This is a genomic window from Hydrogenophaga sp. (assembly GCF_011772445.1).
Taxonomy (GTDB): domain Bacteria; phylum Pseudomonadota; class Gammaproteobacteria; order Burkholderiales; family Burkholderiaceae_C; genus Hydrogenophaga.
On sequence record NZ_WVZN01000026.1, the window covers coordinates 225948 to 282171 of the forward strand.

Annotated in this window: 50 protein-coding genes and 1 tRNA gene (2 of these 51 only partly in view); 22 read left to right on the plus strand and 29 right to left on the minus strand. The window is 69.1% G+C overall.

Going from position 1 to position 56224, the window contains the following annotated elements:
• Together GTO19_RS12370 and GTO19_RS12375 are read left to right on the plus strand one after the other, a co-directional pair.
• Window positions 1-370: the 3' portion of a hypothetical protein gene (locus GTO19_RS12370; RefSeq protein WP_291021189.1), read on the plus strand. The gene continues 92 nt to the left of window position 1, outside the view; only the last 370 of its 462 coding nucleotides appear in the window; the start codon falls outside the window, past its left edge; it ends in the stop codon at window positions 368-370.
• A gap of 101 nt (window positions 371-471) precedes the next feature.
• Window positions 472-909: an HU family DNA-binding protein gene (locus tag GTO19_RS12375; RefSeq protein WP_291021190.1), complete on the plus strand. Its 438-nt coding sequence runs from the start codon at window positions 472-474 to the stop codon at window positions 907-909.
• 53 nt (window positions 910-962) lie between these two features.
• On the opposite strand, the gene GTO19_RS12380 is transcribed toward GTO19_RS12375, so the two are convergent.
• From GTO19_RS12380 to GTO19_RS12390, 3 genes are all read right to left on the minus strand, one after another.
• Window positions 963-1038 (minus strand) — tRNA-Ala (locus GTO19_RS12380).
• 74 nt (window positions 1039-1112) lie between these two features.
• Window positions 1113-2012 carry an NAD(P)-dependent oxidoreductase gene (locus GTO19_RS12385; RefSeq protein ID WP_291021191.1) on the minus strand — a complete coding sequence of 300 codons (900 nt, stop codon included), beginning with the start codon at window positions 2010-2012 and terminating at the stop codon, window positions 1113-1115.
• Window positions 2013-2108: 96 nt separating this feature from the next.
• Window positions 2109-2840: a GntR family transcriptional regulator gene (locus GTO19_RS12390; RefSeq protein WP_291021192.1), complete on the minus strand. Its 732-nt coding sequence runs from the start codon at window positions 2838-2840 to the stop codon at window positions 2109-2111.
• A gap of 123 nt (window positions 2841-2963) precedes the next feature.
• Between GTO19_RS12390 and GTO19_RS12395 the strand changes: the two genes are divergently transcribed.
• The gene (locus GTO19_RS12395) at window positions 2964-3842 is read left to right on the plus strand and encodes an alpha/beta hydrolase (protein WP_291021193.1); all 879 of its coding nucleotides are present in this window, start codon (window positions 2964-2966) and stop codon (window positions 3840-3842) included.
• Between the two features lie 20 nt (window positions 3843-3862).
• Here the strand turns inward: GTO19_RS12395 and GTO19_RS12400 are convergent, their stop codons facing one another.
• A complete protein-coding gene (locus GTO19_RS12400) occupies window positions 3863-4840 on the minus strand; it encodes a GMP reductase (RefSeq protein WP_291021194.1) in 978 nt (325 codons plus the stop codon).
• Between the two features lie 210 nt (window positions 4841-5050).
• Here GTO19_RS12400 and GTO19_RS12405 point away from each other — a divergent pair, with 210 nt between their 5' ends.
• On the plus strand, window positions 5051-7408 hold the full coding sequence (locus tag GTO19_RS12405; protein ID WP_291021195.1) for a UvrD-helicase domain-containing protein: 2358 nt from the start codon (window positions 5051-5053) through the stop codon (window positions 7406-7408).
• Between the two features lie 107 nt (window positions 7409-7515).
• Here the strand turns inward: GTO19_RS12405 and GTO19_RS22400 are convergent, their stop codons facing one another.
• The 5 genes from GTO19_RS22400 to asd all read right to left on the minus strand — a co-directional run bounded on the left by GTO19_RS22400 (window position 7516) and on the right by asd (window position 12472).
• Window positions 7516-7680, minus strand: a complete 165-nt coding sequence (locus GTO19_RS22400; protein WP_366665127.1) for a hypothetical protein — start codon at window positions 7678-7680, stop codon at window positions 7516-7518.
• On the minus strand, window positions 7677-9599 hold the full coding sequence (locus GTO19_RS12410; protein ID WP_363302964.1) for an alkaline phosphatase PhoX: 1923 nt from the start codon (window positions 9597-9599) through the stop codon (window positions 7677-7679). Before GTO19_RS12410 ends, GTO19_RS22400 begins: the two co-directional genes overlap by 4 nt.
• Window positions 9600-9705: 106 nt before the next feature.
• A complete protein-coding gene (locus GTO19_RS12415; protein ID WP_291021196.1) occupies window positions 9706-11115 on the minus strand; it encodes a HipA domain-containing protein in 1410 nt (469 codons plus the stop codon).
• On the minus strand, window positions 11096-11425 hold the full coding sequence (locus GTO19_RS12420) for a helix-turn-helix domain-containing protein (RefSeq protein WP_291021197.1): 330 nt from the start codon (window positions 11423-11425) through the stop codon (window positions 11096-11098). Before GTO19_RS12420 ends, GTO19_RS12415 begins: the two co-directional genes overlap by 20 nt.
• A gap of 105 nt (window positions 11426-11530) precedes the next feature.
• A complete protein-coding gene (asd, locus tag GTO19_RS12425; protein WP_291021198.1) occupies window positions 11531-12472 on the minus strand; it encodes an archaetidylserine decarboxylase in 942 nt (313 codons plus the stop codon).
• 56 nt (window positions 12473-12528) lie between these two features.
• On the opposite strand from asd, the gene GTO19_RS12430 reads away from it, so the two are divergent.
• Window positions 12529-14181 carry an aminotransferase class III-fold pyridoxal phosphate-dependent enzyme gene (locus tag GTO19_RS12430; protein ID WP_291021199.1) on the plus strand — a complete coding sequence of 551 codons (1653 nt, stop codon included), beginning with the start codon at window positions 12529-12531 and terminating at the stop codon, window positions 14179-14181.
• A gap of 311 nt (window positions 14182-14492) precedes the next feature.
• On the opposite strand, the gene GTO19_RS12435 is transcribed toward GTO19_RS12430, so the two are convergent.
• Complete coding sequence (locus GTO19_RS12435; protein ID WP_291021200.1) at window positions 14493-15095, minus strand: hypothetical protein; 603 nt, start codon at window positions 15093-15095, stop codon at window positions 14493-14495.
• Window positions 15096-15267: 172 nt separating this feature from the next.
• On the opposite strand from GTO19_RS12435, the gene GTO19_RS12440 reads away from it, so the two are divergent.
• The gene (locus GTO19_RS12440) at window positions 15268-16503 is read left to right on the plus strand and encodes a glycosyltransferase family 1 protein (protein WP_291021201.1); all 1236 of its coding nucleotides are present in this window, start codon (window positions 15268-15270) and stop codon (window positions 16501-16503) included.
• 112 nt (window positions 16504-16615) lie between these two features.
• Complete coding sequence (locus tag GTO19_RS12445) at window positions 16616-18565, plus strand: PhoX family phosphatase (protein ID WP_291021202.1); 1950 nt, start codon at window positions 16616-16618, stop codon at window positions 18563-18565.
• Between the two features lie 31 nt (window positions 18566-18596).
• Here GTO19_RS12445 and GTO19_RS12450 read toward each other — a convergent pair whose 3' ends face one another.
• The 3 genes from GTO19_RS12450 to GTO19_RS12460 are packed head-to-tail and all read right to left on the minus strand — an operon-like array spanning window position 18597 to window position 20741.
• Entirely contained in the window at window positions 18597-19409 is an 813-nt protein-coding gene (locus tag GTO19_RS12450; protein ID WP_291021203.1) for a BPSS1780 family membrane protein, read from the minus strand.
• Entirely contained in the window at window positions 19406-20410 is a 1005-nt protein-coding gene (locus GTO19_RS12455) for a homoserine kinase (protein ID WP_291021204.1), read from the minus strand. The genes GTO19_RS12450 and GTO19_RS12455 overlap by 4 nt, the downstream gene beginning before the upstream one ends.
• A 7-nt stretch (window positions 20411-20417) precedes the next feature.
• A complete protein-coding gene (locus GTO19_RS12460; protein ID WP_291021205.1) occupies window positions 20418-20741 on the minus strand; it encodes a hypothetical protein in 324 nt (107 codons plus the stop codon).
• A gap of 99 nt (window positions 20742-20840) precedes the next feature.
• Between GTO19_RS12460 and polA the strand changes: the two genes are divergently transcribed.
• From polA to GTO19_RS12475, 3 genes are all read left to right on the plus strand, one after another.
• On the plus strand, window positions 20841-23630 hold the full coding sequence (gene polA / locus GTO19_RS12465) for a DNA polymerase I (protein ID WP_291021206.1): 2790 nt from the start codon (window positions 20841-20843) through the stop codon (window positions 23628-23630).
• Between the two features lie 67 nt (window positions 23631-23697).
• Window positions 23698-24597 carry a dienelactone hydrolase family protein gene (locus GTO19_RS12470; RefSeq protein ID WP_291021207.1) on the plus strand — a complete coding sequence of 300 codons (900 nt, stop codon included), beginning with the start codon at window positions 23698-23700 and terminating at the stop codon, window positions 24595-24597.
• A gap of 63 nt (window positions 24598-24660) precedes the next feature.
• Window positions 24661-25470 (plus strand): ZIP family metal transporter, encoded by an 810-nt coding sequence (locus GTO19_RS12475; RefSeq protein WP_291021208.1) that lies wholly within the window; start codon window positions 24661-24663, stop codon window positions 25468-25470.
• A 24-nt stretch (window positions 25471-25494) separates the two neighbouring features.
• Here GTO19_RS12475 and GTO19_RS12480 read toward each other — a convergent pair whose 3' ends face one another.
• The 4 genes from GTO19_RS12480 to GTO19_RS12495 form a co-directional block, all read right to left on the minus strand.
• The gene (locus tag GTO19_RS12480) at window positions 25495-28092 is read right to left on the minus strand and encodes a PAS domain S-box protein (RefSeq protein ID WP_291021209.1); all 2598 of its coding nucleotides are present in this window, start codon (window positions 28090-28092) and stop codon (window positions 25495-25497) included.
• Window positions 28092-28943: a sulfurtransferase gene (locus GTO19_RS12485; protein WP_291021210.1), complete on the minus strand. Its 852-nt coding sequence runs from the start codon at window positions 28941-28943 to the stop codon at window positions 28092-28094. The genes GTO19_RS12480 and GTO19_RS12485 overlap by 1 nt, the downstream gene beginning before the upstream one ends.
• Window positions 28944-28989: 46 nt before the next feature.
• Entirely contained in the window at window positions 28990-29880 is an 891-nt protein-coding gene (locus GTO19_RS12490; protein WP_291021211.1) for a DMT family transporter, read from the minus strand.
• Window positions 29881-29986: 106 nt separating this feature from the next.
• A complete protein-coding gene (locus GTO19_RS12495) occupies window positions 29987-31147 on the minus strand; it encodes an aromatic ring-hydroxylating dioxygenase subunit alpha (protein WP_291021212.1) in 1161 nt (386 codons plus the stop codon).
• Between the two features lie 277 nt (window positions 31148-31424).
• On the opposite strand from GTO19_RS12495, the gene xseB reads away from it, so the two are divergent.
• The 7 genes from xseB to dut all read left to right on the plus strand — a co-directional run bounded on the left by xseB (window position 31425) and on the right by dut (window position 38778).
• Window positions 31425-31676, plus strand: a complete 252-nt coding sequence (gene xseB, locus GTO19_RS12500; RefSeq protein ID WP_291021213.1) for an exodeoxyribonuclease VII small subunit — start codon at window positions 31425-31427, stop codon at window positions 31674-31676.
• The gene (locus GTO19_RS12505) at window positions 31673-32575 is read left to right on the plus strand and encodes a polyprenyl synthetase family protein (RefSeq protein ID WP_291021214.1); all 903 of its coding nucleotides are present in this window, start codon (window positions 31673-31675) and stop codon (window positions 32573-32575) included. The genes xseB and GTO19_RS12505 overlap by 4 nt, the downstream gene beginning before the upstream one ends.
• 33 nt (window positions 32576-32608) lie before the next feature.
• Entirely contained in the window at window positions 32609-34516 is a 1908-nt protein-coding gene (dxs, locus tag GTO19_RS12510) for a 1-deoxy-D-xylulose-5-phosphate synthase (protein ID WP_291021215.1), read from the plus strand.
• A gap of 167 nt (window positions 34517-34683) precedes the next feature.
• Window positions 34684-35763 (plus strand): TRAP transporter substrate-binding protein, encoded by a 1080-nt coding sequence (locus GTO19_RS12515; protein WP_291021216.1) that lies wholly within the window; start codon window positions 34684-34686, stop codon window positions 35761-35763.
• 141 nt (window positions 35764-35904) lie between these two features.
• The gene (locus GTO19_RS12520; RefSeq protein WP_291021217.1) at window positions 35905-36501 is read left to right on the plus strand and encodes a TRAP transporter small permease subunit; all 597 of its coding nucleotides are present in this window, start codon (window positions 35905-35907) and stop codon (window positions 36499-36501) included.
• Between the two features lie 11 nt (window positions 36502-36512).
• Window positions 36513-38315: a TRAP transporter large permease subunit gene (locus GTO19_RS12525; RefSeq protein ID WP_291021218.1), complete on the plus strand. Its 1803-nt coding sequence runs from the start codon at window positions 36513-36515 to the stop codon at window positions 38313-38315.
• A 13-nt stretch (window positions 38316-38328) separates the two neighbouring features.
• Complete coding sequence (gene dut / locus GTO19_RS12530; protein WP_009517222.1) at window positions 38329-38778, plus strand: dUTP diphosphatase; 450 nt, start codon at window positions 38329-38331, stop codon at window positions 38776-38778.
• Here dut and GTO19_RS12535 read toward each other — a convergent pair whose 3' ends face one another.
• Complete coding sequence (locus tag GTO19_RS12535) at window positions 38779-39318, minus strand: peptidylprolyl isomerase (RefSeq protein WP_291021247.1); 540 nt, start codon at window positions 39316-39318, stop codon at window positions 38779-38781.
• A gap of 38 nt (window positions 39319-39356) precedes the next feature.
• Between GTO19_RS12535 and GTO19_RS12540 the strand changes: the two genes are divergently transcribed.
• Together GTO19_RS12540 and GTO19_RS12545 are read left to right on the plus strand one after the other, a co-directional pair.
• Window positions 39357-40505 (plus strand): cupin domain-containing protein, encoded by a 1149-nt coding sequence (locus GTO19_RS12540; protein WP_291021219.1) that lies wholly within the window; start codon window positions 39357-39359, stop codon window positions 40503-40505.
• A 16-nt stretch (window positions 40506-40521) separates the two neighbouring features.
• A complete protein-coding gene (locus GTO19_RS12545) occupies window positions 40522-41046 on the plus strand; it encodes a hypothetical protein (protein WP_291021220.1) in 525 nt (174 codons plus the stop codon).
• Here GTO19_RS12545 and bamC read toward each other — a convergent pair whose 3' ends face one another.
• The 5 genes from bamC to GTO19_RS12570 form a co-directional block, all read right to left on the minus strand.
• Window positions 41047-42141, minus strand: a complete 1095-nt coding sequence (gene bamC, locus GTO19_RS12550; RefSeq protein WP_291021221.1) for an outer membrane protein assembly factor BamC — start codon at window positions 42139-42141, stop codon at window positions 41047-41049. It lies immediately after the preceding gene.
• Between the two features lie 31 nt (window positions 42142-42172).
• Window positions 42173-43060 (minus strand): 4-hydroxy-tetrahydrodipicolinate synthase, encoded by an 888-nt coding sequence (dapA, locus tag GTO19_RS12555; RefSeq protein WP_291021222.1) that lies wholly within the window; start codon window positions 43058-43060, stop codon window positions 42173-42175.
• A gap of 69 nt (window positions 43061-43129) precedes the next feature.
• Window positions 43130-43684, minus strand: coding sequence for a bifunctional 2-polyprenyl-6-hydroxyphenol methylase/3-demethylubiquinol 3-O-methyltransferase UbiG (locus tag GTO19_RS12560; protein WP_291021223.1), 555 nt, complete (start codon window positions 43682-43684; stop codon window positions 43130-43132).
• On the minus strand, window positions 43684-43809 hold the full coding sequence (locus tag GTO19_RS12565) for a hypothetical protein (protein ID WP_291021224.1): 126 nt from the start codon (window positions 43807-43809) through the stop codon (window positions 43684-43686). The genes GTO19_RS12560 and GTO19_RS12565 overlap by 1 nt, the downstream gene beginning before the upstream one ends.
• Window positions 43806-45041: an MFS transporter gene (locus tag GTO19_RS12570; protein ID WP_291021225.1), complete on the minus strand. Its 1236-nt coding sequence runs from the start codon at window positions 45039-45041 to the stop codon at window positions 43806-43808. The genes GTO19_RS12565 and GTO19_RS12570 overlap by 4 nt, the downstream gene beginning before the upstream one ends.
• A gap of 168 nt (window positions 45042-45209) precedes the next feature.
• Between GTO19_RS12570 and GTO19_RS12575 the strand changes: the two genes are divergently transcribed.
• Genes GTO19_RS12575 through GTO19_RS12585 form a run of 3 tightly spaced genes read left to right on the plus strand, consistent with a single transcriptional unit; the run spans window position 45210 to window position 50704 of the window.
• Window positions 45210-47177 (plus strand): DNA topoisomerase IV subunit B, encoded by a 1968-nt coding sequence (locus GTO19_RS12575; protein ID WP_291021226.1) that lies wholly within the window; start codon window positions 45210-45212, stop codon window positions 47175-47177.
• Complete coding sequence (parC, locus tag GTO19_RS12580) at window positions 47177-49522, plus strand: DNA topoisomerase IV subunit A (RefSeq protein ID WP_291021227.1); 2346 nt, start codon at window positions 47177-47179, stop codon at window positions 49520-49522. The genes GTO19_RS12575 and parC overlap by 1 nt, the downstream gene beginning before the upstream one ends.
• A 36-nt stretch (window positions 49523-49558) precedes the next feature.
• Entirely contained in the window at window positions 49559-50704 is a 1146-nt protein-coding gene (locus GTO19_RS12585; protein WP_291021228.1) for a crosslink repair DNA glycosylase YcaQ family protein, read from the plus strand.
• A 63-nt stretch (window positions 50705-50767) separates the two neighbouring features.
• On the opposite strand, the gene GTO19_RS12590 is transcribed toward GTO19_RS12585, so the two are convergent.
• The 6 genes from GTO19_RS12590 to GTO19_RS12615 all read right to left on the minus strand — a co-directional run.
• Window positions 50768-51055, minus strand: a complete 288-nt coding sequence (locus tag GTO19_RS12590) for a type II toxin-antitoxin system RelE/ParE family toxin (protein ID WP_291021229.1) — start codon at window positions 51053-51055, stop codon at window positions 50768-50770.
• Window positions 51045-51290: a type II toxin-antitoxin system Phd/YefM family antitoxin gene (locus tag GTO19_RS12595; RefSeq protein ID WP_291021230.1), complete on the minus strand. Its 246-nt coding sequence runs from the start codon at window positions 51288-51290 to the stop codon at window positions 51045-51047. The genes GTO19_RS12590 and GTO19_RS12595 overlap by 11 nt, the downstream gene beginning before the upstream one ends.
• A 74-nt stretch (window positions 51291-51364) precedes the next feature.
• Window positions 51365-51832 (minus strand): RidA family protein, encoded by a 468-nt coding sequence (locus GTO19_RS12600; protein ID WP_291021231.1) that lies wholly within the window; start codon window positions 51830-51832, stop codon window positions 51365-51367.
• A 39-nt stretch (window positions 51833-51871) separates the two neighbouring features.
• Window positions 51872-52861, minus strand: coding sequence for a transglutaminase family protein (locus tag GTO19_RS12605; RefSeq protein WP_291021232.1), 990 nt, complete (start codon window positions 52859-52861; stop codon window positions 51872-51874).
• A gap of 6 nt (window positions 52862-52867) precedes the next feature.
• Window positions 52868-55456, minus strand: a complete 2589-nt coding sequence (locus tag GTO19_RS12610; protein WP_291021233.1) for a circularly permuted type 2 ATP-grasp protein — start codon at window positions 55454-55456, stop codon at window positions 52868-52870.
• A 46-nt stretch (window positions 55457-55502) separates the two neighbouring features.
• Window positions 55503-56224: the final stretch of a DUF2126 domain-containing protein gene (locus tag GTO19_RS12615; protein ID WP_291021234.1), read on the minus strand. It continues 2677 nt past the right edge of the window; the window shows 722 of its 3399 coding nt (coding positions 2678-3399); its start codon lies off the right edge, out of view; the stop codon is at window positions 55503-55505.

Genomic DNA, 56224 nt, shown 5'->3' on the forward strand with positions numbered 1-56224 from the left:
CAGCGGCAGCGACATGATGGGCATTGCCGACGACAGCGGGGGCGATCCCGGCGTGCCCGCCGACGTCGCTTCATCGCCCGACGCGCAGAACCCCACGCTGCTGCCGCCTGACGCCCTGGCGTCCTCGACGGATGCCGCCGGCACCGGCGAGAGCCGCAGCGCGAGCGACGACGGTGGCAGGGGCGACGGTTGGGACGTGGGCACGGACCAGGTGTTCACCCCGGGCGGGGGCGATGTCGACACCGACGAGGACCCCGACCTGGCGTTCATCGACGAAGCGCAGGCAGGCGATCCCGCGGAGGATGAAGGACTGGCGTCCGAAGACGACGACGAGACGCCGCCGCCCAGACCCGTCAAGCGCGGCTCCTGAAAACGCCGGGCAGAAACGCCCGGGCGCATCGTGGCCTGTAGACTCCACGCGCCGCGCGGCCTGCGCGGCGTTTCGTCAATGACAACTGGAGTCCTCCAAGCATGGCAACTGCAAAGAAGGCGGCACCGAAAGCCGCCGCCAAGAAACCCGTGGCCAAGACCAAGGCCGTGAAAGCCGCCCCCAAGGCAGCCGCGAAAGCCGCACCAAAAGCCACCGGCGCGCTGAAACCGATCAAGGACACCTTCAACAAGACCACCCTGGTCAACCACCTGGTGCAGGCCTCCGGCGCCGACGCCAAGACCGTCAAGGCCGTGCTGGGCTCGCTCGAAGCCACGATCCATGCGTCGCTGTCCAAAAAGGGCGCTGGCGCCTTCACCTGGCCCGGCGTGATCAAGATCACCGCGCTGCAGGTGCCGGCCAAGAAGGCCCGCAAGGGCATCGACCCCTTCACCAAGGTCGAGCGCATGTTCGCGGCCAAGCCGGCGTCGGTGAAGGTCAAGGCGCGCTTCTTCAAGAAGGTCAAGGACGCCGCGCTGTAAGCCACCGGCAAAGAAAAAGGGCCTTGTGGAACAAGGCCCTTTTTTTTGCAGATTGGTGGAGCCGAGGAGGATCGAACTCCCGACCTTCGCATTGCGAACGCGACGCTCTCCCAGCTGAGCTACGGCCCCNNTCGCATTGCGAACGCGACGCTCTCCCAGCTGAGCTACGTCCCCACGAATCGCGGATTCTAGCGAATCTTTGTTCAGGCCATGCCGTTGCGGCTGGCCAGCTCCACGAACAGCGCGGAATGGTCGAGGTCGGACAGGCCGTGGTCCGTCGCCTCGGCGAACAGGCGCTCGAACAGCGCGGTGATCGGCGCCTCGAAGCCGATCTCTTCAGCGGTGTTGAGCGCGTTGCGCATGTCCTTCAATTGCACCGTCATGGCGGCGCGCTTGGCGAAGTCGCGCTCGACCATGCGCTGGCCGTGCACCTGCAGGATGCGGCTGTCGGCGAAGCCGCCCGAGATGGCCTGGCGCACCTTGGCCATGTCGGCGCCGCCCTTCTCGCACAGCAACAGGGCCTCGGCCACGGCGCCGATGGTGATGCCCACGATCATCTGGTTGGCCAGCTTGGCGAGCTGGCCCGAGCCGTGCGGCCCCACGTGCGTCACGCGCCCCAGCACCTCCAGCACGGCGCGGGCGCGCTCCACGTCGGCGGGCTTGCCGCCGGCCATGATGGCCAGGGTGCCGGCCTCGGCGCCCACGGTGCCGCCCGAGACGGGCGCGTCCAGGTGGTGCACACCCAGGGCCGCCAGGCGTGCCGCGTGGTCGCGCGCCTGGCGCGGCTGGATCGAGGACATGTCGACTACCAGGGCGCCACGGCGCAAGGCTTCGGCGACGCCTTGTCGGAACAGCACGTCCTCCACCACCTCGCCGTTCTCCAGCATGGTGATGACGATGTCGGCGCCGCTCACCGCGTCGGCGGCGGTGTCGGCCACGCGCGCGCCGAAGGGCGCGAGCCGATCGGCCTTGGTGCGCGAGCGGTTCCACGCGCTCACCGCGCAGCCGGCTTCGCACAGGCGCCGGCCCATGGGAAAGCCCATCAGGCCGATGCCGAGCACGGCGACGGCGTGGGATGGCAGGGAGGAGGGGGTGTCGGTCATGGTGCGGATCCCTTCAGGGCGGGGCGCGGGGGCAGGTGTGCGGGCAAAAAAAATCGCGGCCCCCGGCTTTCACCAGGGACCGCGCAAGTGGACCGGCTATCGAAATAGCTGGGGACCACGGAGTTGAACGGTGGCATCGGGGGCGGGCTCCGTCGATGCAAAGGCAATCTGTTCGGCCAGTGTGCCGCTGGCCTTTTCCGAGTGATCGGTGATGAGCGCCTCGGCCAGGGCGGCGTTGCCCTGCGCGATGGCTCTGGCGATCGCCTCGTGCTCGTCCCACACGGGCGCGCGCAGGTGCTCGAGTTGCAGCGCCAGGCCCATGGCGCGGCGGATGTGGTGCCAGTGCAGCAGCGCACTTTGCTCGATCAGCGGGTTGCCGGCGGCGCGGTAGACCGCGGTGTGAAAGGCCAGGTCGCAGTCGATCAGGGTCTTGACGTCGCCTTCGCGTTCGGCGGCTCGGCCGGCGGCGAGCACGGCCGGGTCGATGCGCACGCGCCGCTGAGCGGCCAGTCGCACGGCCAGCCGGTCCAGCGCCACGCGCACCTGGTAGACCTGGGCGATCCACTGGCCATCCAGCGAGGCCACCTGCAGGCCGCGCACGCGTTCGCCGTTGTTCTGCGGCGCGTCCTGCACGAAGCCGTCCTTGCGCAGCAGGCGCAGCGCCTGCATCACCGGCTGACGCGACACCGCGAAGCGCTCGGCCAGTTCCTCCTGGCGGATGCGCTGACCCGGCCGCAGCACGCCCGAGCTGATGGCGTCGAGCAGCGCCCGGTAGACCTGGTCGGCCAGGTCGGGCGTCGATTCGAGGCGGAGCAGTTGGGCGGTCATGCCGGCGGTGCGAATTCTGTATACGGAATTCACGCAGCATACCCCAGATGCCCCGGATTTCCCCGGATGCCGGTGGTTTCAGGGGGAAACCCCAGGGGGTTGTCGATGACACAATCGCCGCCCATGGACCTGAGCTTCAACCAAGACCCCGCCTGGCTCGACCGCGAGTACAACAACCGCGCCCTGGTGCCCGACCACCCGTCGTACTTTCAGCGCTGGGCCCAGGCCTCGCAGCAGGCGCGCCAGCAGGGTGGGGCGCTGGTCGACGTGCGCTACGGTCACGGGCCGCTGGAGCAGCTCGACATCTTCCCGGCCCGGGGTGGGGCGGGCGCCGCGCCGGTGCTGTTCTTCATCCATGGCGGCTACTGGCGCGCGCTCGACAAGTCCGACCATTCCTTCCTGGCGCCGCTGTTCCAGCGCCTGGGGGTGTGCGTGGTGGTGGCCAACTACGCGCTGGCGCCGGCCATCACCATCCCGGGCATCACGCTGCAGATGGTGCAGGCACTGGCCTGGACGCACCGCCACATCGCCGCACACGGCGGCGACCCGAGCCGCATCACCGTGGCGGGCCATTCGGCGGGCGGGCACCTGGCGGCCATGATGCTGGCCTGCCGCTGGCCCGAGGTGGGCGCCGATCTGCCGGCCTCGCTGGTGCGCAACGCGCTGTCGATCTCGGGGGTGTTCGATCTGGAGCCGGTGCGCCGGGCGCCCTTCGTGCAACCCTCGCTCCAGCTCACGCCCGATCAGGTGCGCAAGGCCAGCCCGGCGCGACTGCCCTCACCGGGTCTGCGCCAGGGGCGCGGTGAACTGGTGGCCGTGGCTGGTGGCGACGAGAGCGGTGAGTTCCGCCGCCAGAACCGGCTGATCCGCGAGGCCTGGGGGGCCGAGGTGGTGCCGGTGTGCGAAGACCTGCCGGGCCTGAACCACTTCAGCGTGCTGGACGCCCTGGTGGAACCCGGGCACCGCCTGCACACGCTGGCGCGCGGCCTGCTCGGCGTGTGATGTAAGGCGCCTGCGGCGCCTTACATCAGCAGGTGTTCGCCCGCGTTGTCCCCGCCCAGGATCACGTAGTTCACCTTGCGGATGTCCAGCAGCTTCGTGCCGCCGGCATAGCTGATGGAGCTCTGCACGTCCTGCTCCATCTCGGTCAGCGTGTGCGCCAGCGGGCCCTTGATCGGCTCCAGGATGCGCTTGCCTTCCACGTGCTTGTACTCGCCCTTGTTGAAGTCGCTGGCCGAGCCGTAGTACTCCTTGTAGAGCACGCCGTTCTCTTCCACCGTCTGGCCGGGCGATTCCTCGTGGCCTGCGAACAGGGAGCCGATCATCACCATGCTGGCGCCGAAGCGCACGCTCTTGGCGATGTCGCCGTGGCAGCGGATGCCACCGTCCGCGATGATGGGTTTGGTGGCCACGCGCGCGCACCACTTGAGCGCGCTGAGCTGCCAGCCGCCGGTGCCGAAGCCGGTCTTGAGCTTGGTGATGCAGACCTTGCCCGGCCCCACGCCCACCTTGGTCGCGTCGGCGCCCCAATTCTCCAGGTCGATCACGGCCTCGGGCGTGGCCACGTTGCCCGCGATCACGAAGGCCTTGGGCAGCTTGTCCTTGAGGTAACCGATCATGTTCTTCACGCTGTCGGCGTGGCCGTGCGCGATGTCGATGGTGATGTACTCGGGGCTCAGGCCCTCGGCCGCCAGCGTGTCCACCGTCGCGTAGTCGGGCGCTTTCACGCCCAGCGAGATGGAGGCGAAGCAGCCCTTGGCGTGCATGTCGCGCACGAACTGCACGTTGTCCAGGTCGAAGCGGTGCATGACGTAGAAGTAGCCGTTCTGCGCCAGCCAGGTGCAGATGGCCTCGTCCACCACCGTCTTCATGTTGGCGGGCACCACGGGCAGGCGGAAACGCCGCCCGCCGAGTTCCACACCCGCGTCGCATTCCGAGCGGCTGTCCACGCGGCACTTGCGCGGCAGCAGCAGGATGTTGTCGTAGTCAAAGATCTCCATGAACCAGGCTCCTGAGGGCTGTTGTTGAACAGATGAGCGCTTGGCCTGGCCGGTTCCTTTGCCGCGCGAGGGGCAAAAAGAAAACCGGGCGCAAGAATCTTGGGCCCGGTGCGCGATTCTAGACCGATGGTCCGGTGGCCGATGCTTATGGCTCCCATATGCCCCCACGTATGGCGCGGTTGGCACGCGGGCGCTTCCTACAATCCCGTGATGCCCCTGGACACCCCCCCGAACGCCTCGCCGCTGGTCGCCGGCCTCAACCCCGAGCAGGCGGCCGCCGTCACCTTGCCCGCCGAACACGCGCTCATCCTCGCCGGCGCCGGCTCGGGCAAGACGCGCGTGCTCACCACGCGCATCGCCTGGCTGCTGCAGACCGGCCAGATCGGCCCCGGGGGCGTGCTGGCCGTGACCTTCACCAACAAGGCCGCCAAGGAAATGGTCACGCGCCTGTCGGCGCTGCTGCCCGTCAACGTGCGCGGCATGTGGATCGGCACCTTCCACGGCCTGTGCAACCGCCTGCTGCGCGCGCACCACCAGCTCGCGGGCCTGCCCGCCACCTTCCAGATCCTGGACACGCAGGACCAGCTCTCGGCCATCAAGCGCCTGTGCAAGCAGTTCAACGTGGACGACGAGCGCTTTCCGCCCAAGCAGCTGCAGTACTTCATCGCCGGCTGCAAGGAGGACGGCATGCGCCCGCGCGACGTGCCTGCGCGCGACGAGGACGCACGCAGGAAGGTCGAGCTGTACGCGCTGTACGAGGAACAGTGCCAGCGCGAGGGCGTGGTCGATTTCGGCGAACTGATGCTGCGCAGCTACGAGCTGCTGCGCGACCAGGATGCCATCCGCGCACACTACCAGCGGCGCTTCCGCCACATCCTGATCGACGAGTTCCAGGACACGAACAAGCTGCAGTACGCCTGGATCAAGCTGTTCTCGCCACCACCCATGGAGGGCCTGGACGTACAGGGCAACGCCGTGTTCGCGGTGGGCGACGACGACCAGAGCATCTACGCCTTTCGCGGCGCGCGCGTGGGCAACATGGCCGACTTCGTGCGCGAGTACCGCGTGCAGCACCAGATCAAGCTGGAGCAGAACTACCGCAGCGTGAGCAACATCCTCGACGCGGCGAACCACCTCATCGGCCACAACCAGCGCCGCCTGGGCAAGAACCTGCGCACCGAGGCGGGCGCGGGCGAGCTGGTGCGCATCAACGAGTCGGTGAGCGACTTCGCCGAGGCGCAGTGGATCGTGGACGAGATCAAGGCGCTGGTGCGGGAAGAGGTTCCCCGCAGCGAGATCGCCATCCTCTACCGCAGCAACGCGCAGAGCCGCGTGGTGGAGACCGCGCTGTTCAACGCCGGCCTGCCCTACCGCGTGTACGGCGGCCTGCGCTTCTTCGAGCGCGCCGAGGTCAAGCACGCGCTGGCCTACCTGCGCCTGATCGAGAACCCGCGCGACGACACCAGCTTCCTGCGCGTGCTCAACTTCCCGCCGCGCGGCATCGGCGCGCGCAGCGTCGAGCAGCTCCAGGACGTGGCGCGTGCGGCCGGCTGCTCGCTGCACGACGCGGTGAGCGCGGTCACGGGCCGCGCGGGCACGGCCATCGCCGGCTTCGTCGCCAAGGTGGACGTGATGCGCGAGCGCAGCGAGGGCAGCACCCTCAAGGACATCGTCGAACTGGTGCTGGAACACAGCGGCCTGGTGGAGCACTACCGCCAGGAACGCGAGGGCCAGGAGCGCGTGGAGAACCTGGAGGAACTGGTCAACGCGGCCGAGAGCTTCGTGATGCAGGAAGGCTTCGGCCGCGAGGCGGTGGCGCTGACGCAGAGCCCGGCGAGCCAGGGCCTGGACCCGAACGCACCGCTGATCGATGAGGCGCTGGCGCCCGACGCCGAGACCGGCGAGACCCTGAGCCCGCTCGCGGCCTTTCTCTCGCACGCCGCGCTGGAATCGGGCGACAACCAGGCCCAGGCCGGACAGGACGCGGTGCAGCTCATGACCGTGCACGCCGCCAAGGGCCTGGAGTTCGACTGCGTGTTCATCGGCGGCCTGGAAGAAGGCCTGTTCCCGCACGAGAACGCCATGAGCGACCGCGACGGCCTGGAGGAAGAGCGCCGACTGATGTACGTGGCCATCACGCGCGCGCGCAAGCGCCTGTACCTGAGCCATTCGCAGACGCGCCTGCTGCACGGGCAGACGCGCTACAACCTCAAGAGCCGCTTCTTCGACGAACTGCCCGAGCACTGCCTGAAGTGGCTGACGCCGCCGCAGGCCTCTGGCTGGGGCGGCATGGGCAGCGCGGGCTGGGGCGGGCACCGCGCGATGGGCGCGCCGGTGCCGCAGCCCGCGTGGTCGCCGGCCTGGAAGGCCGCCAGCGCGCCCGCGCCCGAGCCCGACCGTGGCACGCCCATCAAGAGCGGCATGGCCGTGTTCCACAACAAGTTCGGCGAAGGCAAGGTGCTGGCCGTGGAGGGCGCGGGCGACGACGCGCGCGCGCAGGTGAGCTTCTCGCGCCACGGCACCAAGTGGCTGGCGCTCAGCGTGGCCAAGCTGACCCCCATCGAATAGGTCCGCCCCCGCGCGGGCCTGCGGCCCGCTCCCCCCGGCCGGGGGCGACACCGACGGACCGGCGAAGCCGGATCCGTGGTGTCTCTTGGTTCGGCCCCGGTGTGCGATCAGCTGCCGATCACCCCGCCATCGTTCTTGGTGATCACGACCGTGGCCGAGCGCGGGCGCTGGCCCGCGCCATAACCCGCGCTGCTCGGCCAGCGGCTCTCGTACTTCGCCGGGTCGCCGATGTCAGCCATCTTCGTGTTTTCGCCCGCGTGCTGGATGTTCACGAAGATCGCGCGGCCATCGGGCGTCTCGGTGATGNNCGGTTGCCGGATTTCACCGGGCGCGCACCGCCGTCGCCCACCTGGCCGGGCAGCGCGGCCAGCAGCATGCAGTTGGTCTTGTCGGTGTAGGCGCCGTCGTCGGTCTCGATCCAGCAGATGCCGGTGGCGGCGCTGAACACCAGGCCGTCGGGCGAAGAGAGGTCGTTCTCGTCGCTCAGGTTGGAGAGGTTGATGCTGGCCTTGTCGGCGTCGGCTTCGGAGGCGAAGAGGTAGATGTCCCAGCGGAACTTCGCCTCGGCGGGCGTGGCCTCGGCCAGTCGCACGATGTGGCCGTGCACGTTGCCCTTCTGCTCCTTGCCGGCCTTCATGTCGCTGTACGCGCGCGGGTTGGCGGCGTCCACCGTGGCCTCGGTGCGCTGGCTGTTGTTGGTCAGCGTGATGTAGACCTCGCCGTTCTTCGGGTTCACGCCGGTCCACTCGGGCCGGTCCATCTTCGTGGCGCCCGCCGCGTCGGCGGCCAGGCGCGTGAACACGCAGACGTCGGCCTGGGTCTTGAAGTCGAAGCCCTTGAAGCCGCTGATGGCGGGGTTCCTTGGCGAGAGTTCCAGCCAGTCGCCGCTGCCGTCGGCGTTGAAGCGCGCCACGTACAGCGTGCCCGCGTCCAGGTACTTGTCGCCCGCGGCCAGGCGGTTGCGCGGCTTGGCGTCGGCCGGGTCCCACTTTTCGGCGGAGACGAACTTGTAGATGTACTCGCCGCGCGCGTCGCAGCCCATGTAGGCCACCACCGGCTGGCCGTCCACCGGCTTGGCGAAGCTCACGTTCTCGTGCGCGAAGCGGCCCAGCGCGGTGCGCTTGGTCAGCAGGGTGTTGGGGTTGTAGGGGTCGAGCTCGACCACGTAGCCGAAGGTGTGGAACTCGTTGCGGTAGTCCTCGCGCGCGCTCGCGCCGGTGGCGCCGGTGTTCCAGCGCTGGAAGCGGTCGTCGCTGCCACCGGACTCCCACCCGTGGCGGGTGGCCGCGCCCGCTTGGCGGCCGTAGCGCTTGAAGGCGGCGGTGATCTTCGGGTCGTTGCGGCGCGCGTCGTCCTGCGCGTCGCGGAAGAAGTAGCCGAACCAGTTCTCCTCACCCGAGACCAGCGTGCCCCACGGCGTCTTGCCGGTGCCGCAGTTGTTGACCGTGCCGCGCGCCTTGGTGCCGTTGGGGCTGTACTTCGTGACCAGGTGCGCGCTGCCGGCGGCCGGGCCGGTGAAGATGGCCTCGCTCAGGGTGGTGATGCGGCGGTTGTAGGGCGAGCCCGGCTGCGTGGCCCAGCGGCGGCCGTCGCGGCGCACCTCCACCACGGAGATGCCGTGGACCATCAGTTCCTTGTCGATCTCGGCCGCCGGGCGCGGCAGCGTGGCCGTGCCGCCGTTGGCGTGGATGAAGAAGGAGGAGAGCTTCTCGTCGGTGGTGGCCTCGTGGTTCATGGCCAGCAGGCCGCGCGAGGTGAAGCTGCCCGAGGGCTGGTTCTGCGCGTCCAGGCCGAACCATTCGATGCCGTCGTGGTGGTCGCCGGCGCGCTTGCCCCATTGCTCGTCGGTGCCGTCGTTCCTGAAGGCGGGCACATCGGCGCCCAGCGGGTCGCCACCGGCGTAGAGCACCTGCGCGGTGTAGCCGGGCGGCACGGTCACCGCGTCGGCCGTGGTGCGGGCCACGGGCGTGAAGCCGAGCTGGTTGACGGGCTGGGGGCCGGCGGGCGAAGCCGGCGTGGCACAACCGGCCAGCACCGCGCTGCCCACCACGGCCGCGCCGGCACCGCCGCGCAGCAGGTGGCGGCGGCTCAGGCGCGTGGCCAGCACGCTGTCGAAACTGGCGTTGCCGCTGCGGTTGGAGTCTTCGTCGTTGAAGACCTCGCCGGGCCGGCGGGTGTTCTGTTCGCGCATACCTGTCCTCGTGGGGTGTTGTGTGACTCCCCGGATCGTTCACACGTGGCGTGACGATCGCGTGACAGTCATGTGGCGAACTCAGGCTTGTCGCGAAGGCACAGGCCTAGAACAAGTCCTTGTCGAATCGCGGGATCGCATCGACCATCGCGTCGAGCCGCTGCGCGCGCGCGATCACCGCGTGCGCGATCGTGGTCACGGTGCCGCGCTCGGCGTCGGTGTAGACCGGGTCCTGTGCCACCGCGAGGGCTTCCTTCTGCGCCAGCCGGCACAGCTGCCGGAGTTCCCGGGCAAAGAAGCGCCTGTCGATGCCGCACCGTTCGCAGTGGTCTGCCAGCGGGAACGGCGCCACGTCCTGGAAATGGAACGCATCGCCGAAGGCCATCGCGAATTCGTGGTCGATCTGGTCTGCGTCGAAGTGCAGGACGCTGACCAGGTCGTACAGCGGACACACGCTCAAGCCACCGGGCCCGACTTGGAACGAGAGGTTCTTGCCGTGCGCATCGCTGTTGCCCAACAGCAGCGTGAGGATGGACCAGAAACCCATTTGCCGCAGGCCGACGGCCGGGTGTTCGAGCCGGGGGCGCAAGGCATTCAGGCGGGCAAAGCTCGCCCCGTCGCGGATGTGGGCCACGTCCCGGCCGCTGCCGATGTTGCGTTCGTATTTCATGGACACCGGCAGATCCAGCGCCTGGCAGCCGTCGATGACGTGCAGGCGGCGCACGCGCGGCAGTGCGCCATCGGCCACGCCGGGCACCGCCGGCCCGGGCAGTTCGACGCGATCGAAACGGCGGATGCACAACACCGGATCGGGTACGCGAACAATGTCCACGTGGGCCACCATGGTCTGCCGATACGCGAGGTGTCCCAAGCGGGCAGCCAATCGCATGCAGTAGTGCTCGTTGGCCACCATGTGCTTGAGATGGGAGCGGCGGGGCTCGGGTTTGAGGATGTGCGTCGACGACAGCGAGCCATCCACCAGGAACAGGCGTTCGCCGGCTTTCTGCACCAGGAGCTTGTCCTGCTGGCCCGCCACCGACAGGCGCACCTTCCCGTCCCATACGGTGAAGGGAAGGCTGTCGCGGTTGGCGATGCGCTCGTGCAGTTCTTCTGCCGTGATCTCACGCGCGCTGGGGGGAATGTTGTCGGGCGTCTGTCCCGGCGGCAGGAAGCTCAGGGCGCCGGTGGTTTCGCGGCCCAGGTGGCGGATCAGGCCGAAGACGTTGCTTTTTGAAATGGCCTCCACGCGCGAGAGGTCGTCGAGCGCATCGCCCTCGGGCAGCAGGTTTTCCAGGAAACGGCGGATGGCGGCCGAGCCCGGCGGCGTGTGGAGGGGCAGAGCGGGTGCCAAGGGAAAGCCAGGGCCGGATGCCACCCAGTCCAGTGAGTAGCTCAGACTGAAGCTGCCTTCCAGCGGGTTTTGCGTCAGTTCGCCCACGGGCGTTTTGCCCGCAAACACCTGCAGCGTGTAGTCGGCCTGGCGATAGGCGGGTGCTTCACTCGCCCTGGTTGCCATCGCGCGCCTCCGTGATGTTCGCGGCGGCTTCTGCCTGCACGGCGCGCAGCGCCCGCGACGCTTGTGCGTGCGGCATCACCAGCAGGGCCAGGCCCATGGTGTCGAGCAGCTTGAGCAGCTTGTCGGTGGTCACCGGCTTGCCGTTTTCGAGCCGGGAGACAAGGTCGCTGGACACGCCCGCCAGTTGGGCGGCGTCGTCGATGCGGAAGCCGCCCCGGGCGCGGGCGTTGCGCGCGATGAGGCCCAGTTCAGGCAAGCCCTGGGCCAGCGGCGACAGCCCGGGATCGACAGGGGGGAGTTTTCTTGCCATAGTTTCGCTAAACCGAAATTATCGAGGCCAACGGAGGTGGCACACAATTTTTCCGTGTATCGCGAAATTATCGGAACATTGGCCTGGTTGTGCAATATTGTTCCGCTATTGCGGAATAAATGCCGCATTCAACCCACGCTGTCGTTGCAGCAGCGGCCGACCCATGCGGATGGGCTCGCCGGCCATGGCGCCCGGGGCCAGCGCGAAGCCCGGCGGCGCCAGCACGATGACGGTGGAGCCGTGCTCGAAGTGACCCATCTCCTGCCCGCGCGCGTAGGCCGCGTCGCAGGGCAGTTCGTCGGGTCCGCGGTAGCGCGTGTTCAACGGCAGGGGCAGGGCGCGCAGGCGCAGGCTGGCCACCAGAATGGCGGCCACCGGCACCAGCACCAGCGGCGTGCCGTCGTGCAGCCGCGTGAACAGTGCGGCGCGCTCGTTGCGGCAGAACAGGCGCTCCACGCGCTTGAGCGCGATGGGGTTCACGTTCCAGGTGTCGCCGCTGAAGTGCGTCACGTGCTCCAGGGTGAGCGCCTCGGGCGCGTGGAAGCGGTGGTACATGGCCGAGGTCAGCCGCAGCGTCACGAACTGGCCGCCGCGCAGGGTGTCGATGGCCGCCTGGCTGCGCGGCGAGGTGCCGAGCAGCTCGGTGAGCGCGTACGGGAAGCCCTTGGCCTGGAACACCTGGGCCTGCGGGTCGTCGCCGATGCGCCCGCTCGCGCCCACGATCGCGTCGCAGGGGCTCACCAGCACCGACGGGTTGGCGTCCACCGGCCGCGCGCCCTCCCGCAGTTCGCGTGTGAAGCAATCGTGCAGGCTGTCGAAGCGCTGCTTTTTCGCGTCGCTCAGGTCGAGGTCGGTGAAGGCCTTCCACACGGCCATGGACGCGTCGCGCACCAGCGGTTGGCGGATGCCGCTGAACCAGCCCATGAAGCGCGTGAGCGCCAGGCGCGGCACGCGGTTGGTGAGCAGGAAGTTCAGGTCTTCGCTCAGCGCCAGCCGGCGCAACTGGCGTTGCACGAAGCCGTGATCGTTCTGTCGCAATGTTTTCATCGTTGGGTCATCCGGGGGCCATACAAGTGCGGGAACACCACGACGCCCCCAACGCCATGTCCCTTCTGCCTTATGCCTTGCCAGCCGGTTCGCTTCTGCTGGCCCTGCCTTACCTGAAGCAGCGCCTGGCGCTGTCGCGCGCCAAGCACCGCTCGCTCGCGGGGCACTCGCGCATGGCCAAACGCCTGGCGGGCTGGCTGCCGGGCTACGCCTTTGACGACGCGCACTTCTTCCGGGCCGATGGCGCCCACGAGGCCCTCGCCGCGCAGCGCCGCGCGGCCTTCGACACGCTGTGCGCCGGCTACGCCGAGCGCTATGCCAAGTCCCTGGCGCTGACCGCCGAGGCGCGCGAGGGCCTGGCCGATCTGCAGCTCACCGGCGCCTACCGCGTGCCCTTTCCCTTCAGCCCCTACTTGCGCGAGCGCCTCAAGGTCGGCGCCTTCGTTCAATCGGCCAGTGGCGTGGAAGTGGAAGACCTCGACGGCAACCGCTTCCTCGACCTCACCGGCTCCTACGGCGTCAACGTCTTCGGCGTGGACTTCTACAAGGCCTGCATGGAAGAGGGTGCGGCCATCGGCCTCGAACTCGGCCCCGTGCTGGGCGCCTACCACCCGGTGGTGGCCAGCAACATCGCGCGCTTGAAGGCCATCTCCGGCCAGGACCAGGTGTCCTTCCACATGAGCGGCACCGAGGCCGTGATGCAGGCCGTGCGCCTGGCGCGATACCACACGAAGAAGAAGAACCTGGTGCGCTTCTGCGGCGCGTACCACGGCTGGTGGGAAGACGTGCAGCCCGGCCCCGGCAACCCCATGCCCCCACGCGAGACCTACACCCTCAAAGACATGGACGAGCGGAGCCTGCAGGTGCTGCGCACGCGCCGCGACATCGCCTGCGTGCTCATCAACCCCTTGCAGGCCCTGCACCCCAACCGCAACGCGCCGGGGGACTCCACGCTCATGAACGGCCTGCGCAGCGCCGGCTACGACCGCGCGGCCTACACGCAGTGGCTCAAGCGCTTGCGCGAGGTGTGCACCGAGCGCGGCATCGTACTGATCTTCGACGAGGTCTTCCTGGGCTTTCGCCTGGCGCCAGGTGGTGCGCAGGAATACTTCGGCGTGAAGGCCGACATGGTGACCTATGGCAAGTCGGTGGCCGGTGGGTACCCGGTGGGCGTGGTGTGTGGCCGCGCCGAGCTGATGAAGCGCTTCCGCGCCGACCGCCCCGCCGACCTCTGCTTCGCGCGCGGCACCTTCAACTCCCACCCGCACGTGATGGGCGGCATGCACGCCTTCTTCAAGCGCCTGGACAGGCCGGAGGTGCAGGCGATGTACGCCGGCAGCGACGAGCGCTGGAACGCGCGCCGCGAGCGCTTCAACGCCGCCATGGCCGAAGCGGGCCTGCCGGTGCGCGCGGAGAACCTGCACAGCGTGTGGACGCTGGGCTACACGCAACCGGGGCGGTATCACTGGATGTTCCAGTACTACCTGCGTTGGCATGGCCTGGCCTTGAGCTGGGTGGGCACGGGGCGCTTCATCTTCGCGCTGAACTTTGACGATGCGGCGTTCGATGAGGTGGTGCAACGCTGCGTGGCGGCTGGCAAGGACATGCAGGCGGCTGGCTGGTGGACGCTGCCTGAGGGCGTGGACGCCAAGGTCATCGGCAAGCAGTTGCGCAAGGAGACCTTGTCGGCGTTTTTCGGGAGGCACTGAGTCTTTCTCCAGCTGCTGGCTTGACGTTCCAGCGGCTTTCTCCGGCGGGGCCGGTCGTCGGCGCTCGGGTGTCCGGCTCCGCGACTGTCCCCCGGAACGGAGCGCTGGCGCGCTCCNNACGACCTCGTTGGCACTCGGTCTGTGGGCGCGCCACCGCTTCTTCGGCTCGCGGACGCTGGGGTGCACTGCGTAGCGAAATAAAGGAGGAGGACGGCGCAGCCGTCCGGGGGACATTCGCGGAGCAGTGCACCCAGTGGCCGCGAGCTTCGCGAGGTGTTCGAGCGAATCGCATCGAACACCAACAACACACGTCAGCGATGCCCCACACCCGGGTCGATGAGCTGACCACGCAACAGGAACAACGGCGCCTTGTGGTACAGCTTGATGTCGTGGAACGGGTCGGTCAGGATCTTCGTCGCCCACACCAGTCCCGTCTGGATGTCCTGCAGGAAAAACAGGTGAATGGTGCGGAACAGCAGCCCGCCGATGCCCAGCCCCAGCCACAGCGTGCCCACGTGGCGGATGTAGCCCCAGTTGTCGTGGTGCGGCTCGAACAGCCCCAGCACCGCGGGATCGATCCACACCAGCACCGGCGCCAGCGCCCACAGGCTCATCAGCACCACCTTGCGGCGCAGGTTGTAGCCTACCTTGATCTCTTCCTTGTACTCGTGCGTCGCCTGGTTCACGTGGTCGTAACCCTTGGGCTCGAAAAAGAAGTGCCCCGCCTGGCGCGAGGTCATCGACACCAGCCACGCGATCAGCGCCGAGATGATCGGATCGAACCACAGCATCACATACGCGACCACGAAGCTGATCGCGCTGATCAGGTGCAGCGTCTGGTTGATGCGGCTGTGGTGGTAATAGCGGTGGTCGTCCCAGCGCTGGATTTCCAGGGTCTTGAAAAAGTCGTTCAAGGCAGACGCTCCATCGTCGAAGTGAAGGGAATCGGGCAGAAAACCCGCGCATGGTCGGACGGGTCTGTGAAATCGCGGTGACAGCAGCGCGCCGTCATCGGCGTGGCACGGGCCTGTCACCGCGTCGTCGCTCTGTCATGAAACTGCCGCGAAGCGGCATGAGCATGCGCCCATGAGCAGCTCGAACGCCGAACCCATCCTGGTCGAGGAATTTCCGGCGGCAAGGCCGTCGCTTCGGCTGTCCGTGGTGACGGAAACCTGGCCGCCCGAGATCAATGGCGTCGCGCTCACGCTCTCGCGGCTCGTGCAGGGCCTTTGCGCGCGCAACCATCAGGTGCAGTTGATTCGGCCGCGCCAGGCGCGCGAAGAGGCGGCCCGCCAGGACCCGGGCTTCCAGGAACTCCTGATGCGCGGCATGCCCATCCCGCGCTACCCCGACCTCAAGCTCGGCCTGCCAAGCAAGGGATCGCTGGTGCGCGCCTGGACGCTGCACCGGCCCGATCTCGTGCACATCGCGACCGAAGGTCCGCTGGGCTGGTCGGCCTTGCAAGCCGCGCGGCGCCTGCGCCTGCCCGTCACCTCCGACTTTCGCACCAACTTCCACGCCTACAGCCGGCACTACGGTGTCGGCTGGCTCAAGACGCCCATCGTGGCCTACCTGCGCAAGTTCCACAACCTCACGCGCTGCACCATGGTGCCCACGCAAGGTCTGCGGGCGGAACTGCAAGCCATCGGGTTCCAGAACGTGCAGGTCGTCGCGCGCGGCGTGGACACGCAGCTCTTCAGCCCCGAGCGCCGCGACGAGGCCTTGCGCCAGTCATGGGGTGCCGGCCCCGATGCCCTGGTGATGGTGGCGGTGGGGCGCCTCGCGGCCGAAAAGAACCTGGAGGTGGTCATCCAGGCCTACGAAGCGATGCGCAGTGCGCGCGAGGACGTGCGCCTGGTCTTCGTGGGCGACGGCCCGATGCGGGCCGCGCTGCAGCAGCGATGTCCGGCCGCGCACTTCGCCGGCATGCGCCGTGGCGAAGACCTGGCCGCGCACTACGCCAGCGCCGATCTGTTCGTCTTCCCGAGCCTGACGGAGACCTTCGGCAACGTCACCATCGAGGCGCTGGCCAGCGGCCTGCCGGTCCTCGCCTTCGACACCGCGGCGGCGGGTGATTGGGTGAGACCGGGACACAACGGCTGGCTCCTGCCGGTGGACGACGCGCGGGGCCTGGCACAACAGGCGCTCGCGCTGGCCCGCGACCCTGCCCAGGTGCGCGCCGCCGCCGCCCATGCGCGCGCTCAGGTCGCGCAACTCGACTGGCAACAGATCGCTCGCCAGGTGGAAGAAATCTTCTTGCGCACCGCCGGCTGGTCGAGCCCCGCGCCGGCCGCATCGCCGCAGACATCGCTTGCCGTCTGAACCGCGGCGGCGGGCGGGCACTGACACCGCCGCGTCACACCGGGTTCATGGCTTGGTCATCTCGCCTGCATAGCCTTGCGGGCTCCCACGTTCCCTATCCTGGAATCATTCGATGAAACACGAGATCGACAGCGAAGACCTGCCCACCAATACCAGCCACAACGAGCACTTCCAGGCGGTCGTGAACCGCGCGGTGAGCCGTCGCGGCTTTCTGCTCAAAACGGGTGTCGGCGCGGCCGCCGTGGGCTTCCTCTCGGCCGGCCTCACCGGCTGCGGCGGCGGTGGTGATGGTGGCGAGCCCGCCACCCCCGGCACGCCTGCGCCCACCCCGCCCGGCGAGCTGCTGGGCTTCACCGCCATTCCCACCGACACCGCCGATCGCGTCACCGTGGCACCCGGCTACACCGCCAGCGTGCTGGCCCCCTGGGGCACGCCGCTGTTCACCACCGGCCCGGGGTCGAACTGGGCGGGTGACGGCAGCGAAGACGCCGCTGCGCAGGCGCGCCAGATGGGCGACAACCACGATGGCATCCACTACTTCGCCATCGGCGGCAAGAGCGACGAAGGCCTGCTGGTGATGAACCACGAGTACACCAATGTGCAGTACCTGTTCACCAACGGCATGGTCGACAGCCTGGACGACGCCAACAAGGACCTCAACGCGCACGGCGTGTCGGTGGTTCACATCAAGCGCAGCGGCGGCGCGTGGAGCATCGTGCGCGACTCGCTGTTCAACCGGCGCATCACGGGCAGCACGCTCATGCAACTGACCGGCCCCGCGGCCGGCGACGCCCTGCTGCAGACCTCGGCCGACCCGACCGGCACGGCGGTGTTCGGCACGCTCAACAACTGCGGCAACGGCTGGACGCCTTGGGGCACCTACCTCACCTGCGAAGAGAACTTCAACCAGTACTTCGGCACCACCAACACCGCCAACCCCGGCCAGTTGCGCGACGCCAACATGCTTCGCTATGGCCTTTCCGCTGGCACCACCGCGCGCCGCTACGAGACCTACCACGACCGCTTCGACTGGCAGAAGGAACCCAACGAATCCAACCGCTTCGGCTGGATCGTCGAGATCGATCCCTTCGATGCCTCTTCCACCCCGAAGAAGCGCACCGCCCTGGGCCGCATCAAGCACGAGAACGCCGCCTACGCCATCGCCGCCGATGGCCGTGTGGTGATCTACATGGGCGACGACCAGGCCAACGACTACATCTACAAGTTCGTGACCAGTGGCCGCTACATCGCCGGCGATACCGTCAACAACCGCAACCTGCTGGACAGTGGCACCCTCTACGTGGCGCGCTTCAACGACGGCGCCGCCACGGGCGACATGATGGGTACCGGCGAATGGCTGCCCATGACCACGGCCAACCCCGCGCTGGCGGGCTTCGCTTCCCTGGCCGACATCCTGGTGCACACCCGCCAGGCCGCCGACGCCCTGGGCGCGACGCCGATGGACCGCCCCGAGTGGGTGACGGTGCATCCGCAGACCAACGAGGTCTATGTGACGCTGACGAACAACTCGGGCCGCGCAGCCACCGACGACGCCAACCCCCGCCCGGCCAACATCTACGGGCAGATCGTCCGCTGGCGTGAGGCCGGCGGCGATGCCGCGGCGCTCACTTTCGAGTGGGACATCTTCGTGCTCGCCGGCAACCCCACCATCGCCCAGGTCAATCCACTGGATCTGGGCACGTCCAACGTGACCGTGGACAACACCTTCAACAGCCCGGACGGGCTGGGCTTTGACGGCGCGGGCCGCCTCTGGATCCAGACCGATGGCAACTACAGCAACGCGGGCCGCTACGCCAACCAGGGCAACAACCAGATGCTGTGCGCCAACCCGGTGACCCGGGAGATCCGCCGCTTCTTCGTCGGTCCGGTGGAGTGCGAGGTGACCGGCCTGACGTTCACACCGGATTCGAAGACCCTGTTCATCAACATCCAGCACCCGGGTGAAGGCGGCAACAGCCACTGGCCTGAAGGCGGCAGCGCATTGCCGCGCTCGGCCACCATCGTCATCACCAAGGACGATGGCGGTGTGATCGGGACCTGATGGGCCGCGCGGGCGGCGCGCGCGGGGATCCTCAGAAGGGGTCCGCCGCGGAGGCCGGCTGGTCAGCGCCGTCCGCCCCATCGAACCGGAAGCTGTCGCGGAAGGTGAACCACAGCGAGGTGTGGAACATCGAGGCCATGAACAGCACGATCGGGTAGACCACGATCTGCATCACCTGAGGCCCGCCGACGATGGAGCCCAGCACGCCGAGCAAGAGGCCGGTGATGATGAACACCCCCGCCCAGCCCAGGGTGAACAGCAGCATGGCGCCCTTGTTGTTCCAGCAGGCCACCAGGCTGAAGAAGAGGCTCTTGACCGGCGACACGCCGTGCCAGAACACCAGCGCCGGCGCGTGCCAGAAGGCCATGAGCACGGGCAGGTAGGCGAGCAGGGCCACGCCCATGCCGGGGCGGCCGATGGCCGCGCTCATCGCTTCGGGCGTGACCTCGGTGTTGTCGGCGATGGGGGCCGCCGCCGGCACGGCGCCGGCGAACAGCGCGGCGATGCCCATCACCAGGAACAGGCCCGCCGCGTACAACGCGCCCAGCACCAGCATGTTGCGGGTGCGCGCGCTGCCGCCGCGAAAGGCGGTGATCAGCAGCGAGGGCATGGGAAAGCGCCCCTGCTCGGCCTCGCGCGTGGCGGCCATGAGGCCCAGTGTGGCCGCGGGCACCAGGGCCACCGCCACCGCCGTGCCCAGCACGGGCACGATGGACAGCACCGACACCAGGGCCATGAACATGAAGAACAGGCCCGACATGGCCAGCGGCTGGCGCAGGAAGGTGCGCATGCCCCGCTTGACCCACTGCCAGCCGGTGCCGGCCTTGTTGATCTGAACCCTCATGCCGCCACGGCCTCCGCGTCGGCCGGTACCGGTTCCGGGCGGGCATTCGGCAGGCGCGCGCGCAGCACGCGCTCGAAATGGCTGGGGTCGTGCGCCTGCAGCATGGCGGCCTCGCGCGGCAGATGCAGGTCCCACAGGCGCGAGAGCCAGAAGCGAAGCGCGCCCGCGCGCTGCATGGCAGGCAGCAGGCGGCGCTCGGCAGGGCTCAGCGGGCGCACGCTTTCATAGGCTTGCAGGAAGGCCCGCTCCAGCGCCGGGTCGGGCCGGCCGTCGGCCGCGCCGCCGTGGCGCACGCACCAGTCATTCAGGCACACGGCGATGTCGAACAGCCAGGTGTCCACGCCAGCGAAGTAGAAATCGAAGAAGCCGCTGACGGCGCCGTCCTCGAACATGACGTTGTCGCGGAACAGGTCGGCGTGGATGGGGCCGCGCGGCAGGGCCCGGTAGGCGCTGCTCTCGGCCACGTGGTTCTGATAGGCCAGCTCGGCGCGCAGCAGCGCCGCCTGCGACTCGTCGATGAAGGGCAGCACCACGGGCACGGTCTCGTTCCACCAGGCCAGGCCGCGCAGGTTGGGCTGGCGGCGGTCGAAGTCTCGGCCCACCAGGTGCAGGCGCGCCAGCAGCGCGCCCACCGCGGCGCAGTGCGCGGCCGTGGGCGAGAGCTCGCTGGCGCCACGCAGCTTGTCGACCACGGCGGCGGGCTTGCCTTGCAGCGTGTGCAGGATCTCGCCCTTCGCGTCGGCCGCCGGCTCGGGCACGGGCACGCCGTGCGTGGCCAGGTGCTTCATCAGGTGCAGGTAGAAGGGCAACTGCTCGGCGCTCAGGCGCTCGAACACCGTGAGCACGTGCTCCAGGGTCTGGCCGTCGCGCTCGCTGGTGACGAAGTAGTTGGTGTTCTCGATGCCGCCCTGGATGCCGCGCAGCTCGGTGAGGGTGCCCAGGTTCAGTCGTTCGATGAGGGCGGCGGCGTCGGCGAACGGGACCTCGGTGTAGACGGCCATGTCGGGGTTAGAAATCGAAGAGGCGCCAGCTGCTGCGGCCTGCATTGCCCGAGGGGCGCCCCGCGGTTTCACCCGGCGGGTTGGTGGCGCCGCGCGGCTGGATCTGGTAGGCCGGCGCGCCGTTCTTGGGTTGCACCTGGATGGATTGCGTCTGGCCGTCCACGCGCAGCTCGTCGATGCGGGTCAGCGCGTCCTCGTGCGTGATGCGCTCGATGCGGTCGCCCGGTGCGCGCTGCAGGGGCGCGGGGTCGGCCGGCGGCTGTTGGGCCAGGGCCGGCGCGGCCAGCGCGGCCAGCAGGGCGGCGCCGAAGAGGGAGGGGGTGGAGGCCATTCGCGCATTGTAGGCACCGGGGTGGCGGCGGCGCTGCCGCCGGGCCATGCCCGGTGTCGGCCGACGCCCCGGCCTCACGCCTTCCTACACAATGGCGGGATGACCCAGGACGCCGCCCGAACCCTGCTGCTGATCGACGGATCCAGCTACCTGTACCGCGCCTACCACGCCATGCCCGACCTGCGGGCCGTGCCGGGCGACCCGACGAGCCCCGCGACCGGGGCCATCCGCGGAATGATCAACATGATGCAGAGCCTTCGCAAGGAGGTGCCCGCGGTGTTCGCGGCCTGCGTCTTCGACGCCTCGGGGCCTACCTTTCGCGACGCGCTTTACGCGCAGTACAAGGCCAACCGCAGCCCCATGCCGGATGACCTGCGCGCGCAGATCCCGCCCATCCACGAGGTGGTGCGGCTGCTGGGCTTTCCCGTGATCGACGTGCCCGGCGTGGAGGCCGACGACGTGATCGGCACGCTGGCGCATGCGGCGGCCGGGCAGGGCTTCGATGTGATCGTCAGCAGCGGCGACAAGGACCTGGCCCAGCTCGTCAACGAGCGCATCGCCATCATCGACACCATGAGCGGCAAGCGCCGCGACATGGCCGGGGTGCAGGCCGAGTTCGGCGTGCCCGCGCACCTGATGGTGGATTACCAGACCCTGGTGGGCGACGCGGTGGACAACGTGCCAGGCGTGGACAAGGTCGGGCCCAAGACGGCCGCCAAGTGGCTGCTGGAATACGGCTCTCTCGACGCCCTGGTGGCGCGCGCGGGCGAGGTCAAGGGTGTGGCCGGCGAGAACCTGCGCAAGGCGCTGGACTGGCTGCCCACGGGCCGCCAGCTCGTCACCATCAAGACCGACTGCGACCTCGATGGCTTCGTGCCCGGCCTGCCGGCGCTGGACGCGGTGCGCATGAAAGAGCCCGACAACGAAGCCCTGCAGGGCTTCTACGAGAAGTACGGCTTCAAGACACTCGCGGCCAAGGCGTCGGTGGGCAAGGAAGCGCCAGTGGCGCCGAACGCCACCGCGGTGGCGCCTGGCCTGACCGAAGGCCTGTTCGACGATGCGGCAGCGCCGGCCGAGCCGCGCGCGGCGTTGAAGTACGACACCATCCTCAGCTGGGACCTGTTCGACACCTGGCTCGAACGCCTGCACGCCGCGGACCTGGTGGCGCTGGACACCGAGACCACCTCGCTCGACGAGATGGTCGCCGAGATCGTGGGCATCTCCTTCAGCGTGACGCCCGGCGAGGCGGCCTACGTGCCGCTGCGCCACACAGGCCCCGACGCGCCCGAGCAATTGCCCTTCGACGAGGTGCTGGCAAAGCTGAAGCCCTGGCTGGAAGACCCCACGAAACCCAAGCTGGGCCAGCACGTCAAGTACGACCGCCACGTCTTCGCCAACCACGGCATCGAGGTGCGCGGCTACGAGCACGACACCATGCTGCAGAGCTACGTGCTGGAGGTGCACAAGCCGCACGGCCTGGAAAGCCTGGCGGAGCGCCACACCGGCCGCAAGGGCATCAGCTACGAGGACATCTGCGGCAAGGGCGCGCACCAGATCCCCTTCGCGCAGGTGGACGTGGCCAAGGCGGCCGAGTACTCCTGCGAAGACAGCGACCAGACCCTGGACGTGCACCGCGTGCTGTGGCCCCGCCTGCAGGCCGACGAGAAACTGAAGTTCATCTACGAACTGGAGATGGCCAGCAGCGAAACCCTCTACCGCATCGAGCGCAACGGCGTGCTGATCGACGCGCCCACGCTGGCCGCGCAGAGCCACGAGCTGGGCCAGCGCATCGTGGCGCTGGAGCAGGAGGCCTTCGCCATCGCCGGCCAGCCCTTCAACCTGGGCAGCCCCAAGCAGCTCGGCGAGATCTTCTTCGACAAGCTGGGCCTGCCCGTCATCAAGAAGACCGCGACCGGCGCGCGCAGCACCGACGAGGAGGTGCTGGAAAAGCTCGCCGAGGACTACCCGCTGCCGGCGAAGATCCTCGAGCACCGCAGCCTGTCCAAGCTCAAGGGCACCTACACCGACAAGCTGGCGCAGATGGCCAACCCGCGCACCGGGCGCGTGCACACGCACTACGCGCAGGCCGTGGCCGTCACGGGGCGGCTGTCCAGCAACGACCCGAACCTGCAGAACATCCCCATCCGCACGCCCGAGGGCCGGCGCGTGCGCGAGGCCTTCGTGGCGCCGGCGGGCAGCGTGATCGCCAGCGCCGATTATTCGCAGATCGAGCTGCGCATCATGGCCCACATCAGCGGCGACGAGGCCCTCACGCGCGCCTTCCAGGAGGGCCAGGACGTGCACCGCGCCACGGCGGCCGAGGTGTTCGGCGTGGAGGTGGCGCAGGTCAGCAGCGAGCAGCGCCGCTACGCCAAGGTGATCAACTTCGGCCTGATCTACGGCATGAGCGCCTTCGGCCTGGCCAAGGCCCTGGGCATCGACAACACGGCGGCGAAGAACTACATCCAGCGCTACTTCGAGCGCTTCGAGGGCGTGAAGCGCTACATGGACGACACCCGCCAGAGCGCCAAGAGCAAGGGCTACGTGGAAACCGTGTTCGGTCGCCGCCTGTACCTGCCCGAGATCAACAGCCCCAACGGCCCGCGCCGGGGTGGTGCCGAGCGCGCGGCCATCAACGCACCGATGCAGGGCACGGCCGCCGACCTCATCAAGATGAGCATGGTGGCCGTGCAGGCCGCGCTGGACGACCAGGAGCGGCGCACGAAGATGATCATGCAGGTGCACGACGAACTGGTGTTCGAGGTGCCCGCCGAAGAGGTCGAGTGGGTGCGCAGCGAGGTGCCGCGCCTGATGGCGGCCGTGGCCGAGCTCAAGGTGCCGCTGCTGGCCGAGATCGGCGTCGGGCCGAACTGGGACAAGGCCCACTGATCGCCAGAACTTCACGCCCCGAACGGAATCTGCATCACTTTCAACCCACCACCTGAGGAGATCCGCGATGCTCGAACACGACATGACCCGCGACGCCGAGGCCCTGCTGGGAGGCAGCACCGACCAATCCGGCGCCACCCGCCGAACGGCCCTCAAGGCCGCGCTGGGCGTGGGCTACGCCGCCGCCGCGGTGCCGCTGATGGCCCAGACCGCCATCCGCACGCCGTCCGACGGTCTGACGGTCGGTGAGGTCATGATCGACGTGAACGGCTTCCGGATGCCGGCCTACCGCGCCGCGCCCGCCGGCAGGACGGGCCTTCCGGTGGTGCTGGTGCTGTCCGAGATCTTCGGCGTGCACGAGTACATCGCCGACACCGCGCGCCGCTTCGCCAAGGCGGGCTACCTCGCCATCGCGCCCGAGCTGTTCGTGCGCCAGGGCGACGCCCAGAGCTACGGCGAGGTGGCCAAGCTCATCTCGGAAGTGGTCAGCAAGGTGCCCGACGCGCAGGTGCTGGGCGACCTGGACGCCACGGTGAAGTGGGCGGCCGCCAACGGCGGCGACACCAGCAAGCTGGGCATCACCGGCTTCTGCTGGGGCGGGCGCCAGGTCTGGCTCTACACCGCGCACAACCCGGCGGTGAAGGCCGGCGTGGCCTGGTATGGCCGGCTGGTGGGTCAGCAGAACGAGCTGACGCCGAAGAACCCGATCGACATCGCTGGCCAGCTGCACGGCCCGGTGCTGGGCCTCTACGGCGCGGCCGACACGGGCATCCCGCTTGACACTGTTGATAAGATGAAATCAGCTTTGGCGGCCGGGAATGCGGCGGCCAGGGCATCGACCTTCGTGGTGTACCCGGACGCGCCCCACGCCTTCCACGCCGACTACCGGCCGAGCTTCCGCAAGGAGCCGGCCGAAGACGGCTGGAAGCGCGCATTGGCGTGGTTCAAACAGCATGGCGTGGCCTGAGACCCAGGTCCGCCGTTCAACGAAGGCCGCCTCGGGGCGGCCTTTTTTCGTGGTGACAGGAACATGACTCTTCTGGCCATTCTTCTCGGCACCGTCGCGGCCGGCGTGGGCAGCGTCTGGGTGGCGGCGCTGCTGGGCTACGCCATGATGGCGCGCTACACGCAGCACATGCTCAGCCTGGCCGCCGGCGCGCTGATGGCCACGGCCTTCATGCACCTGCTGCCCGAGGCCTTCGAGAGCGCCGCCGGCGCGCACGAGCTGTTCGCGCTGCTGCTGGGCGGCCTGGTGTTCTTCTTCCTGCTCGACAAGGCGGAGCTGTGGCACCACGGCCATGAGCACGGACAGGAAGCCGACGGCGGGCACGCCCACCCTCACCACCACGGCCATGGCCACCACCACCATCACCACGCCCACGAACCGCGCGCCGGCGGCTGGGCCGTGCTGCTGGGTGACAGCGTGCACGCCTTCGGCGACGGCATCCTCATCGCCTCGGCCTTTGTGGCGGATGTGCGCCTGGGTGTGGTGGCCTCGCTGGCGGTGCTGGCGCACGAGGTGCCGCACCACATGGGCGATCTGGTGGTGCTGCGCCAGACCTCCCGCACGCCCCGTGCGGCGCTGCTCAAGGTGTCGCTGGCGGGCACGGTCACCGCCTTGGGTGGCATCGTGGGCTATCTGCTGCTGGCTTCGCTGGACGACTGGCTGCCGTACTTCCTGGTGGCGGCGTCCAGCAGCTTCGTCTACGTGGCCCTGGCCGACCTGATCCCGCAACTGCAGAAGCGCCTGAGCCTGCGCGAGACCGTGGCGCAGATCGTGTGGCTGGCCGTGGGCATTGGCATGGTCACCCTGGTGAGCGGGCTGGCGCACGCGCATTGAGCCGGCGCGGGCGCGCGCCTGCGCTCACAGCTTCTGCGACTCGCTCTCGCTCCAGCGCGGCGGGCTGCCGAAGCTGAAGCGGAAGGTGGCGCCTTCGCCCACGGCGCCCTCGGCCGAGATGTGGCCATCGTGCCGTTCGATGATGCGGCGCACCGTGGCCAGGCCGATGCCCGTCCCTTCGAACTCGCTCGGCCGGTGCAGGCGCTGGAAGGGCTTGAAGAGCTGGTCGACGTACTTCATGTCGAAGCCCACGCCGTTGTCGCGCACGAAGAAGCTGGGCACGCCGTCGTCGTCGACGCCATCCAGGCCGAACACGACGTGCGCCTCCTCGCGGTCGCGCGTGTACTTCAAGGCATTGCCGATGAGGTTTTCCAGCACGATGCGCGCGAGGTGCGGGTCGCAGTCGGCCTCCAGGCCCTGTGCCAGTTCAGCGCGCACGCGGCGCTGCGGGGCGCGCGCCAGCTCGTGCTCCAGCACGCTGCGCGCCAGCTCGCTCAGGTCGATGGGGCCGCGCTGCAGCACGCCCTGGCTCACGCGCGCCAGCGCCAGCAGGTCGTTGATGATGGCGCCCATGCGCTGCGAGGACTGCAGCACGCGGTCGAACAGCTGCTGCGTGTCCTCGTCGAGCTTGCCTTCGAGCTGCTCCTGCATGAGGCGCGTGAAGCCGTCGATGGCGCGCAGCGGCGACTTGAGGTCGTGCGAGACGGAGTAGGCGAAGGCGTCGAGTTCGGCGTTGAGCTTCTGCAGCTCGGCGGTGCGTTCGCGCACGCGCTGCTCCAGGGTTTCGTTCAGGCTCACGATCTCACGCTCGCGGCGCAGGCGCAGCAGCTCGGCGTTGGCGCGGCTGGCGAAGATGGAAATGAGCGCCTGGATGTCGGCCTTCACCTCCACCGGCGTGCGCCACATGGCGATCAGCATGCCGGTGGCCTGGCCGTCGGCGTCGCGCAGGGCCTGGCCCAGGTAGGCCTGGAAGCCCTGGGCGCGCAGTTGCGGCGCATGGGGGTAGTTTTCGGCCAGGTTCGACGTGCAGGTCATGAGCCCGTGCTGGCGCAGCGTGTCGGCGCAAGGCGTGCCGGCCACACTGAACCGGAAGTTGCGCGCGGCGCGCCCGTCGCGCCACACGCCCAGGGTCTGCAGCTCGTCCTCGCCGGTGGTTTCTGCCAGGGCCACCAGGTTGGCGCCGATGGCGTTGCTCAGGGTTTCGGCGAGCGCGGCGAAGAAGGCCTCGCCCGTCTCGGCGGCCACGCCCTTGGCCACGTCGAGCAGCAGGGCCTCGCGGCGTTTTTCCTCGCTGACGTTGAAGCTGGAGGACAGGATGCAGGGCTCGCCATCGATGTCGATCACCTCGGCCCAGATGCGCGAGTCGACGATGGAGCCGTCCTTGTGCCGCATCTGCGTGTCGTAGCCATCCACGCGTCCGTCGCGCCGGATGCGCTCGACGAAGCGTTCGCGGTCTTCGGGCGTGAGCCAGGAGCCGACCTCCACCGAGGTGCGGCCGAGCAGTTCATCGGCCTCGAAGCCCTGGGCCTTGTCCTCGGCGCGGTTCACTTCCAGGAAGCGGCCGTCGGACAGGCGCGTGAGGGTGAGATTGAGCGGGGCGAAGTGGAAGGCCTTGGCGAACAGCGCTTCGGAGCGCTGCAGGCGGCGGATGAGCTCTTCGCGGCCCGTCATGTCGCTCACCGTGGTGATGATCAGGCGGTCCTCGTCGTCGTTGCCCATTTCGCTGGACACCATGGCGTCGAACTCGCTGCCGTCGGCGCGGCGGCCCCGGGCGCGGTGCTGGGCGATGTGGCGCTCGACGATGAGGCGCTCCATGTAGCGCTCGCGCTCCATCGGGTCGGCCCAGAGGAAGGTGTCCTGGCGGCCCAGCACCTGGCTGCGGCGGTAGCCGTAGCAGCGCTCGAAGGCGGCGTTGACGTCGAGGATGGCGCCGGTGCGCGCGGACTGCGCCACCATGGGGCTCGGGCTGGATCGGAAGATGCGCGTGAAGCGCTCCAGGCTGCGGTCGCGCTCCTGTTCGGTCTGGCGGCGCCGTTCCAGTTCGTGCCGCAGGCGCTGCAGCGCGCGGTGGGCGACGGCGCGGCTGTGCATGACGACCAGGCCGACCACCACGATGGTGGTGGCCTGGGTGAGCCACACCCGCACGTTGACGGAAAAATCGGGCGTGGGTCCGAAGCCGCCGCGCGCCTCGATCCCGTTCAGCAGGCCCAGCAGCGCCACCGTCGCCACCACGGCCAGCACCAGCGCGCGCCGGCCCAGGAAGATGCCTGCGCCAACCACCGCCCCCACGAACAGGAAGTTGACCGCCGTGCGCACCGAGCCGTAGCTCACCACCGAGAAGGTGGCCGTGGCCAGCACGCCCAGGATCACCAGGGCGGCCACCGGTTCGGGCGAGAGCTTGCGCGTGCGCAGCGTCAGCCAGCAGGCCCAGCTCACCGCGGACAGCGCACCGGCGATCAGGGCTTCGCTGCGCTCGGGCGGCGCGAGCAGCAGGTCCATCGCCGCGATGCCCAGCGCCGCGAAGCCGACCAGCAGGCAGACCCACAACAGGGTCTTGCGCAGGTCCGCGGCGTCGGGGGTGTCCGCCTGCGCCGACAGGCCGACCGAGTCAGGGCCTTGCATCAGCCTCTCGCACGCGGCGTTCCTTCGGTGTTGCACCAGGCGCTCCAGCTGCCCGGGTACAGGGTGGTGGTGCCCAGGCCGGCGATGGCCATGGCCAGCACGTTGGGCACGGCGCTGACGCCGCTGCCGCATTGGTGCACGACGCCACCGGGATCGCGCCCGCCGAGCAGGGCGTCGAATTCCTGGCGCAATTGCGCGGCAGGTTTGAACCGGCCGTCGGCCTGCAGGTTGTCGTTGAACGGCCGGTTGAGCGCGCCGGGCACGTGGCCGGCCACCGGATCCAGGGGCTCGACCTCGCCGCGAAAACGCGCACCCGCGCGGGCATCGATCACCGTCGTGTCGGCGCGGCCCAGGCGGGCCAGCAGACCGGCGGTGTCCAGCGTGGGTGCGAGCGAGGGACCGGCGCGGAAGCCGCCGGCCACATGGGGCCGGGCGGGGCCGCTCTCCAGCGGGCCGCCAGCGGCCTTCCAGGCGGCCAGGCCGCCGTCGAGCACGGCCACCGCCTCGTGACCGCACCAGCGCAGCATCCACCACAGGCGGCCGCAGAAGTTGACGCCCTGGCGGTCCATCACCACCACTTGCGTGCCCGGGTTCAGGCCCAGTTCGGCCATGCGCGCGGCGAAGCGCTCGCGCTGGGGCAGGGGGTGGCGGCCTTCGCTGGCCGGGCGACCCTTCTCGCTGAGGTCATGGTCCAGGTCCACGTACACCGCGCCGGGCAGGTGCTCGGCCTCGAACTGCGCGCGGCCGGCGCCAGGGTTCATCAGATCGAAGCTGCAGTCCATCACCAGGACCGGGGAGCCCGCGTCGAGCAGGGCCTGCAGCTCGCGGACTTGTATCAACAAGTTAAGCATGCACACATTGTGGAGCAGATCGCATGCCTTTCCGGGATCGCCGGTACTAGGGTTCTTCCGCAGGCACTGGCGGCACCGTGCGCGAGCGCAGCACCGTGGCCGCGATGCCGCTGACGATGATCAGCCCCATGCCGACCCAGCCGATGAGGGGAATGCGGTCGCCGAACACGGTGAGGCCGAACAGCGCGGCGAAGACGATGCCCGAGTAGTGCAGATTGGCCACGACCATGGTCGCGCCCTGGGCGTAGGCGCGCGTGAGACACAGCTGGCCACCCACGGCGAGCAGGCCGATCGGCAGCAGCCACAAGGCGCCGGGCCAGCGCAGCGGACTCACGCCGACGAACAGCATGCCGATCAGCCCCGCCAGCGCCGAGCCCAGCGAGAAGTAGAAGACCGTGCGGCTCTCGGGCTCACCCACCTTGGCCAGTGCGGCCACCTGCAGGTAGGCCAGGGCCGCGAACACGCCCGACAGCAGCCCCACCAGGCCCGCGAAGGCCTGTTCGTGGTTGAAGCTGGGTCGCAGCAGCAAGGCCACGCCGACGAAGCCCACGATGACGGTCATGAACAGCGGGGCCTGCTCGCGCACCGGTGTGCCGCGCGCCTGCGTGAGCACCGCGCCGCCCAGCAGGAAGGTGGCGATCCACACGCTGCTCATGTAGTTGAGCGTCATGGCCGTGGCCAGGGGCAGCAGGGCGATGGCGTAGAACCAGGCCGTGAGCGAGATGGTGCCCACCAGGCTGCGCCAGGCGTGCATCATGGGCACGCGGGTGGCGAGCGACACGCCCTGCCAGCGCGTCAGCCCCCACAGGAAGAGCAGGCCGACGACACCACGGTAGAACACGGTCTCGAAGCTGTTGAAGTGGGCGGCGGCGAACTTGATGCACACGCCCATGCTCGCGAAGAAGAACGATGCGAGCAGCATCCAGAGAGCCTGCATCCGTCAGCCCCCACGCTCCGCCGCTGCGCGGGTCGCTGCCCCCCGGGGGGGCGCGTTTCGCCTTGGGGCGGCCCGGCGGCGAAACCCTTTCGCGTTGGCGCGCATATCAGTCAGTGAAGGCCGCGCCCATCTTCTGGCGGTACCACTCGTGGAAATGCTGCATGCCGTCTTCCATGGGGCTCTGGTAGGGCCCGACCTCGTTGTCGCCACGGGCCAGCAGGGCCTTGCGGCCCGCGTCCATGCGCTCGGCGATCTCGTCGTCCTCGATGCAGGTCTCCATATACGCGGCGCGCTGCGCCTCGACGAACTCGCGTTCGAAGGCGGCGATCTCCTCGGGGTAGTAGAACTCCACCATGTTCAGCGTCTTGTCCACGCTGATCGGGTGCAGTGTGGAGACGGTCAGCACGTGCGGGTACCACTCCACCATGATGTGCGGGTAGTAGGTGAGCCAGACCGCGCCGTGCGCGGGCAGCTCGCCCTGGCGGTAGGCCATCAGCACCTCGTGCCAGCGCTGGTAGGTGGGGCTGCCGGCCTTCTCCAGCAGGTTCTGCGCGCCCACGGTCTGCACCGAGTACTCGGGCCGGAATTCCCAGCGCAGGTCCTCGCAGGTGACGAAGTTGCCCAGCCCCGGGTGGAAGGGGCCCACGTGGTAGTCCTCGAGGTAGACCTCGATGAAGGTCTTCCAGTTGTAGTTGCACTCGTGCATCTCGACGTGGTCGAGCACCATGCCCTCGAAGCTGAGGATCTCGCGCGGGCCCATGCCGGCCAGATCGGCGGCGATGTCGCGGCCGTTGTCCTCGAACAGCAGGCCGTTCCACTCGCGCAACCTGTAGTTGTTGAGGTTCAGGCAGGGGTCCTGCTGGAAGTGCGGCGCGCCCAGCAACTGGCCTGCCGGGCCGCCGCCAGCGGGCGTGTTGGTGCCGCTGTAGGTCCAGCGGTGCAGGGGGCACACGATGTTGCCGCCCGCGTGGCCGGGGCTGTGGCCTTGCAGGTTGCCGCGGCCCTTGAGCATCACGGCCTGGCGGTGGCGGCAGACGTTGGAAATCAGTTCGACACCCGAGGGCGTGCGCACCAGCGCGCGGCCCTCGCCCTCCTGCGGCAGGGCGTGGTAGTCGCCGATGTTCGGAACCGAAAGAGCGTGCCCCACGTAGCGGGGCCCGCGCTGAAAGATCGTCTCCAGCTCGCGCTGGAACAGCGCCTGGTCGAAGTAGCTCGACACCGGGAATTGGCTTTTGGCCTGCTGCAGTTGAAGACTCAAATCAGACATGCTTGTCCTGACCTAAAGACTCCCCCTATGAAGGGGCAGGGCGGGGTCCGTAGACCCCTAGCGCTGTGCTCGTCAGACGAATTCGCGCGGGATGGGTGAAGTGGTGCGTCCCTCCGGGCCCGCAGGGCCCGTCGTTGAGGAAAAAAAGAGCGCGGATTGTACCCCCGGGGTGCATCACGCACGGGTCAGCGGAAATGCCCCATCGCTAAAATGCCCCATTTGGCCGGAATGCCCCCGGGGGGTTCCCTTGGCCGCCGGCATTTCCCTCACGAGGCCCATGACGCCACCGCCCGCCCGTTCGGCCGCCGCCGACACACCGCCCGTGGCCCCCAGCTACGAGGCCGCCCTGCAGGAACTCGAGCAGCTCGTCGCTCAACTCGACGCCGGCCAGCTGCCCCTGGATCAGTTGCTCTCGCGCTACCGGCGCGGGGCCGAACTGCTGGCCTTCTGCCGCGAGCGGCTGCAGGCCGTTGAGCAACAGATCCAGGTGTTCGAGGCCGGCCAGAGCAAGCCGTGGAACGACGAATGAGCCTGGCACTGCAGGACCAGACCTTCGTGCAGTGGCGCGCGGCGCAACAGGCCGCGGTGGAGCAGGCCCTCTCGCGCTGGGTGCCCGGCGACGCGCCCGCGGGCCTGGGCGATGCCATGCGCTACGCCGTGCTCGACGGCGGCAAGCGCCTGCGTCCCCTGCTGGTGCTGGCCACCTGCGAGGCCGTGGGCGGCCAGGCCGACGCCGCCCTGCGCGCGGCCTGTTCGGTGGAACTCATCCACGCCTATTCCCTGGTGCACGACGACATGCCCTGCATGGACGACGACGTGCTGCGCCGGGGCAAGCCCACGGTGCACGTGAAATTCGGCGAGGCCCAGGCCCTGCTGGCCGGGGACGCCCTGCAGGCCCTGGCCTTCGAGCTGCTGGTGCCCGGCGATGGCAGCCTGGCCGACGCCATGAGCGCGCGCCTGTGCCGCCTGCTGGCCCTGGCCGCTGGTGCCGACGGCATGGCCGGCGGCCAGGCCGTGGACCTGGCCAGCGTGGGCGTCGCCCTGGACCTGCCGGCGCTGGAGGCCATGCACCGCCGCAAGACCGGCGCGCTGCTGCAGGCCAGCGTCACCATGGGCGCCGCCACCGGCGTGGTGGCGCGCGACACCCTGGCCGCGCTCACCGAGTACGGCGCCTGCGTGGGCCTGGCCTTCCAGGTGGTGGACGACATCCTCGACGTCACCGCCGATTCGGCTACCCTGGGCAAGACCGCGGGCAAGGACGCCGCCGCCGACAAGCCCACCTTCGTGTCGCTCATGGGTCTGGGCCCGGCCCAGGCCTATGCCGACAATGTGCTGGCGCGCGCCCACGCCGCCCTCGGGCGCAGCGGGCTCGAGCGGCCGGGCACGCTGCATGCCCTGGCCGACTGGGTGGCCCAGCGCGCTTCCTGATGCGCAAGCACCGTTCGTGAACGACGACGCCCCATGACCGTACCGATCACCGCCTTGCTCCACACCATCCAGTCGCCCGCGGACCTGCGCCACCTGGCGCGCCCGCAGCTCAAGCCCCTGGCCGACGAACTGCGCCAGTTCCTGCTGAACAGCGTGGCACGCACGGGCGGGCACCTCAGCTCCAACCTGGGCACGGTCGAGCTCACCATCGCGCTGCACTACGTCTTCAACACGCCCGAGGACCGGCTGGTGTGGGACGTGGGCCACCAGACGTACCCGCACAAGATCCTCACCGGCCGGCGCGACCGCATGGACACGCTGCGCCAGCTCGGCGGCATCAGCGGATTCCCGCGCCGCGACGAGAGCCCCTTCGACACCTTCGGCACCGCGCACTCGTCCACCAGCATCTCGGCCGCGCTGGGCATGGCCATGGCCGCCAGGGCCAAGGGCGAGGACCGCCGCGCCGTGGCCATCATCGGCGACGGCGCCATGACCGCCGGCATGGCCTTCGAGGCCCTGAACAACGCCGGCGTGGCCGACGGCAAGCTGCTGGTCATCCTGAACGACAACGACATGTCGATCTCGCCCCCGGTGGGCGCGCTCAACCGCTACCTCGCGCAGCTCATGAGCGGGCAGTTCTACGCCGCCGCCAAACACGTGGGCAAGCAGGTGCTCAAGGGCGCGCCGCCGCTGTTCGAGCTGGCCAAGCGCTTCGAGCAGCAGGCCAAGGGCATGGTGGTGCCCGCCACGCTGTTCGAGAAGTTCGGCTTCAACTACATCGGCCCCATCGACGGCCACGACCTCGATTCGCTCATCCCCACGCTGGAGAACATCCGCCAGCTCATGGACGCGCACGAGGGCCCGCAGTTCCTGCATGTGGTGACCAGGAAGGGCCAGGGCTACAAGCTCGCCGAGGCCGACCCCGTGGCCTACCACGGCCCCGGCAAGTTCGACCCCGCCGTGGGCCTGACCAAGCCCGCCACGCCGCCCAAGACCACCTTCACCCAGGTCTTTGGCCAGTGGCTGTGCGACATGGCCGCGGCCGACCAGCGCCTGGTGGGCATCACGCCGGCCATGCGCGAAGGCTCGGGCATGGTCGAATTCGAGCGCCGCTTCCCCGACCGCTTCTTCGACGTCGGCATCGCCGAGCAGCACGCGGTGACCTTCGCCGCCGGCCTGGCCTGCGAGGGCATGAAGCCCGTGGTGGCGATCTACTCCACCTTCCTGCAGCGCGCCTACGACCAGGTCATCCACGACGTGGCGCTGCAGAACCTGCCCGTGGTGTTCGCGCTCGATCGGGCGGGCCTGGTGGGCGCCGACGGCGCCACGCATGCGGGCGCCTACGACATCGCCTACCTGCGCTGCATTCCCCAGGTGTCCGTGGCCTGCCCGGCCGACGAGGGCGAATGCCGGCAGCTGCTGTCCACCGCCTTCGCACAGGACCACCCCGTGGCCGTGCGTTACCCGCGCGGCTCGGGCGTTGGCGCGGCCCAGCCGGCTGGATTGGAGGGCTTGCCCTTCGGCAAGGGCGAGCTGCGCCGCAAGGGGCGCGGCGTCGCCATCCTCGCCTTCGGCACGCTGCTGTACCCCGCCCTGGCGGCGGCCGAGCGCCTGGGCGCGAGCGTGGCCAACATGCGCTGGGTCAAACCGCTCGACCTCGAGCTGCTGCGCGAACTCGCGCGCACGCACGCGGCCATCGTCACCGTGGAAGAGGGGTGCACCATGGGCGGCGCCGGCAGCGCCGTGATGGAAGCCCTGCAGGCCGAAGGCCTGCAACTGCCCGTGCTGGCGCTGGGTCTGCCCGACGACTTCATCGAACATGGCGATCCCGCGAAGCTGCTGGCCCTGCAGGGCCTGGACGCGGCGGGCATCGAACGCAGCGTGCGCGAGCGCTTCGGCGCGCTCCTGGATGGTGCATCGGGCCTCAAGGTCGTCGCCTGATCCCTGGCGGCCGAGCCTGACGCGAGGCTGAACGCACCCTAGGGCAAGCCCTGGCTTCAAGGGAAAACCCCCGAGGGTGCCCCCGCACCCGTTCCTAGAATTTCGTGGCCTTCAGGGGCGCCCGCACGCAGTGGCGGGCTGACATAACCACCACGGAGTTGAAACACATGGACCGTCGCTCTCTCATCCGGCATGCCGGAATCGCCGGCGTGCTCGCCGCCGGCGTTGCACCCTCGGTGCACGCCCAGGCCGCCATCCGCTGGCGCCTGACCTCCAGCTTCCCCAAGGCCCTGGACACCATCTACGGTGCTTCCGACGTCTTCGCCGCCGGCGTGAAGGCGATGTCGGGCGGCAAGTTCGAGGTCAGCGTGCATGCGCCGGGCGAACTGGTGCCCGCGCTGGGGGTCGTTGACGCCGTGCAGGCCGGCACGGTCGAGATGGGCCACACGGCGCCGTATTACTTCTTCGGCAAGGACCCGACCTTCGCCATGGCCACGGCCATTCCCTTCGGCCTGAACAGCCGCCAGCTCACGGCCTGGATGTACGACGGCAGCGGCCTCAAGCTGTTCCGCGAGTTCTACGACCAGTACAACATGGTCAACTTCCCTGGCGGCAACACCGGCGCGCAAATGGGCGGCTGGTACCGCAAGGAGATCAAGACCGCGGCCGACATGAAGGGCCTGAAGATGCGCATCGGCGGCTTCGCCGGCCAGGTGCTCACGCGCATGGGCGGTGTGCCGCAGAACATCCCCGGTGGCGAGATCTACCAGGCGCTGGAGAAGGGCACCATCGACGCCACCGAATGGGTGGGCCCGTACGACGACGAGAAGCTCGGCTTCCACAAGGTCGCCAAGAACTACTACTACCCCGGCTGGTGGGAAGGCGGCGCGCAGCTCGAGTTCTACATCAACAAGGCCGCGTACAACGCCCTGTCGGCCGAGAACAAGGCCATCGTCGAAGCCGCGTCCTCGCACGCCCACACGGTGATGCAGGCCCGCTACGACGCGCGCAACCCGGCGGCCCTCAAGCGTCTGGTGGCGGGCGGCGCCAAGGTGCTGGCCTTTCCCAAGGCGATCATGGACCTCGCGTACAAGGAATCCATGGCGCTGTACAGCGACCTGTCGGCCAGCAACCCGAACTGGAAGAAGATCTACGCGGACTATTCCAATTTCCGTCGCGACCAGAACCTCTGGTTCCGCTTCACCGAGGCGCAGTTCGACCGCTACATGCAATCGGCTAAGCTCTGAGGCCCGCTGGCCTTGAGCCGGCACCCCGCCGCGGCGGGGTTTTTTTCGCGGGCCTTCGTGCCCGTGTCGCGCGGACGACCCGTCCGCGCGACACCCCCCGGCCGGGCAGCGCACGGCCACACCCATACCCATGGGGTCCACATGCAAGCTCTACTCTCGATCTCCCGACTCATCGACGCCATCAACGACCGCATCGGCCGCCTCATGATGTGGTTCGTCCTCGCGGCCACCCTCATCAGCGCCGTCAACGCCATCATCCGCAAGGTGTTCGGCACCAGTTCCAATGCGTGGCTCGAGGTGCAGTGGTACCTGTTCGCCGCGGTGTTCCTGCTGGGCGGTGGCTATGCCTTCCTGCGCAATGCGCACGTGCGCATCGACTTCCTGTCGTCGAAGTTCAGCGCGCGCACGCGCAACTGGGTGGACATCGTGGGTGTCGTGGTGTTCCTGGCGCCTCTGTGCCTGCTGCTCATCATCGAGGGCTGGCCGGTGTTTGCGCGGGCCTGGGCATCGGGCGAGATGTCGTCCAACGCCGGCGGTCTGATCCGCTGGCCGGTGTACCTGCTCATTCCGTTGGGCTTCGCGATCCTGCTGCTGCAGGGCGTCTCCGAAATCATCAAGCGAGCGGCCTTCCTCTCGGGACAGGGCCCCGACGTGCTGGCCCACAAGGAGCCTGAAGAGGCCGACTTCCTGGTGCGCGAAATGGCCGACGACCACACCGCTTCCGCGAACAAGGCCTGAGCGAGCGCCCCATGATCGAATTCCTCACCAACAACTTCGTGCCGCTGCTGTTCGGCGGTTTGCTCGCCTTCCTGCTGTCGGGCTTCCCCGTGGCCTTTGCGCTGGCCGCCACCGGACTGTTCTTCGGCTACATCGGCATGGAGATCGGGCTCTTTCCCCCGAACCTGTTCCAGGCCTTGCCGCTGCGCGTGTTCGGCATCATGCAGAACGAGACGCTGCTGGCGATCCCGTTCTTCACCTTGATGGGCATCATCCTCGAGCGCAGCCGCATGGCCGAGGCGCTGCTGTCCACCGTGGCCCAGGTCTTCGGTCCCGTGCGCGGCGGCCTGGCGGTCGCGGTGATCCTGGTGGGCGCCCTGCTCGCGGCCACCACGGGCGTGGTCGCTGCCGCGGTCATCTCCATGGGCCTGATCTCGCTGCCCATCATGCTGCGCTATGGCTACAACCGCACCATCGCCATGGGCACGATCACCGCCTCGGGCACCTTGGCTCAGGCCATTCCGCCCTCGCTGGTGCTGATCGTGCTGGCCGACCAGATGGGCCGTTCGGTGGGCGACATGTACGCCGGCGCGCTCATTCCGGGCCTGATGCTGGTGGGCCTGTACCTCTTGTTCATCGCCGCGGTGGCCATCGTGCTGCCCCGCTGGGTGCCCGCGCTGCCCAAGGAAGCGCGCATCTACGTGGAGCCCAGCGGCGCCTCGGGCCATCGATCGCTGCTGGTGCTGCTGGCCATCAGCGCGGTGGCCGGTTGGCTCTGGAGCCAGAACCACGAGGCCATCATCAACCCGCTCATCGAGCGCCAGATGGCGCCCGGTGGCGACGAGGTGGTCATCATGTCCATCAGCGTGGCCTCGGTGCTCGCGCTGGTGTTGGCGCTGCTCAACCGCCTGTTCCGCCTGCGCCTGCTCTCGCGCCTGGCCGAGCAGGTCACCTTCGTGCTGATCCCGCCGCTGGTGCTGATCTTCCTGGTGCTCGGCACCATCTTCCTGGGTGTGGCCACCCCCACCGAAGGCGGCGCCATGGGCGCGCTCGGCGCGCTGATCATGGCCGCGAGCCGCCGCACGCTGAGCCTCAAGCTGATGCACGAAGCCCTGGAGAGCACCACCAAACTGTCGATCTTCGTGCTGTTCATCCTGATCGGCTCCACGGTGTTCAGCTTCACCTTCAACGCGGCTGACGGCCATGTCTGGGTCGAGCACCTGTTCGACAAACTGCCCGGCGGGCAGATGGGCTTCCTGCTGGTCGTGAACTTCCTCGTGTTCATCCTGGGCTTCTTCATCGACTTCTTCGAGATCGCCTTCATCGTCGTGCCGCTGCTGGTGCCCGTGGCGCAGAGCCTGGACATCAACCTCATCTGGTTCGGCGTGATCCTGGCGATGAACATGCAGACCTCCTTCCTCACGCCGCCCTTCGGCTTCGCGCTGTTCTACCTGCGCAGCGTGGCCGCGCGCCAGGACTACACCGACAAGGTCACGGGCAAGCTGATCCCTGCCGTCACCACGGCCCAGATCTACAAGGGCTCGATCGCCTTCATCGTGTTGCAGCTCATCATGGTGGCGGTGGTCATGCTCAACCCGGGCATCGTGACAGGCAGCCTGGGCGCACCCGTGAAGGTGGACAACGAGGCCGTGCAGGACCTGCTGCGCGACATGGCGCCACCGACCGAAGGGGGCGGCTACGGCACCACCGAAGAGGAAGAAGCGCCGGCCGAAGAGCCGTCGGCCGATGAACTCAAGCCCGAGGCCGAGGGGGCAGCTCCGGCCGAGGTCGATCCGAACAAGGCGCTGGAAGAAGCGCTCAAACCCAAGAACTGAGACCGACCGCCACATGCAGATCGACGTCAAGATCCTGGACCCGCGCATGGCCGAGCAACTGCCGGCCTACGCCACGCCGGGCAGCGCCGGGCTGGACCTGCGCGCCTGCCTCGATGCCCCGCTGCGGCTGGAGCCCAATGCCTGGCAACTGGTGCCCACCGGCCTGGCCATTCACCTGGCCGACCCGGGCTATGCCGCGCTGATCCTGCCGCGCTCTGGCCTGGGCCACAAGCACGGCATCGTGCTGGGCAATCTGGTGGGCCTGATCGACAGCGACTACCAGGGCCAGCTCATGGTGAGCGCCTGGAACCGCAGCGACGTGGCCTTCACCATCGAGCCCATGGAGCGCCTGGCGCAGATGGTCATCGTGCCCGTGGTGCAGGCGCGCTTCAATGTCGTCGAGGACTTCGCGGCCGAGAGCGCGCGCGGAGCCGGCGGCTACGGTTCCACTGGACGAGGCTGATCAATGAAGCGTGGGGGGCACCGGCGGTGACTGCGCCGGGTCCGTCACGTCGAGCTGGGTGCGGAAGAAGCCCGTGCCCAGCGTGCCGCGACCGATTTCGTCTTCCGTGGCCTCGCGCACCGCGTGCAGCTTGAGCTTGATGCGGATCGCGATGCCCGCCAGTGGGTGGTTGCCGTCGAGCACGACGTGGTCGGGGTAGATGTCGCTGACGAAGAACAGCCGGTCGCGGGGCGCAGCCGGGTTGCAGCCGGGCGGCAGACCCTCGAAGCCCATGCCCTCCTCGAGTGCTTCGGGGAAGCGCCCGCGCGGCTCGAGGAACAGCAACTGGTCGTCGTAGTCGCCGAAGGCGTCGAGCGGCTCCAGGTGCAACTCGAGTGTGTCGCCCGGCACGTGGCCTTGCAGGGCCTCCTCGATCTTGCCGAGCAGGTCGCTGCCACCGACCAGGAATTCCACGGGCTCGTCGAGCGTGTCGAGCTCGTCGCCCAGCGTGTCCTTCAGGGTCCAGGTCAGCGCCACGACGCACTGGGGCGTCACGGCCATGGGGGAAGCGGCATCGGATTTCATCGGACAATTCTCCCATGAGCCCCATGAACAGCCCCTTGCCAGGCCTCTTGTCCGACGAACCGCTGGCCTTGCTGGGCGGCCTCAGCCCGGCGCGTTTCATGCGCCGCCACTGGCAGAAGAAGCCCCTGCTGATCCGCCAGGCCATCGCGGATTTCCAGCCGCCGCTGGACCGCGGTGCCCTGTTCGATCTGGCCGGGCAGGAGGGCGTCGAGTCTCGGCTCATCGAACACGCGCGCGCGGGCTGGTCTCTGCGGCAAGGCCCGTTCGCGCGGCGCGCGCTGCCGCCGCAAAGCCGCCCGCGCTGGACCCTGCTGGTGCAGGGCGTGGACCTGCACCACGACGCCGCCCACGCGCTGTTGCAGCGCTTCCGCTTCGTGCCCGACGCGCGCCTGGACGACCTCATGGTCTCCTGGGCCAGTGAGGGCGGCGGCGTCGGGCCTCACTTCGACAGCTACGACGTCTTCCTGCTGCAGGCCACGGGGCGGCGGCGCTGGCGCATCGGGCGCCAGAAGGACTTCAGCCTGCGGCCCGATGTGCCGCTCAAGATCCTGCAGCGCTTCGAACCCGAAGAAGAGTTCGTGCTGGAGCCCGGCGACATGCTCTACCTGCCGCCGCGCTGGGCACACGACGGCGAGGCCGTGGGCGGTGACTGCATGACCTGCTCCATCGGCTTTCGCGCCCCGCAGCGCGGCGGCCTGGCCGGTGAGCTGCTGCAGCGCATGGCCGATGCGCTGGAGGACGACACGCTCTACCGCGACCCGCAGCAGGCCGCCACCGCGCAGCCCGCGCGCCTGCCGGATGGCCTGCAGGCTTTTGCCGCGGATGCGTTGCAGCGCCTGCTGGGTGAACGCGACGCGCTGGCGCTGGCATTGGGCGAGGTGATGACCGAGCCCAAGCCGAACACCTGGTTCGACGAACCATCCGGGGCCTGGGCACCCGGCGCCTTGCGGCTCGACCGGCGCACGCGCATGATGTATGACGAGCGCCACGTGTTCATCAATGGCGAAGGCCTGCGTGCCGGTGGCGCCGACGCACGCCTCATGCGCCGCCTGGCCGACCAGCGCCACCTGAACGCGGGCGATGTGAGGCGCGCCAGCGCCGACGCCTTGGCCGTGCTGGCCGACTGGTTCGAGGCCGGTTGGCTGCACCTGGAAGCGGAGTGAAATCACAGGGGAGCCCATGTCCGACGCCGAAGCCACCGACAGCGCCGAGCCCGTACCGCTGGCCTTGCCCGAGGGCCGGCTGGTCGGTCGCGTGGCGTTCACCGACGCGGTGCGCCAGGCGATCGGCGCGGCGGCCTCGCAGGGCTGGCCCATGCTCTGGCTGGTGGACGACGATTTTGCGGACTGGCCGCTCGGCGAGCGATCGGTGATTGCCGGCTTGAACGCCTGGGCCCGGCGCGGGCGGCAGATGCGTCTGCTGGCGCGCGACTTCACCGCGCTGCGTGCCCTGCACCCGCGCTTCGCGGCCTGGCGCACCACCTGGGCCCACATCGTCGAAGCCCACGGCGTCTCCCACGCATCGCCGCACGAACTGCCCAGTGTGATCTGGACCTCGAGCTGGACGCTGGAGCGGCTGGACCCGGTGCGCAGCAGCCTGGTGGCCAGCCACGCCGCGGAGCGCCGCGTGGCGCTGCATGAGCGCTTGGACGAGTGGTGGATGAAAGGGCGGCCGGCTTTCGCGCCGACCACCCTGGGGCTCTGATCAGAGATCCGCGGCGAGCAACTGGACGATGCGCTGAGCGTTGGCCGAACCGTCGGGCTGGCCCTGAGCGTCGAGCACCGACACCGTGGTCACGTCGGCCTCGCTCTTGACGAGGATGCGGTAGCGCTGCGGCGTGGGCTGCTTGTCGTCGGCGCCGAACATGCGGGCGAAGAAGCCGGGCTTCTCGCCGGGCTTGGCCGGCTCCACGTAGCGCACGAAGTAGGTGCCTTCGCTGCGGTTGCGGTCTTCCACCGTGAAGCCGCTGCGGTCAAGCGACAGGCCCACGCGGCGCCAGGCACGGTCGAAGTTGTCGTTGAGCTGCAGGGCGGGGCGGTTGTTCACCGTGGTCACGCGCGCGGCCTGCGACTGCGCGGGCGCGGAGGCGGCCACCGCCTGGGCCTGGGTTTCGCTCACGCCGAGCTTGACCATCAGGCGGCGCAGGAATTCGGCTTCGAGCTCCGGGTCGGACGGGCGCGGCTGCCACGCGGTCTGGTTCTCACGCTGGTTGGCGTAGACCTCGACCATGCCGCGGTGGGTGATGTAGATCTCGGTGCCGCCGCTGGCGTTGCGCTCCAGGCGGGTGCGGAACTTGTCGTACTCGCCGGTGGAGTAGAGGCTGTCGAACAGGCGGCCGATGGTGCGGCGGATGATGTCCTGCGGCAGCTTGGCGCGGTTCTCGGCCCAGTCGGTTTCCATGATGCCCAGGGTTTCCTGGTCGGTCTCGAGCAGGAAGCCGTTCTCCTGCCAGAAGTCGCGGATGGGCCCCCAGAGCTGGCCGGCCGGGCGGTTGACCACCAGCCAGCGCTGCCCGCCGGCACGTTCGATGCGCACATCGCCCACCTCCACCGTGGCGGTGCCGCTGCCTTGCGCGGCGGCTGCATTGGCCTGACCGGCCTGGTAGCCGCTGGCCGTGACGGCCGAGCCCGGCACCACGTAGCGCGACTCGCGGCTGAGCTGCGTGAGGTCCGGCGGCACGTCCAGGCGCTTGCCTTCCTGCGCGGTCTTGTAGTCGATCTTGTCCTCTTTCAGGATGGAACAACCGGTGGCGAGCAGCGCGGCGCAGGCGATCAGGGCCAGGCGAGGAAATGGGCTCATGGAGGGACGGGGCATCAGGAGTGGACGGGGATCAGCTCAGCAGGCCGGACTCGCGCAGCGCGGACTCGACCTGCGGCACGAAGTGGCGAGACATGGGCGTGAGCGGCAGGCGCATGGTCTCGCCGCACAGGCCCAGGCGGGCCATGGCCCACTTGAGTGGAATGGGGTTGGATTCGCAGAACAGCTGCTTGTGCAGCGGCAGCAGGCGCTTCTGGATGGCCATGGCCGCCTTCGCATCGCCCGCGACAGCGGCCACGCACAGTTCGTGCATGGCGCGCGGGGCGATGTTGGCGGTGACACTCACGTTGCCGTGGCCGCCGCAGAGCATGAGGGCCACGGCGGTGGGGTCGTCGCCGGAGTAGATGGCGAAATCGGCCGGCGCCTCGCGGATGAGCCACTGCGCGCGCTCGATGTTGCCGGTGGCTTCCTTGATGCCCACGATGCCCTTGACCTGGGTCAGGCGCAGGACGGTGTCGAGCTGCATGTCGGCCACGGTGCGGCCGGGCACGTTGTAGAGCACGATGGGCAGATCGCCCGTGGCTTCGGCGATGGCCTTGAAATGCTGGTACTGGCCCTCTTGCGTGGGCTTGTTGTAGTAGGGCACCACCTGCAGCTGGCAGTCGGCGCCGACGCCGCGCGCGAACTTCGCGAGGTTGATGGCCTCGGCCGTGGAGTTGGCGCCGCAGCCGGCCATGATGGGCACGCGCTTGTTGGCCTGCTCGACCGAGACGCGGATGATCTCGCAGTGCTCTTCCACCGTGACGGTGGGCGATTCGCCCGTGGTGCCCACCACGCCGATGCAGTCGGTGCCTTCGGCGATGTGCCAATCCACCAGCTTTCGCAGGCCTGGGTAGTCGACACTGCCGTCGGGATTGAAGGGGGTGGCCAGGGCCACGATGCTGCCGGTGATCATTTGCATGGCGGATCGTTGTGTCAGCGGCCTCATGCGCGCGCTGGGCGCCCTCCGGGGGCGGATAAGCGGAGCATTCTACCCAGCGGCATCGAGCCGATGCCGGGGCGGCGATGCGCCGTCGGAGCGGGGTTCGCGCACCGCCACCAGGCGCTGCACGAAGCGGTCGGGGTCGCCGCAGAAGCCGTCCTCGTAGGCCACGGTGCGAAGACCGCTGGCGGCCGTCAGCAGTTCCCCGGGCTTGAGCAGAAAGTCGGGCCGCGAGGGCTTGCCGATGGTGGCGTGGTCGATGGCGAAGGTCTCGTAGATCAGCGCGCCGCCCTCGGCCACGCTGTCCACGATGGCGGGCAGCAGCGGGCGCCACAGGTAGTTCGTGACCACCACGCCCGCGAAGCGCTGGCCTTCGAAGGGCCAGGGGCCGTTCTCGATGTCGGCCGTCACGGCGCGGCCCAGGCCCTGGATGGCGGCGATGGCCTCGGGGTCCCGGTCCACGCCGGTGACGGAGTGGCCGCGCCCGGCGAACCAGCGCAGGTGCCGCCCGCGCCCGCAGGCCACGTCGAGCACCGCGCCGCCCTCGGGCACCAGGTGGGACCAGCGCCTCACCCAGGCCGAGGCCGCTTCGCTGCCGTGCATCAGAAGCAACTCCAGACCCGGTCGGCGAGGTCCACGAGGAAATCCGGGCGCTGGTACAGCGCGAACGTGACCAGCAGGGCCGCCACGGCGGCGACCCACGCGGCGGCACGTCCCATCAGGCTCATGCGGGGGCCCCGACGCGCTGCGGCGCGCGCACGATCGGCGCCTCGCGCACCGGCAGGTTCACGATGGCCGCGAACACGCCCAGGGCAATGGCGATGTACCAGACGATGTCGTAGCTGCCGGTCTGGTCGTAGAGCAGGCCGCCCAGCCACACGCCCAGGAAACTGCCGATCTGGTGGCTGAAGAACACGAAGCCGCCCAGCATGGACAGGTGGGCCACACCGAAGATCTGCGCCACCGTGGCGTTGGTGGGCGGGATGGTGGACAGCCACAGCAGGCCCATCACCGACGAGAACACGTACACGCTCATGGGTGTGAGCGGCGCCCACAGGAACAGGGCAATGGCGACCGCGCGCGCCAGGTAGATGAAGGCCAGGATGTGGCGCTTGGCCATGCGCTGCCCCAGCACGCCGGCCGCGTAGGTTCCGATGACGTTGAACAGGCCGATGAGCGCGAGCGCGTAGCTGGCCACCTGCGGCGACAGGCCGTTGTCCTTGAGGTAGCTGGGCATGTGCACCCCGATGAACACCACCTGGAAGCCGCAGACGAAGTAGCCCGCCATCAGCAACTGGAAGCTGCGGTACTGGAAGGCCTCGCGCAGCGCCTGGGCGATGGTCTGCTCGCGCTTGACCGGTGCGCTGCCGGAAAAGCCGGGTTCGCGCAGGCCCATGGCCAGCGGCGCGATCAGCAGCACCGCCACGGCCAGCACCAGCAGCGCGTTCTGCCAGCCCAGGCCCTGGATCAGCCAGCCTTCGACCGGCACCATGAGGAACTGGCCGAAGGAGCCCGCGGCCGCGGCCACGCCCATGGCCCAGGAGCGGCGCTCGGCCGGGATGTTGCGCCCGATGACGCCGTAGATGACCGCGTAGGTCGTGCCTGCCTGGGCCGCGCCGATCAGCACGCCGGTGGTGAGCGCAAACGACAGGGTGGAGGTGGACAGCGCCATGCCCGCCAGTCCCAGGGCGTACAGCCCCGCGCACACCAGCAGCACGCGGAACGCGCCGAAGCGGTCGGCCGCCATGCCGGCGAAGATGCCGAACACGCCCCAGGCCAGGTTCTGCACCGCGAGCGCGAAAGCGAAGGTCTCGCGCGTCCAGCCCTGGGCCTGGGTGATGGGCTGCAGCCACAGGCCGAAGCCGTGGCGGATGCCCATGGACAGGGTGACGATCATGGCCCCGCAAAGCAGGACCTGGGTGGCGGAGAGGCGCGGAGCGCCGGGGGTGGCGGTGGTCATCGGCGGATTGTGCCGAAGGCCCGTTCGCCCCAGGCGTCGCGCGGGCGGCTCCCCCGATTGAAATTTCTGCGTGTTTTTGTTGCGCCCGGAGCATCGGTTCGATGCCGTGGCGCAAAACCTGGGAATTCATCCAGTGGTTTGTCCCGGCCGCCCCTACAATCCGCGCCCATGGCAAGTACCCCCTCCACCTATTCCGAAGGCTCCATCCGCGTCCTCAAGGGGCTGGAGCCGGTCAAGCAGCGGCCGGGCATGTACACCCGCACCGACAACCCGCTGCACATCATTCAGGAAGTGCTGGACAACGCGGCCGACGAGGCCCTGGCGGGCTTCGGCAAGAAGATCCGGGTCACGCTGCACACCGACGGTTCGGTCAGCGTGGAAGACGAAGGCCGGGGCATTCCCTTCGGCCTGCACCCCGAAGAAAACGCCCCGGTGGTCGAACTGGTGTTCACCCGCCTGCACGCCGGCGGCAAGTTCGACAAGGGCAAAGGCGGCGCGTACAGCTTCTCGGGCGGCCTGCACGGCGTGGGCGTGAGCGTGACCAACGCGCTGTCCAAACGCCTGGAGGTGGTCAGCTACCGCGAGGGCCAGGCCGCGCGCCTGGTGTTCTCGGGCGGCGACGTGATCGAGCCGCTGGCCGTGGCGGCCCGCGGCGAGGGCGAGCGCAAGCAGGGCACCACCGTGCGTGCCTGGCCCGACGCGAAGTACTTCGAATCGGCCGCGCTGCCCATGAACGAGCTGGTGCACCTGCTGCGCAGCAAGGCCGTGCTGATGCCCGGCGTGACCATGCAGCTGGTGGTCGAGAAGACGAAGGAGACGCAGACCTGGCAGTACAAGGGCGGCCTGCGCGACTACCTGCAGCAGACGCTCACCGCCGACCCGGTGATCCCCATGTTCGAGGGCGAGGGCTTCGCCGAGGCCGGGCATGACAGCTTCGCCGAGGGCGAGGGCGCGTCCTGGTGCGTGGCCTTCACCGAGGACGGCGCCCCGGTGCGCGAGAGCTACGTCAACCTCATCCCCACCAGCGCGGGCGGCACGCACGACAGCGGCCTGCGCGATGGCCTGTTCCAGGCGGTCAAGGGTTTCATCGAGCTGCACGCCCTGCTGCCCAAGGGTGTGAAGCTGCTGCCCGAGGACGTGTTCGCGCGCGCCAGCTACGTGCTCAGCGCCAAGGTGCTCGACCCGCAGTTCCAGGGCCAGATCAAGGAGCGCCTGAACTCGCGCGACGCGGTGCGCCTCGTGTCGAACTACGTGCGGCCCGCGCTGGAGCTCTGGCTGAACCAGCACGTGGACTACGGCAAGAAGCTCGCCGAACTCGCCATCAAGGCCGCGCAGACGCGCCAGCGCGCGGGCCAGAAAGTGGAAAAGCGCAAGGGCAGCGGCGTGGCCGTGCTGCCGGGCAAGCTCACCGATTGCGAGAGCCGCGACCTCAGCCACAACGAGATCTTTCTGGTCGAGGGCGACTCGGCCGGCGGCAGCGCCAAGATGGGCCGCGACAAGGAATGCCAGGCCATCCTGCCCTTGCGCGGCAAGGTGCTCAACACCTGGGAGGTCGAGCGCGACCGACTCTTCGCCAACAACGAGATCCACGACATCGCGGTGGCGATCGGTGTCGATCCGCACGGCCCCAACGACGCGCCCGATCTGGGCGGCCTGCGCTATGGCAAGGTCTGCATCCTGTCGGACGCCGACGTGGATGGTTCGCACATCCAGGTGCTGCTGCTGACGCTGTTCTTCCGGCATTTCCCGAAGCTCATCGAGGCCGGCCATGTGTACGTGGCGCGCCCGCCGCTGTTTCGCGTGGACATCCCCGCGCGTGGCAAGAAGCCGGCGGCCAAGGTCTACGCGCTCGACGAGGGCGAGCTGCACGCCACCCTGGACAAGGCGTCCAAGGAAGGCGTACCGGCCGAGAAGTGCCAGGTGAGCCGCTTCAAAGGCCTGGGCGAGATGAGCGCCGAGCAGTTGTGGGACACCACGCTCAACCCCGACACGCGCCGCCTGCTGCCCGTTACCCTGGGCGCGCACGACTTCGCCACCACCGAGGCCCGCATCACCCAACTCATGGGCAAGGGCGAAGCCGCGGCGCGGCGTGAACTCATGGAGCTTCACGGCGATGCCGTGGAGGTGGATATCTGATGGCTGATGTGAACAACCCCGAACTGCCGCTGACACCGCCGGCCGAACCCGACGACTCCCTCGCGGCCTACGCCCAGCGCGCCTACCTCGAGTACGCGCTGTCTGTCGTCAAGGGCCGCGCGCTGCCCGATGTGTGCGATGGCCAGAAGCCCGTGCAGCGGCGCATCCTCTACAGCATGGAGCGCATGGGACTGGGCTACAGCGGCAACGCCGCCGCGCGCCCGGTCAAGAGCGCGCGCGTGGTGGGCGACGTGCTGGGCCGCTTCCACCCGCACGGCGACCAGGCCGTCTACGACGCGCTGGTGCGCATGGCGCAGGATTTCGCCCTGCGCTACCCGCTGATCGACGGCCAGGGCAATTTCGGCTCGCTCGACGGCGACGGCGCGGCGGCCATGCGCTACACCGAGGCGCGGCTCGCCAGGATCAGCGGTCTGCTGCTCGACGAGATCGACGAGGGCACGGTGGACTTCGTGCCCAACTACGACGGCTCCACCACCGAGCCAAAGCAGTTGCCCGCGCGCCTGCCCTTCAACCTGCTCAATGGCGCCAGCGGCATCGCCGTGGGCCTGGCCACCGAGGTGCCCAGCCACAACCTGCGCGAGGTGGCCGAGGCCTGCGTGGCGCTGATCAAGAGCCCCAAGCTGAGCGACGAGGAACTCGCCGCGCTCATCCCCGGCCCCGACTACCCGGGCGGCGGCCAGATCATCAGCCCCGCAGGCGACATCGCCGACGCCTACCGCACGGGCCGCGGCAGCCTGAAGGTGCGCGCGCGCTGGAAGATCGAGGACCTGGCGCGCGGCCAGTGGCAGATGGTGGTGACCGAGCTGCCGCCGGGCACCAGCTCGCAGAAGGTGCTGGAGGAGATCGAGGAGCTCACCAACCCCAAGGTCAAGGCCGGCAAGAAGGCGCTCACGCAGGACCAGAACCAGCTCAAGGCCAGCATCCTCGCGGTGCTCGATGGCGTGCGCGACGAGTCCAGCAAGGACGCGCCGGTGCGCCTGGTGTTCGAGCCCAAGAGCAGCCGCATCGAGCAGCAGGAGCTCATCACGCAACTGCTGGCGCACACCAGCCTGGAAACGTCCGCGCCGATCAACCTCACCGTGATCGGGCTCGATGGCCGGCCGGTGCAGAAGTCGCTGCGGCAGATGCTGGTGGAGTGGATCGAATTCCGCCAGACCACGATCACGCGGCGCTCGCAGCACCGCCTGAACAAGGTGCTGGACCGCATCCACATCCTCGAAGGCCGGCAGCTCGTGCTGCTCAACATCGACGAGGTGATCCGCATCATCCGCCACAGCGACGAGCCCAAGGCCGCGCTGATCGAGCGCTTCAGGCTCAGCGACCGCCAGGCCGAGGACATCCTCGAGATCCGCCTGCGCCAACTGGCGCGGCTGGAGGCGATCAAGATCGAGCAGGAACTGAAGAACCTGCGCGAAGAGCAGGCCAAGCTGGAGGACATCCTCGCCAACCCCGCGAGCCTCAAGCGGCTGATGGTCCGCGAGATCGAGGCCGACACCAAGGCCTTCGCGGACGAGCGCCGCACGCTGATCCAGGCCGAGAAGAAGGCCGTGGCCGAGATCAAGGTGGTCGACGAGCCGGTGACGGTGGTGGTGTCGAGCAAGGGCTGGGTGCGCGCGCGCACTGGCCACGGCCACGAGGCCTCGGTCTTCGCCTTCAAAGCCGGCGATGGCCTGTACGGCACCTTCGAGTGCCGCACGGTGGACACGCTCATCGTCATCGGCAGCAACGGCCGCGTGTACTCGGTGCCCGTGGCCAGCCTGCCCGGCGCGCGTGGCGACGGGCAGCCCGTCACCACGCTGATCGACCTGGAAAGCGGCACGCAGCCGCTGCACTACTTCGCGGGGCCGGCCAACGCGGCGCTGCTGCTGTCCAGCAGCGGCGGCTATGGCTTCATCGCGACGGTGGAGTCGATGGTGTCGCGGCAGCGCGGCGGCAAGACATTCCTCAGCCTGGGCGACGGCGAGACGCCTTGCGCGCCCTCGCACGCGGCCTTCTCCTCGGGCGCCCAGCCCCTGGTGCCGGCCACGCACGTCTGCTGCGCGTCCACGGGCGGTCGCATCCTCACCTTCGAGATCGCCGAGCTCAAGCAGATGGACAAGGGCGGCCGTGGCCTGATGCTGATCGATCTGGAGCCCAAGGACACGCTGGCCGGCGCGGCCGCTTACACGCGCAGCGTGCGGATCGAAGGCATCGGCCGCGGGGGCAAGGAGCGCGACGAGACGCTGGAGATCCGCAGCCTGAACAACGCCCGCGCGGCGCGCGGCCGCAAGGGCAAGGCGGCGGACCTGGGCTTCAAGCCCTCGCGGATCGTGCGGGTCGAGTAAGTCGCGCGGCTGCACCGGCAAGGCTCAGCGCTTCCGATGGCCAGGCCACTCACGCTCGACGACCTGCGCCGCCACGCCATCGCGCGCAGCCTGTTCAATCCGCTGACGCTGCCTGCCGCGGTGCGCCGGCTGGGCTTCGTTCAGGCCGATCCGATGCGCGCCCCGGCGCGCGCGCAGGACCTCATCCTGTTCCAGCGCGTGCAGGGCTACCGCGCCGGCGACCTGGAGCGCCGCTACGAGCGTCTGGGGCTGGAGGAAGACGCCTTCGTCAACTACGGCTTCGTGCCGCGCGACATGCTGGCCCTGCTGCACCCGCGCACGCCTCGCCAGGCCTGGGACGAGGACACCATGCAACGCGCCAGGGCCGTGCTCGATTTCGTGCGCGAGCGCGGCCTGGCGCACCCGCGCGAGGTGGGTGAGGCCTTTGCCCACCATGGCCGCGTGGCTGGCTACTGGGGCGGCGACCTGAACGCCAGCACGCGCCTGCTGGACCACATGCACTACCACGGCTGGTTGCGCGTGCGCCGGCGCGAGGGTGGCACGCGTGTGTACGAGGCCATGGTCCATGACGAGCAGGACGACAGTCCCGCCGCTCGCCTGGCGCGGGCCCAGGCGCTGGTGGACACCATCGTGGCCCTGTACGCACCGCTGCCCTCGGCCAGCCTGGGCTACCTCGTCACGCTGCTGCGCTACGGCGCGCCGCACCTGGCGGTGGAAACGCGTGCCGTTGTGCAGGCGGCGCGCACGCGTTACGGCCACGCCGTGGTGGACGGCACCACCTGGTTCTGGCCGGCGGACGAGAACCCCGCCTCGCGCCGCCACAAGCCGCACGAGGGCCTGCGCCTGCTGGCGCCCTTCGACCCCGTGGCCTGGGACCGGCGCCGCTTCGAGATGCTGTGGGGCTGGGCCTACCGCTTCGAGGCCTACGTGCCCGCGGCGCGCCGCACCATGGGCCACTACGCGTTGCCTTTGCTGTGGGGCGAGCAGATGTTGGGCTGGGCCAACTTGCGCTGGGAGCGCGCGCAGTTGCGGCACGAACTGGGCTTCATCGCCGGCCGCGCGCCGCGCGAGCCGGCGTTTCGGCGCGCGCTGGACGAGGAGTTGGCGCGCTTCGAGGTATTTCTGTCGGGATACGTGCAGGCTGGGGCACGCGCAGCGGGCCCGGACGCTACCTGTGACTGAAAACCGACCCTCGACCAAAACGAAGGTGACTGAAAAAAAGTCGCGACTGTCTTGCCGTGGTGTTCAAGGCAGTCGCTCTTGAGCATGGCGATACGCCGCTTCGCCGTCTCTACGGCCCACCGCCAAGACCATCACCGTGACGATCGTGTCGTCCACACGGTAGATCAGGCGGTAACCCACCTGCTTCAACTTGATCTTGTAGCAATCGCGCATGCCATGCAGCGCGGCCGCCGGGACTCGAGGCTGTTCCAACCGTTGCGCGAGTTTGCGCTTTAGCGGCTCTCGTACGCTGCCATCGAGCTGGCGCCATTCCTTGAGCGCCAACTCGTGAAAGCGCAACTCATAGCTCATCAAGCGCCACTTTCACGAATGGGCCATCGGCACGCTCGCGCGCCAGTTGCAAATCCTGCAGGTCCTCGAGTTGAGTCAGCAGCCGCTCATAGTGGGCAGCGGGTACCAGATAGGCCTCGGGCCGGTTGTGGTTCAGCACGGCCACGGGCTCGTCGTCGGCTGCCTTGAGCACATTCGCGAAGTCGCGCTTGAGTTCGGTGACGCTGACGCTGCGTCGGGAGAGGATGGTGTCCATGCATGGCTCCAGAAGTCATGCATTCTGATTGGCGCCCAATTGGATGTCAAATTTGATGCCAATTCAGGCTGGCGTTAGCGCAGTTCCGCGATCAGCTCGATCTCCACACACGCCCCCATGGGCAGTTGCGCCACGCCGAAAGCGCTGCGCGCATGCTGGCCGGCGTCGCCGAAGACTTCACCCAGCAGTTCGCTGCAGCCATTGGTGACGAGGTGCTGTTCGGTGTAGGTGGGCGTGCTGTTGACCAGGCTCAGCACCTTGACGATGCGCTTGACGTCGTCGAGCGTCTTGCCCGAGGCCTCGCAGGCGGCCTGCAAGGTGCCCATGAGGGCGATGGCGATGCTGCGCGCGGCTTCCTTGCCTTCTTCGGTTTCCATGGTCAGGCCCAGTTGCCCGACCCAGGCCTTGCCGTCCTTGCGGGCGATGTTGCCGCTGATGAAGACCAGGTTGCCGGTCTGCACGAAGGGCACATAGGCGGCGGCCGGCGTGGCCACGGGGGGCAGGGTGATGCCCAGTTGTTTGAGTTTGGCGAGTGCGCTCATCGGTCGCTCCAGGTGAATGGCCAAAAGGAGCGGGGCATTCTATCGAGCGCCCCTCTCGATCGGTCGGCCGCTGGCGGGCGCTGGCTCGATGGCGGGGTGGAGGTCGCGGCCTTCCAGCTCATCCGGCGGGGCCACGGTCACGGCCACTTCCAGCGTGTGCTGGGCGCCGCCCTGGATGACGCCGCGCATGGGCGAGACGTCGCTGAAGTCGCGGCCGATGGCGAGCGTCACGTAGTCCTCGCCCGGGCTGCCGCGGCCGCAGCGGTTGTTGGTGGGGTCGAAGTCGAACCACTCGCCCTCGGCGCCGTGTTCGCCAGGCACGTAGACGGCGGCCCAGGCGTGCGAGGCGTCGGCGCCGATGAGACGCGGCTGGCCCGGCGGCGGCCGGGTGAGCAGGTAGCCGCTGACGTAGCGCGCGGGCAGACCCAGGCTGCGCAGGCAGCCGATCATGATGTGCGCGAAGTCCTGGCAGACGCCCTTGCCCTGCGCGAGCGCCTGCAGCGGCGGTGTGCTCACTTCGGTGCTGTCGGTTTCGTACTGCAGTTCGCTGTGGATGTGTTCCATGAGCGCGCGCACCGCTTGCAGCACCGGCAGGCCCGGCGCGAAGACCGGGCGCGCCCAGGCGACGAAGGCCTCGTCGCGCGGCACCTGGGGCGAGGCGAAGAGAAATTCGGCCGCCGGGTCGTAGGGGGCTTTGACGCGGTAGCGGAAGTGCTCGCGCACGCGCTCCCAGTCCAGGGCGTGCCAGGGGCCGCTTTCGGGCAGAGGGCCCGGCGCGGTGGTGGCGACGGTGCTGTCGGCCAGCACGCTCAGGCTGTCGTGCGGTGCCTGCTGGGCGAAGAAGGTGCGCTGGTTGCCGAAGGCGTCGGTGCTCTGGTGCAGCGCGGCTGGTTGCGGATCGATCGCCAACTGGTGGGACAGGACCTGTTGCAGCGCGGTGGCGCGCGGGCTCAGGTGCAGCATGTGCTGCGCCATGTCCACCGCGCTCTGGTAGCGGTAGGTGGTGCGGTGCAGGACGCGCAGTTTCATGGCGGTTCAGATGGACAGGGTCTGGCTGCGCCGGTCGGCGTGGCTGAAGTGCAGGCGCGTGATCTCGTCGGAAAGATCGATCGCGGCGGCTTCGCAGTCCTCCAGCAGCCGGGTGAGTGCGCTCCACACGCGTCGGCCATCGGGCCCGCGCTGCCAGTTGCTCAGCTCGGCCAGTTGCCAGGTGGCCGGGTCGGGCAGGTCGCGCGCCAGCTCGGCGTCCTGCGGCGCCACGCTCTGGCCGAGGCGGGCCAGCCGCGCGCGCAGGGTTTGCACCACCCAGGCCAGCGAGCGCGGGTTGTCGCGGTCGAGCACCAGCAGGTCGATCAGGGCGACCAGGTCGCGGCGCTGCTGGTACTGGGCGTGGAAGGTGATGGTGCTGTCGAACAGGGCCACCATGGCTTCGAAGCCCGCGGGTTCGTGCACGCTGCCCGTTTCAAGGCCTAGGGCCAGCGCGCGCGACAGCGTGGCCAGGCGCTCGATGTGGCGGCCGATGGAGAGCAGGCGCCAGCCGTCGTCGCGCACCATCCGGTCGGTCTGCGAGCCGGTGATGGCGGCGAGCTGCTGGCTCGCCTCCTGCAGCAGCAACTGCGCTTCGCCGGTGGTGAAGTCCCCGCCATGGAGCAGGCGAGCGGCGCTGCTGGCGAAGCCCGCCTGCGCGCGTTCGATGAGGTTCCAGTGCTCGCGCGAGAGCCGCTCGCGCACCTGCGCCGCCGCGCCGGCGATGGCGCGCAGGTTGAAGCCGGCACTGAAGGAACTGGCGGCCGCCGGGTCCCGCGGGTGCGGCGCCAGGTTGGCCATGAGGCTTCGCGCGAACACGCGCGGGGACTGGTGGGCCTCCGGCACGTCGGCCAGCACCAGCGCGTTCTCGCGCGAGACCTCGGTGAGCCAGCTCAGCAGGGCCCGCGTGCCGGGTTCCTCGCCATCGAGTTCGTCGAGCACGATTTCGGCCAGGCGCACGCTGTTCTCGGCGCGTTCGGTGTAGCGGCCGAGCCAGAACAGGTTCTCGGCCGCGCGGCTGGTCACCGGCTGCTTCTGCTGCGCGATGGCGAAGGAGCTGGGCTGGCTTTGCAGCAGGCTGGTGTGGTCGACCGCGCCCTCGGTGAGCACCCAGCAGTCGGCGCTGCTGCCGCCGCGCTGCATGGTGGCCATCAATTGGCCACGCGGCGCCAGGCGGACTAGGCCGCCGGGCAGCACGCGCCAGGAGCCGGCGCCGTCGGCAAGGGCAAATACGCGCAGCATGGCCGAACGGGGCATGAGGCGGTCGCCTGTCCAGGTGGGCGTCTGCGACAGCGGCAACCAGGACTGCACGGTGTACTGCTCGGGCTGGCGCACCAAGCGGCCGGTCCATTCGTCCAGCGCGCGCGCGCCCAGGCCCTGACCGATCACGGTCTGCGGCCCACCCTGCGGGTAGGTGGCCTTGATCACGCCGTCCTTGAGCAGCGGCAGCACGCTGCGCAGCGCGGCGTCCTCGCCGCACCACCAGGTGGCCAGCGAAGGCAGTTGCAGCGGTTCGCCCAGCAGGTGCTCGCTGATCGCGGGCAGGAAGCCCAGCAAGGCGCTCGATTCGAGCGGGGCCGAGCCCGGCGCGTTGGCCAGCAGCAGGTTGCCGGCGCGCAGCACCTGCAGCAGCCCGGGCACGCCCAGCGTGGAATCGGTGCGCAGCTCCAGCGGGTCGAGCCACTGGTCATCCACGCGCTTGATCAGGGCATGCACGGGCTCCAGCCCGGCCAGGGTCTTGAGAAACAGGCGCTCGTCGCGCACGGTGAGGTCGTTGCCCTCCACCAGCGTGAGGCCCAGGTAGCGGGCCAGGTAGGCGTGCTCGAAATAGGTTTCGTTGTAGGGGCCGGGCGTGAGCAACGCGATGCGCGCGTTCTCGCCCTCGGGCGCCATGGCCTGGATGCCGTTGACGAGCGCGCGGTAGCTGGCTGCCAGCCGCTGCACCTTCATCCCTGCGAACGCCTTGGGAAACTGGCGGCTGATGGCGATGCGGTTTTCGAGCAGGTAGCCCAGGCCGGACGGCGCCTGCGTGCGCTGGCCCACCACCCACCAGCGCCCGTCGGGGCCGTGGGCGAGGTCGAAGCCGACGATGTGCAGCCAGGTGCCGCCACGCGGCTGCATGCCCTGCATGGCGCGCAGGTAGCCTGGGTGGCCTTGCACCAGGGCGGCCGGCAGCAGGGCGCGCTTGAGCAGTTCGCGCGGACCGTAGAGGTCGGCCATCATGGCGTTGAGCAGGCGCGCGCGCTGAAGCACGCCGGCCTCGATCTGCGCCCAGTCCCGCGGGCCCAGGATCATGGGGAAGAGGTCGAGCGCCCAGGGGCGCTGCAGGCCGCTCTCGTCGGCGTAGACGTTGTAGGTGACGCCGTTGTCGCGGATCTGGCGCTGCAGCGCCTCGGCGCGGCGGTTCAGGTCGGCCAGCCCTTCGGTGCCGGTGTGGTCGAAGAAGTCGCCCCAGGTGGGCGCCAGGCCGTGCGGGCCTTCGCCCTGCAGTTCGTCGAGGTGGCCAGCGTCGGCCGGCACGGCCAGCGACATCGCCCACTCGCCCGGGTGCTCGGGTTGCAAGGGGTCGAAAAGGGAATCGTGAGGATCGGCGTTCACGGCGGGAAGTATGCCCGCGCGCCCGCGCCGGGCCTTGCTCTCGGGCTCAGGTCCTCAGGTCGAGCGTGCACGGGAATTCACGGTTCACCTCGGCGGGCGACACGCGCAGGCGCCCGGGCGTGTGGCCCGTCTGGAAGAAGCGCGACAGGCGCCGGCTTTCGGCCTCGTAGGCGTTGACGGGGAAGCTGTCGTAGTTGCGTCCGCCCGGGTGGCTCACGTGGTACTGGCCGCCGCCCAGGGAGCGCTCCATCCAGGTGTCGACGACGTCGAAGGTGAGCGGGGCGTGCACGCCGATGGCGGGGTGCAGCGCCGAGGGCGGCGCCCAGGCCTTGTAGCGCACGCCGGCCACGTACTCGCCCGCGGTGCCGGTGTTGTGCAGCGGCAGGGCGCGCCCGTTGCAGGTGATGAGGTAGCGCCGGTCGGTCCAGCCGCGCACCCGCACCTCCAGGCGCTCCAGGGACGAGTCCACGTAACGCACGGTGCCGCCGGCCGCGCCTTCTTCGCCCATCACGTGCCAGGGCTCCAGCGCGCCGCGCAGCGTCAGTTCGATGCCGCGTGCCGCGATCTCGCCGATCAGGGGGAAGCGGAACTCGAAGTGCGGCTCGAACCAGGCCATGTCGAAGGCGTAGCCGGCCTCGCGCAGCTCGGCCAGCACGTCCTCGAAATCCAGTCGCAGGTAGGTGGGCAGCAGCCAGCGGTCGTGCAGCTCGGTGCCCCAGCGGGCCAGCGGCGTGCGGCAGGGCTGTTGCCAGAAGCGCGCCACCAGCG

Bases quoted from the DNA above. Each gene is read 5' to 3' on its own strand.
- GTO19_RS12375 (WP_291021190.1), top strand. From the start codon at position 472: ATGGCAACTGCAAAGAAGGCGGCACCGAAAGCCGCCGCCAAGAAACCC.
- GTO19_RS12385 (WP_291021191.1), bottom strand. From the start codon at position 2,012: ATGACCGACACCCCCTCCTCCCTGCCATCCCACGCCGTCGCCGTGCTC.
- GTO19_RS12390 (WP_291021192.1), bottom strand. From the start codon at position 2,840: ATGACCGCCCAACTGCTCCGCCTCGAATCGACGCCCGACCTGGCCGAC.
- GTO19_RS12395 (WP_291021193.1), top strand. From the start codon at position 2,964: ATGGACCTGAGCTTCAACCAAGACCCCGCCTGGCTCGACCGCGAGTAC.
- GTO19_RS12400 (WP_291021194.1), bottom strand. From the start codon at position 4,840: ATGGAGATCTTTGACTACGACAACATCCTGCTGCTGCCGCGCAAGTGC.
- GTO19_RS12405 (WP_291021195.1), top strand. From the start codon at position 5,051: ATGCCCCTGGACACCCCCCCGAACGCCTCGCCGCTGGTCGCCGGCCTC.
- GTO19_RS12415 (WP_291021196.1), bottom strand. From the start codon at position 11,115: ATGGCAACCAGGGCGAGTGAAGCACCCGCCTATCGCCAGGCCGACTAC.
- GTO19_RS12420 (WP_291021197.1), bottom strand. From the start codon at position 11,425: ATGGCAAGAAAACTCCCCCCTGTCGATCCCGGGCTGTCGCCGCTGGCC.
- asd (WP_291021198.1), bottom strand. From the start codon at position 12,472: ATGAAAACATTGCGACAGAACGATCACGGCTTCGTGCAACGCCAGTTG.
- GTO19_RS12430 (WP_291021199.1), top strand. From the start codon at position 12,529: ATGTCCCTTCTGCCTTATGCCTTGCCAGCCGGTTCGCTTCTGCTGGCC.
- GTO19_RS12440 (WP_291021201.1), top strand. From the start codon at position 15,268: ATGAGCAGCTCGAACGCCGAACCCATCCTGGTCGAGGAATTTCCGGCG.
- GTO19_RS12445 (WP_291021202.1), top strand. From the start codon at position 16,616: ATGAAACACGAGATCGACAGCGAAGACCTGCCCACCAATACCAGCCAC.
- GTO19_RS12450 (WP_291021203.1), bottom strand. From the start codon at position 19,409: ATGAGGGTTCAGATCAACAAGGCCGGCACCGGCTGGCAGTGGGTCAAG.
- GTO19_RS12455 (WP_291021204.1), bottom strand. From the start codon at position 20,410: ATGGCCGTCTACACCGAGGTCCCGTTCGCCGACGCCGCCGCCCTCATC.
- GTO19_RS12460 (WP_291021205.1), bottom strand. From the start codon at position 20,741: ATGGCCTCCACCCCCTCCCTCTTCGGCGCCGCCCTGCTGGCCGCGCTG.
- polA (WP_291021206.1), top strand. From the start codon at position 20,841: ATGACCCAGGACGCCGCCCGAACCCTGCTGCTGATCGACGGATCCAGC.
- GTO19_RS12470 (WP_291021207.1), top strand. From the start codon at position 23,698: ATGCTCGAACACGACATGACCCGCGACGCCGAGGCCCTGCTGGGAGGC.
- GTO19_RS12475 (WP_291021208.1), top strand. From the start codon at position 24,661: ATGACTCTTCTGGCCATTCTTCTCGGCACCGTCGCGGCCGGCGTGGGC.
- GTO19_RS12480 (WP_291021209.1), bottom strand. From the start codon at position 28,092: ATGCAAGGCCCTGACTCGGTCGGCCTGTCGGCGCAGGCGGACACCCCC.
- GTO19_RS12485 (WP_291021210.1), bottom strand. From the start codon at position 28,943: ATGCTTAACTTGTTGATACAAGTCCGCGAGCTGCAGGCCCTGCTCGAC.
- GTO19_RS12490 (WP_291021211.1), bottom strand. From the start codon at position 29,880: ATGCAGGCTCTCTGGATGCTGCTCGCATCGTTCTTCTTCGCGAGCATG.
- GTO19_RS12495 (WP_291021212.1), bottom strand. From the start codon at position 31,147: ATGTCTGATTTGAGTCTTCAACTGCAGCAGGCCAAAAGCCAATTCCCG.
- xseB (WP_291021213.1), top strand. From the start codon at position 31,425: ATGACGCCACCGCCCGCCCGTTCGGCCGCCGCCGACACACCGCCCGTG.
- GTO19_RS12505 (WP_291021214.1), top strand. From the start codon at position 31,673: ATGAGCCTGGCACTGCAGGACCAGACCTTCGTGCAGTGGCGCGCGGCG.
- dxs (WP_291021215.1), top strand. From the start codon at position 32,609: ATGACCGTACCGATCACCGCCTTGCTCCACACCATCCAGTCGCCCGCG.
- GTO19_RS12515 (WP_291021216.1), top strand. From the start codon at position 34,684: ATGGACCGTCGCTCTCTCATCCGGCATGCCGGAATCGCCGGCGTGCTC.
- GTO19_RS12520 (WP_291021217.1), top strand. From the start codon at position 35,905: ATGCAAGCTCTACTCTCGATCTCCCGACTCATCGACGCCATCAACGAC.
- GTO19_RS12525 (WP_291021218.1), top strand. From the start codon at position 36,513: ATGATCGAATTCCTCACCAACAACTTCGTGCCGCTGCTGTTCGGCGGT.
- dut (WP_009517222.1), top strand. From the start codon at position 38,329: ATGCAGATCGACGTCAAGATCCTGGACCCGCGCATGGCCGAGCAACTG.
- GTO19_RS12535 (WP_291021247.1), bottom strand. From the start codon at position 39,318: ATGGCCGTGACGCCCCAGTGCGTCGTGGCGCTGACCTGGACCCTGAAG.
- GTO19_RS12540 (WP_291021219.1), top strand. From the start codon at position 39,357: ATGAGCCCCATGAACAGCCCCTTGCCAGGCCTCTTGTCCGACGAACCG.
- GTO19_RS12545 (WP_291021220.1), top strand. From the start codon at position 40,522: ATGTCCGACGCCGAAGCCACCGACAGCGCCGAGCCCGTACCGCTGGCC.
- bamC (WP_291021221.1), bottom strand. From the start codon at position 42,141: ATGAGCCCATTTCCTCGCCTGGCCCTGATCGCCTGCGCCGCGCTGCTC.
- dapA (WP_291021222.1), bottom strand. From the start codon at position 43,060: ATGCAAATGATCACCGGCAGCATCGTGGCCCTGGCCACCCCCTTCAAT.
- GTO19_RS12560 (WP_291021223.1), bottom strand. From the start codon at position 43,684: ATGCACGGCAGCGAAGCGGCCTCGGCCTGGGTGAGGCGCTGGTCCCAC.
- GTO19_RS12565 (WP_291021224.1), bottom strand. From the start codon at position 43,809: ATGAGCCTGATGGGACGTGCCGCCGCGTGGGTCGCCGCCGTGGCGGCC.
- GTO19_RS12570 (WP_291021225.1), bottom strand. From the start codon at position 45,041: ATGACCACCGCCACCCCCGGCGCTCCGCGCCTCTCCGCCACCCAGGTC.
- GTO19_RS12575 (WP_291021226.1), top strand. From the start codon at position 45,210: ATGGCAAGTACCCCCTCCACCTATTCCGAAGGCTCCATCCGCGTCCTC.
- parC (WP_291021227.1), top strand. From the start codon at position 47,177: ATGGCTGATGTGAACAACCCCGAACTGCCGCTGACACCGCCGGCCGAA.
- GTO19_RS12585 (WP_291021228.1), top strand. From the start codon at position 49,559: ATGGCCAGGCCACTCACGCTCGACGACCTGCGCCGCCACGCCATCGCG.
- GTO19_RS12590 (WP_291021229.1), bottom strand. From the start codon at position 51,055: ATGAGCTATGAGTTGCGCTTTCACGAGTTGGCGCTCAAGGAATGGCGC.
- GTO19_RS12595 (WP_291021230.1), bottom strand. From the start codon at position 51,290: ATGGACACCATCCTCTCCCGACGCAGCGTCAGCGTCACCGAACTCAAG.
- GTO19_RS12600 (WP_291021231.1), bottom strand. From the start codon at position 51,832: ATGAGCGCACTCGCCAAACTCAAACAACTGGGCATCACCCTGCCCCCC.
- GTO19_RS12605 (WP_291021232.1), bottom strand. From the start codon at position 52,861: ATGAAACTGCGCGTCCTGCACCGCACCACCTACCGCTACCAGAGCGCG.